The 56027-nt window shown below is 72.1% G+C and carries 53 protein-coding genes and 1 pseudogene (1 of these 54 only partly in view); 34 read left to right on the top strand and 20 right to left on the bottom strand.

Annotated features, from left to right (window positions below; all coding sequences use genetic code 11):
- Positions 1 to 1004 carry the 3' portion of a c-type cytochrome biogenesis protein CcsB gene (gene ccsB / locus ACFWNV_RS10510; protein ID WP_383943632.1) on the top strand. 88 nt of this gene lie to the left of the window's left edge, so 1004 of the gene's 1092 nt are visible here — the last part of the coding sequence; its start codon lies off the left edge, out of view; its stop codon occupies positions 1002 to 1004.
- A 74-nt stretch (positions 1005 to 1078) separates the two neighbouring features.
- Here the strand turns inward: ccsB and ACFWNV_RS10505 are convergent, their stop codons facing one another.
- Positions 1079 to 1570, bottom strand: a complete 492-nt coding sequence (locus ACFWNV_RS10505) for a MarR family winged helix-turn-helix transcriptional regulator (RefSeq protein WP_383943579.1) — start codon at positions 1568 to 1570, stop codon at positions 1079 to 1081.
- Positions 1571 to 1715: 145 nt separating this feature from the next.
- On the opposite strand from ACFWNV_RS10505, the pseudogene ACFWNV_RS10500 reads away from it, so the two are divergent.
- Positions 1716 to 1895 (top strand): annotated as a pseudogene (locus tag ACFWNV_RS10500) (cupin); the annotation flags it as partial.
- Between the two features lie 9 nt (positions 1896 to 1904).
- On the opposite strand, the gene ACFWNV_RS10495 reads toward ACFWNV_RS10500, so the two are convergent.
- A complete protein-coding gene (locus ACFWNV_RS10495) occupies positions 1905 to 3371 on the bottom strand; it encodes an MFS transporter (RefSeq protein WP_383943576.1) in 1467 nt (488 codons plus the stop codon).
- A 130-nt stretch (positions 3372 to 3501) separates the two neighbouring features.
- On the opposite strand from ACFWNV_RS10495, the gene ACFWNV_RS10490 reads away from it, so the two are divergent.
- A complete protein-coding gene (locus ACFWNV_RS10490) occupies positions 3502 to 4413 on the top strand; it encodes a LysR family transcriptional regulator (protein WP_383943573.1) in 912 nt (303 codons plus the stop codon).
- Positions 4414 to 4507: 94 nt separating this feature from the next.
- Entirely contained in the window at positions 4508 to 5623 is a 1116-nt protein-coding gene (locus ACFWNV_RS10485) for a hypothetical protein (RefSeq protein WP_383943570.1), read from the top strand.
- Between the two features lie 18 nt (positions 5624 to 5641).
- Here the strand turns inward: ACFWNV_RS10485 and ACFWNV_RS10480 are convergent, their stop codons facing one another.
- A complete protein-coding gene (locus tag ACFWNV_RS10480) occupies positions 5642 to 5947 on the bottom strand; it encodes a PLD nuclease N-terminal domain-containing protein (protein ID WP_383943567.1) in 306 nt (101 codons plus the stop codon).
- Positions 5948 to 6064: 117 nt separating this feature from the next.
- Between ACFWNV_RS10480 and ACFWNV_RS10475 the strand changes: the two genes are divergently transcribed.
- From ACFWNV_RS10475 to ACFWNV_RS10460, 4 genes are all read left to right on the top strand, one after another.
- Positions 6065 to 7522, top strand: coding sequence for a menaquinone biosynthesis decarboxylase (locus tag ACFWNV_RS10475; protein ID WP_266880420.1), 1458 nt, complete (start codon positions 6065 to 6067; stop codon positions 7520 to 7522).
- On the top strand, positions 7519 to 7986 hold the full coding sequence (locus ACFWNV_RS10470; protein WP_383943563.1) for a hypothetical protein: 468 nt from the start codon (positions 7519 to 7521) through the stop codon (positions 7984 to 7986). The genes ACFWNV_RS10475 and ACFWNV_RS10470 overlap by 4 nt, the downstream gene beginning before the upstream one ends.
- A complete protein-coding gene (gene mqnP, locus ACFWNV_RS10465) occupies positions 7983 to 8909 on the top strand; it encodes a menaquinone biosynthesis prenyltransferase MqnP (RefSeq protein ID WP_383943560.1) in 927 nt (308 codons plus the stop codon). The genes ACFWNV_RS10470 and mqnP overlap by 4 nt, the downstream gene beginning before the upstream one ends.
- 161 nt (positions 8910 to 9070) lie before the next feature.
- Positions 9071 to 9304 carry a hypothetical protein gene (locus ACFWNV_RS10460; protein ID WP_383943557.1) on the top strand — a complete coding sequence of 78 codons (234 nt, stop codon included), beginning with the start codon at positions 9071 to 9073 and terminating at the stop codon, positions 9302 to 9304.
- Here the strand turns inward: ACFWNV_RS10460 and ACFWNV_RS10455 are convergent.
- Positions 9301 to 9945: a rhomboid family intramembrane serine protease gene (locus ACFWNV_RS10455; protein ID WP_383943554.1), complete on the bottom strand. Its 645-nt coding sequence runs from the start codon at positions 9943 to 9945 to the stop codon at positions 9301 to 9303. The genes ACFWNV_RS10460 and ACFWNV_RS10455 overlap by 4 nt on opposite strands.
- 85 nt (positions 9946 to 10030) lie before the next feature.
- Between ACFWNV_RS10455 and ACFWNV_RS10450 the strand changes: the two genes are divergently transcribed.
- Positions 10031 to 10717, top strand: coding sequence for a UbiX family flavin prenyltransferase (locus tag ACFWNV_RS10450; RefSeq protein WP_383943551.1), 687 nt, complete (start codon positions 10031 to 10033; stop codon positions 10715 to 10717).
- Here ACFWNV_RS10450 and ACFWNV_RS10445 read toward each other — a convergent pair.
- A complete protein-coding gene (locus ACFWNV_RS10445; protein ID WP_383943548.1) occupies positions 10714 to 10857 on the bottom strand; it encodes a hypothetical protein in 144 nt (47 codons plus the stop codon). The genes ACFWNV_RS10450 and ACFWNV_RS10445 overlap by 4 nt on opposite strands.
- A 130-nt stretch (positions 10858 to 10987) precedes the next feature.
- On the opposite strand from ACFWNV_RS10445, the gene ACFWNV_RS10440 reads away from it, so the two are divergent.
- From ACFWNV_RS10440 to ACFWNV_RS10410, 7 genes are all read left to right on the top strand, one after another.
- On the top strand, positions 10988 to 11443 hold the full coding sequence (locus tag ACFWNV_RS10440) for an Lrp/AsnC family transcriptional regulator (RefSeq protein ID WP_383943629.1): 456 nt from the start codon (positions 10988 to 10990) through the stop codon (positions 11441 to 11443).
- 114 nt (positions 11444 to 11557) lie between these two features.
- On the top strand, positions 11558 to 12721 hold the full coding sequence (gene mqnE, locus ACFWNV_RS10435) for an aminofutalosine synthase MqnE (protein ID WP_383943545.1): 1164 nt from the start codon (positions 11558 to 11560) through the stop codon (positions 12719 to 12721).
- Positions 12722 to 12823: 102 nt separating this feature from the next.
- Entirely contained in the window at positions 12824 to 13378 is a 555-nt protein-coding gene (locus ACFWNV_RS10430; protein ID WP_383943542.1) for a GNAT family N-acetyltransferase, read from the top strand.
- Positions 13379 to 13562: 184 nt separating this feature from the next.
- Complete coding sequence (locus ACFWNV_RS10425) at positions 13563 to 13835, top strand: DUF4229 domain-containing protein (protein ID WP_383943626.1); 273 nt, start codon at positions 13563 to 13565, stop codon at positions 13833 to 13835.
- A gap of 217 nt (positions 13836 to 14052) precedes the next feature.
- On the top strand, positions 14053 to 14160 hold the full coding sequence (locus ACFWNV_RS10420; RefSeq protein ID WP_383943539.1) for a putative leader peptide: 108 nt from the start codon (positions 14053 to 14055) through the stop codon (positions 14158 to 14160).
- Positions 14161 to 14275: 115 nt separating this feature from the next.
- Positions 14276 to 15688 carry a dicarboxylate/amino acid:cation symporter gene (locus ACFWNV_RS10415; RefSeq protein ID WP_383943536.1) on the top strand — a complete coding sequence of 471 codons (1413 nt, stop codon included), beginning with the start codon at positions 14276 to 14278 and terminating at the stop codon, positions 15686 to 15688.
- Positions 15689 to 15779: 91 nt separating this feature from the next.
- Positions 15780 to 16460, top strand: a complete 681-nt coding sequence (locus ACFWNV_RS10410; protein WP_383943533.1) for a DUF6461 domain-containing protein — start codon at positions 15780 to 15782, stop codon at positions 16458 to 16460.
- Between the two features lie 25 nt (positions 16461 to 16485).
- Here ACFWNV_RS10410 and ACFWNV_RS10405 read toward each other — a convergent pair whose 3' ends face one another.
- Positions 16486 to 17067: an O-methyltransferase gene (locus ACFWNV_RS10405; RefSeq protein ID WP_383943530.1), complete on the bottom strand. Its 582-nt coding sequence runs from the start codon at positions 17065 to 17067 to the stop codon at positions 16486 to 16488.
- Between the two features lie 136 nt (positions 17068 to 17203).
- Here ACFWNV_RS10405 and ACFWNV_RS10400 point away from each other — a divergent pair, with 136 nt between their 5' ends.
- The 5 genes from ACFWNV_RS10400 (at position 17204) to ACFWNV_RS10380 (ending at position 21266) form a co-directional block, all read left to right on the top strand.
- Complete coding sequence (locus ACFWNV_RS10400) at positions 17204 to 17944, top strand: GNAT family N-acetyltransferase (RefSeq protein ID WP_383943527.1); 741 nt, start codon at positions 17204 to 17206, stop codon at positions 17942 to 17944.
- A 643-nt stretch (positions 17945 to 18587) separates the two neighbouring features.
- A complete protein-coding gene (locus tag ACFWNV_RS10395) occupies positions 18588 to 19505 on the top strand; it encodes a helix-turn-helix domain-containing protein (protein WP_383943524.1) in 918 nt (305 codons plus the stop codon).
- 170 nt (positions 19506 to 19675) lie between these two features.
- The gene (locus ACFWNV_RS10390; protein WP_383943521.1) at positions 19676 to 19819 is read left to right on the top strand and encodes a hypothetical protein; all 144 of its coding nucleotides are present in this window, start codon (positions 19676 to 19678) and stop codon (positions 19817 to 19819) included.
- Positions 19820 to 19860: 41 nt separating this feature from the next.
- Complete coding sequence (locus ACFWNV_RS10385; RefSeq protein WP_383943518.1) at positions 19861 to 20511, top strand: hypothetical protein; 651 nt, start codon at positions 19861 to 19863, stop codon at positions 20509 to 20511.
- Positions 20512 to 20702: 191 nt separating this feature from the next.
- Complete coding sequence (locus tag ACFWNV_RS10380) at positions 20703 to 21266, top strand: NIPSNAP family protein (protein ID WP_383943514.1); 564 nt, start codon at positions 20703 to 20705, stop codon at positions 21264 to 21266.
- Here ACFWNV_RS10380 and ACFWNV_RS10375 read toward each other — a convergent pair.
- Positions 21263 to 21916, bottom strand: a complete 654-nt coding sequence (locus tag ACFWNV_RS10375) for a DinB family protein (protein WP_383943512.1) — start codon at positions 21914 to 21916, stop codon at positions 21263 to 21265. The genes ACFWNV_RS10380 and ACFWNV_RS10375 overlap by 4 nt on opposite strands.
- Positions 21917 to 22119: 203 nt before the next feature.
- Here ACFWNV_RS10375 and ACFWNV_RS10370 point away from each other — a divergent pair, with 203 nt between their 5' ends.
- The gene (locus tag ACFWNV_RS10370; RefSeq protein ID WP_383943509.1) at positions 22120 to 24012 is read left to right on the top strand and encodes an AMP-dependent synthetase/ligase; all 1893 of its coding nucleotides are present in this window, start codon (positions 22120 to 22122) and stop codon (positions 24010 to 24012) included.
- Here the strand turns inward: ACFWNV_RS10370 and ACFWNV_RS10365 are convergent.
- Positions 23909 to 26254: an FAD-linked oxidase C-terminal domain-containing protein gene (locus tag ACFWNV_RS10365; protein WP_383943506.1), complete on the bottom strand. Its 2346-nt coding sequence runs from the start codon at positions 26252 to 26254 to the stop codon at positions 23909 to 23911. The two genes, ACFWNV_RS10370 and ACFWNV_RS10365, sit on opposite strands and share 104 nt — an antisense overlap.
- A gap of 207 nt (positions 26255 to 26461) precedes the next feature.
- Here ACFWNV_RS10365 and serC point away from each other — a divergent pair, with 207 nt between their 5' ends.
- The 3 genes from serC (at position 26462) to ACFWNV_RS10350 (ending at position 29360) form a co-directional block, all read left to right on the top strand.
- Positions 26462 to 27580 (top strand): phosphoserine transaminase, encoded by a 1119-nt coding sequence (gene serC, locus ACFWNV_RS10360; protein WP_383943503.1) that lies wholly within the window; start codon positions 26462 to 26464, stop codon positions 27578 to 27580.
- 351 nt (positions 27581 to 27931) lie between these two features.
- Positions 27932 to 28729, top strand: a complete 798-nt coding sequence (locus ACFWNV_RS10355; RefSeq protein ID WP_383943501.1) for a hypothetical protein — start codon at positions 27932 to 27934, stop codon at positions 28727 to 28729.
- Positions 28722 to 29360 (top strand): class F sortase, encoded by a 639-nt coding sequence (locus ACFWNV_RS10350; RefSeq protein ID WP_383943498.1) that lies wholly within the window; start codon positions 28722 to 28724, stop codon positions 29358 to 29360. Before ACFWNV_RS10355 ends, ACFWNV_RS10350 begins: the two co-directional genes overlap by 8 nt.
- A gap of 55 nt (positions 29361 to 29415) precedes the next feature.
- Here the strand turns inward: ACFWNV_RS10350 and ACFWNV_RS10345 are convergent, their stop codons facing one another.
- A complete protein-coding gene (locus ACFWNV_RS10345; protein ID WP_383943495.1) occupies positions 29416 to 30000 on the bottom strand; it encodes a TerD family protein in 585 nt (194 codons plus the stop codon).
- A gap of 167 nt (positions 30001 to 30167) precedes the next feature.
- Between ACFWNV_RS10345 and ACFWNV_RS10340 the strand changes: the two genes are divergently transcribed.
- The gene (locus ACFWNV_RS10340) at positions 30168 to 33380 is read left to right on the top strand and encodes a sacsin N-terminal ATP-binding-like domain-containing protein (RefSeq protein ID WP_383943492.1); all 3213 of its coding nucleotides are present in this window, start codon (positions 30168 to 30170) and stop codon (positions 33378 to 33380) included.
- A gap of 102 nt (positions 33381 to 33482) precedes the next feature.
- Complete coding sequence (locus ACFWNV_RS10335) at positions 33483 to 35132, top strand: hypothetical protein (protein ID WP_383943489.1); 1650 nt, start codon at positions 33483 to 33485, stop codon at positions 35130 to 35132.
- 29 nt (positions 35133 to 35161) lie between these two features.
- Here the strand turns inward: ACFWNV_RS10335 and ACFWNV_RS10330 are convergent, their stop codons facing one another.
- Complete coding sequence (locus ACFWNV_RS10330; RefSeq protein WP_383943487.1) at positions 35162 to 36157, bottom strand: DUF5937 family protein; 996 nt, start codon at positions 36155 to 36157, stop codon at positions 35162 to 35164.
- A gap of 87 nt (positions 36158 to 36244) precedes the next feature.
- Here ACFWNV_RS10330 and ACFWNV_RS10325 point away from each other — a divergent pair, with 87 nt between their 5' ends.
- Positions 36245 to 37435 (top strand): MFS transporter, encoded by a 1191-nt coding sequence (locus ACFWNV_RS10325; protein ID WP_383943484.1) that lies wholly within the window; start codon positions 36245 to 36247, stop codon positions 37433 to 37435.
- A gap of 51 nt (positions 37436 to 37486) precedes the next feature.
- Here ACFWNV_RS10325 and ACFWNV_RS10320 read toward each other — a convergent pair whose 3' ends face one another.
- Together ACFWNV_RS10320 and ACFWNV_RS10315 are read right to left on the bottom strand one after the other, a co-directional pair.
- Positions 37487 to 39967, bottom strand: a complete 2481-nt coding sequence (locus tag ACFWNV_RS10320) for an HAD-IC family P-type ATPase (RefSeq protein WP_383943481.1) — start codon at positions 39965 to 39967, stop codon at positions 37487 to 37489.
- A gap of 236 nt (positions 39968 to 40203) precedes the next feature.
- Positions 40204 to 40506 (bottom strand): DUF2530 domain-containing protein, encoded by a 303-nt coding sequence (locus ACFWNV_RS10315; protein WP_383943478.1) that lies wholly within the window; start codon positions 40504 to 40506, stop codon positions 40204 to 40206.
- A gap of 172 nt (positions 40507 to 40678) precedes the next feature.
- On the opposite strand from ACFWNV_RS10315, the gene ACFWNV_RS10310 reads away from it, so the two are divergent.
- The gene (locus tag ACFWNV_RS10310) at positions 40679 to 42085 is read left to right on the top strand and encodes an NCS2 family permease (RefSeq protein WP_383943475.1); all 1407 of its coding nucleotides are present in this window, start codon (positions 40679 to 40681) and stop codon (positions 42083 to 42085) included.
- Here the strand turns inward: ACFWNV_RS10310 and ACFWNV_RS10305 are convergent.
- Complete coding sequence (locus tag ACFWNV_RS10305) at positions 42078 to 42260, bottom strand: hypothetical protein (protein WP_030156886.1); 183 nt, start codon at positions 42258 to 42260, stop codon at positions 42078 to 42080. The genes ACFWNV_RS10310 and ACFWNV_RS10305 overlap by 8 nt on opposite strands.
- Before the next feature lie 119 nt (positions 42261 to 42379).
- On the opposite strand from ACFWNV_RS10305, the gene ACFWNV_RS10300 reads away from it, so the two are divergent.
- The 3 genes from ACFWNV_RS10300 (at position 42380) to thpR (ending at position 44892) form a co-directional block, all read left to right on the top strand.
- Positions 42380 to 42817 carry a MarR family winged helix-turn-helix transcriptional regulator gene (locus ACFWNV_RS10300; protein ID WP_383943472.1) on the top strand — a complete coding sequence of 146 codons (438 nt, stop codon included), beginning with the start codon at positions 42380 to 42382 and terminating at the stop codon, positions 42815 to 42817.
- Positions 42818 to 42841: 24 nt separating this feature from the next.
- Complete coding sequence (locus ACFWNV_RS10295; protein WP_383943470.1) at positions 42842 to 44191, top strand: MFS transporter; 1350 nt, start codon at positions 42842 to 42844, stop codon at positions 44189 to 44191.
- Positions 44192 to 44301: 110 nt separating this feature from the next.
- Complete coding sequence (thpR, locus tag ACFWNV_RS10290; protein ID WP_383943467.1) at positions 44302 to 44892, top strand: RNA 2',3'-cyclic phosphodiesterase; 591 nt, start codon at positions 44302 to 44304, stop codon at positions 44890 to 44892.
- Between the two features lie 156 nt (positions 44893 to 45048).
- Here the strand turns inward: thpR and ACFWNV_RS10285 are convergent, their stop codons facing one another.
- Positions 45049 to 46038: an aldo/keto reductase gene (locus ACFWNV_RS10285; protein WP_383943464.1), complete on the bottom strand. Its 990-nt coding sequence runs from the start codon at positions 46036 to 46038 to the stop codon at positions 45049 to 45051.
- 59 nt (positions 46039 to 46097) lie between these two features.
- Positions 46098 to 46790: a GDSL-type esterase/lipase family protein gene (locus ACFWNV_RS10280; RefSeq protein ID WP_383943461.1), complete on the bottom strand. Its 693-nt coding sequence runs from the start codon at positions 46788 to 46790 to the stop codon at positions 46098 to 46100.
- 76 nt (positions 46791 to 46866) lie between these two features.
- On the opposite strand from ACFWNV_RS10280, the gene ACFWNV_RS10275 reads away from it, so the two are divergent.
- Positions 46867 to 47868, top strand: a complete 1002-nt coding sequence (locus ACFWNV_RS10275; protein WP_383943458.1) for a WD40 repeat domain-containing protein — start codon at positions 46867 to 46869, stop codon at positions 47866 to 47868.
- Positions 47869 to 48132: 264 nt separating this feature from the next.
- On the opposite strand, the gene ACFWNV_RS10270 is transcribed toward ACFWNV_RS10275, so the two are convergent.
- The 5 genes from ACFWNV_RS10270 to ACFWNV_RS10250 form a co-directional block, all read right to left on the bottom strand.
- Positions 48133 to 49632 carry an SPFH domain-containing protein gene (locus tag ACFWNV_RS10270; RefSeq protein WP_383943455.1) on the bottom strand — a complete coding sequence of 500 codons (1500 nt, stop codon included), beginning with the start codon at positions 49630 to 49632 and terminating at the stop codon, positions 48133 to 48135.
- Between the two features lie 141 nt (positions 49633 to 49773).
- Positions 49774 to 49992: a hypothetical protein gene (locus ACFWNV_RS10265; protein ID WP_383943452.1), complete on the bottom strand. Its 219-nt coding sequence runs from the start codon at positions 49990 to 49992 to the stop codon at positions 49774 to 49776.
- A gap of 17 nt (positions 49993 to 50009) precedes the next feature.
- Positions 50010 to 51338, bottom strand: a complete 1329-nt coding sequence (locus tag ACFWNV_RS10260) for a nitrate/sulfonate/bicarbonate ABC transporter ATP-binding protein (RefSeq protein ID WP_383943449.1) — start codon at positions 51336 to 51338, stop codon at positions 50010 to 50012.
- A gap of 53 nt (positions 51339 to 51391) precedes the next feature.
- On the bottom strand, positions 51392 to 53134 hold the full coding sequence (locus ACFWNV_RS10255) for an ABC transporter permease (RefSeq protein WP_383943446.1): 1743 nt from the start codon (positions 53132 to 53134) through the stop codon (positions 51392 to 51394).
- A 245-nt stretch (positions 53135 to 53379) separates the two neighbouring features.
- The gene (locus ACFWNV_RS10250) at positions 53380 to 54288 is read right to left on the bottom strand and encodes a DUF3027 domain-containing protein (RefSeq protein WP_383943443.1); all 909 of its coding nucleotides are present in this window, start codon (positions 54286 to 54288) and stop codon (positions 53380 to 53382) included.
- A gap of 338 nt (positions 54289 to 54626) precedes the next feature.
- On the opposite strand from ACFWNV_RS10250, the gene ACFWNV_RS10245 reads away from it, so the two are divergent.
- Positions 54627 to 56009 (top strand): MFS transporter, encoded by a 1383-nt coding sequence (locus ACFWNV_RS10245; protein WP_383943440.1) that lies wholly within the window; start codon positions 54627 to 54629, stop codon positions 56007 to 56009.
- Positions 56010 to 56027: the final 18 nt, after the last annotated feature.

Here is a 56027-nt window from a genome sequence, read left to right as displayed (position 1 = left end):
TCTTCGCCCACATCGCCGAGTGGATCTTCGGCAGCCGCAGCAAGGTGGCCCGTACGGCCGCCGCGCTCACCAACCCCGGGGCCGCGTCCGCCGCCAAGGCGGCGGCCCCCGCCGTCCAGGTGCGGGGCAAGGCCGGCACCGCCGTCCTCGACAAGCCCAAGGTGGTCACGCGCAGCGCCGCGGGCAGCCGTGACGTCCCGGACGGCCCCGGCGCGGCCGGCGGCACCGTCCAGGGCGACCTGTACGGGCGCATCGCGGTATCGCTGACCACCCTCGGGTTCCTCCTCGCGGCGGGCGGGGTCGTGGCCCGCGCGATGTCGGTGGAGCGGGCCCCCTGGGGCAACATGTACGAGTTCTCGATCACCTTCTCCACGGTGGCCGTCGGCGCGTACCTGCTGCTCCTGGTGCTGAAGAAGAACGTCCGCTGGCTCGGCCTGTTCCTGGTCACCACGGTCCTGCTCGACCTGGGCATCGCCACCACGGTGCTCTACACCGACAGCGACCAGCTGGTTCCCGCGCTGAAGTCGTACTGGCTGCTGATCCACGTCTCCACCGCGATCATCTGCGGTGCGGTCTTCTACATCGGCGCGGCCGGCGCGGTCATGTACCTCTTCCGCGACTCCTACGAGGCCAAGCTCGTGCGGGGCGGCAAGCCCGGCAAGTTCGCCACCTCGGTCATGGAGCGCTTCCCGTCGGCGGCCTCGCTCGACAAGTTCTCGTACCGCATCAACGCGGCCGTGTTCCCGCTGTGGACCTTCACGATCATCGCGGGCGCGATCTGGGCCGGCGACGCGTGGGGCCGCTACTGGGGCTGGGACCCCAAGGAGGTCTGGTCCTTCGTGACCTGGGTGGCGTACGCCTGCTACCTGCACGCCCGTGCCACGGCCGGCTGGAAGGGCCGCAAGGCCGCGTACCTCGCGCTCTTCGCGTTCGCCTGCTGGATCTGGAACTACTACGGCGTGAACATCCTGCTGAGCGGAAAGCACTCGTACGCGGGCGTCTAGTCGGTCGGACGGAACAGGAGGGGCCGGGCAGCCGAAAGGCGGCCCGGCCCCTCCGGCGTTCCCGCCACCCGCCGTCACCAGGAGGGGCGCAGCGGCGGGAGGGGGCCGTCCCCGTTCAGGGTGCGGACCAGGCGGCCCAGTTCGGTGCGCAGGGCGCCGAGGTCGACGCTGCCGTGGCCGAGTTCGGCCTCCAGCCCGTGCAGGACCCGGCCGGCGGCTCCCAGGTGGGCGCTCGCGGCCTCCGTCAGGACCACCAGCTTGCGGCGGCCGCCCTCGGGGTGGGGGGTGCGGCGCAGGTAGCCGCGCCGCTCCAGGTCGTCGACGAGCTGTCCGGCGGCCTGTTTGGTCACCCCGAGCCGTTCGGCGAGCTCGGTCGCGGTGGCGCCGGAGGGGCCCAGGGCCTGGAAGGCCATGCCGTGCAGGGGGCGCAGGCCGTCGGCGTACCCGGCTTCTTCGAGGCGGCGGGTGAACTCGCCGAGCAGGAGCTGGAAGCCGAGGCCGAGCAGGAAGGCCAGCTCGATGTCCGGTTCGGCGCCGTCCGGTTCGGCGTTCTCGTGGTTGGTCACGGAAACATGGTGACACAGGTGAGTCAAGCTGCTTTCCTCGTGTCTGTAAACCAGCTTGACTCACCTTCCCGGAGAAAGCGAAGGACCCGCCGTGCGCGTCATCACCCCGTCCCCCGACCACGTCATCACCACCCCCAACGCGACCATGACCGGCTTCGCCTCCCCCGGCCGGGGCAGCGCCGAGCTGAGCACCTGGCACGCCGCCATCCCCGCCGGGGTCACCGGCCCCGAGCACTCCGTCAGCCGCGAGCAGGTCTGGACGGTCACCGCCGGAGCCCTGGACGTCACCTGCGGCGGCCGCACCGAGAAGGTCGCCGCAGGTGAAGCCGTGGTGCTACCCCCGGACGTCCTGCGCCACGTCCACGCCCTGGCGGACACCGAGGTGTACGTCGCCATGCGCTGCGACGGGCTCGTCTCCGTCCCCGGCACCGAGGGCGCCCGGCCCCTGCCCTGGGCGGTGTGAGCCCCGGCGGGCCCCCGGCAGGCTGACGGCCGCGGCCACCAGTACCGCCGCGAACGGCACGAGCAGCGCCGCCCGGTACCCGTCCAGGGGCTCGGCGGCGCCGGCCGCCACCCCCGTCACCCCGGCCAGCCCGAGCGCCGCGCCGAACTGGAACGCCGTGTAGAGGAGCCCGCCCGCCAGGCCCTGCTCCTCCTCCGCGACTCCCTCGGTGGCGACGATGGTCAGCGGCCCGTAGACCAGGGCGAAGGCCAGCCCGAGCACGATCAGGCTCGGCAGCATGAGCAGGTAGGACCAGTCGGCGCCCAGCGGCAGGAACAGCCCGTACGCCAGCGCCGCCAGCAGCAGCCCGGCGAAGATCAGCCGGCCGTTCCCGTACCGCGCCACCAGCCTGGGCACGACGGTCGGCGAGAGGACCGCGTCGATCCCGATCACCAGCATCGCCAGGCTCGTCTGGAGGGTGGACCAGCCGCGCAGCTCCTGGAGGTAGAGCACCACCAGGAACTGGAAGCCGAAGAACGCCGCCGAGAACAGCAGCGCCGCCGCGTTGGCCCGCAGCAGCCCGGGCGAGCGCAGGATGCCGAGCCGCACCAGGGGCTCGGCCGTGCGCCGCTCGACCAGGACGAAGGCCCCGAGCAGCGCCAGCCCCGCCACCGCCGGCAGCGCCGCGAGCTCCTCCACACCGAGGACCAGCAGCACGACGCCCGCGGTCACGAGCAGCCCGCCCCACACGTCGATCCGGCCCCGCTCGCGCAGTGCGGCCGGCGCCTCCTTCGGTACGAAGGCCAGGGCGCCCGCCAGGATCAGCGCGGCCAGCGCCACGGGAGCGAAGAACACCCAGCGCCAGCCCACCGCGGCGAGCAGCCCGCCCGCGACCAGCCCGACGGAGAACCCGGCGGCGGCCGTGCCCGAGTACACCAGCAGCGCCTTCTCGCGCTGCGGCCCCTCGTCGAAGCCGGTGGTGATGATGGACAGGCCCGCCGGGGTCATGAAGGCGGCGGCGACCCCGGTCACGAAGCGGGCGGCGATCAGCTGCCAGCCCTCGGTGGCGAGCCCGCCGAGCCCGGAGAAGAGCAGGAACACCGTCAGCCAGCCGATGAACATCCGGCGGCGTCCGAAGAGGTCGGCCGCGCGGCCGCCGAGCAGCATGAAGCCGCCGTAGCCGAGCACGTAGGCGCTCATCACCCACTGGAGCGTGCCGGTTTCGAGGCCGAGGTCGGCGCGGATGGAGGGCAGGGCCACGTTCAGCATCGCGACGTCGATGCCTTCGAGGAAGATGGCGCCGCACAGGACGAGCAGGACGCCGAGCCGGCGCCCGCGGATGGTTTCCGTGGTTTCCATGAACAGACCTCGCAGGACGGAGGGAAGGAGGGAGGGAAGAGGGAGGGAGGAGCGGAAAGTTGCCGGCTCAACCACCCTCGCCCGCCACCCGCACGGGAACAACGGCGAAGATCTCAACGTTCGTTCAGCCATGCTTACCGATCGCGATGAGCTGGACTGCTTCCTGATCCTGGCCGAAGAACTGCACTTCGGCCGCACCGCCGAGCGCATGCTGCTCTCCCGGGCCCGCGTCAGCCAGCTCGTGCAGCGGCTCGAACGCCGCGTCGGCGCCCGGCTCTTCCTGCGCACGAGCCGCAGCGTCGCCCTCACCTCGCTCGGCGCCCAGCTCCGCGCCGACCTCGAACCCCACCACCGCGGCATCGCCGCCGCCCTGGACCGGGCCGCGGCCACGGCCCGTACCGCCGACGGGGTGCTGCACGTCGGCTTCACCACCCCGCCCGCCGGCGAGCTCGTCCTGCGCACCGCGCAGGCCCTGCGCACCACGCACCCCGGCATCAGCGTCGAGGTGTGCGAGGTGCCGCTCTCCGACCCGTACGGGCAACTGCGCGGCGGGGCCTTCGACGTGGCCTTCGCCGAGTTCCCGGTCCGCGAACCCGATCTGGGTGAGGGGCCGACCCTGTTCACCGAGGCCCGGGCGCTGGCCGTGGCCGACGGGCATCCGCTGGCCGCGCGGGACTCCGTGACGCTGGAGGAACTGGCGGGGGTCGCGCTGCTGTCCGTGGCCGGGGACCTGCCCGCCCACCTGCGCGAACACCAGGCCCCCGCACGCACCCCGGGCGGTCGGCCGATCCGGCGCGGCCCCGAGGTCACGAACCTGCAGGAGGCGCTGATGATGGTCGCGGCGGGCCGGGGCGCCCTGCTGACCTCGGCCCACGCCGCGGCCTACCACGCCCGCCCGGGCGTCACCCACGTGCCCGTCGCCGACGCCGAACCGGTCGGCTACGGCCTGGTCTGGCGCGCGGGCGAGGACACCGGCGCCGTACGCGCCTTCGCGCAGGCGGCACAGCGCACGGCGACGGCCCGCCACGAGATGCCCGCCTGAGGCATCCTTGGGCTACGTGATCACCGCGAATGCCCCCATACCGCCCGCACGGCCCGTTCCCCGCCCGCGAAGGCTGCTGTGTTCCCTCCTGGCGATGGGGACGGGAGCGGCCACGGTCCTGACCGGGATCTGGCTGGTCCTCGTACCGGTGCGCGAGGACCGCGCCGCGGCCCGCGCGTACGACGCGGCGACCACGTGCGTGCCCGGCACCGCGCGGGAGCGGGCGGGCGACTGCCTGAGCGCGGTCCCGGCGGTGCTGGAGCGCATCCGCGAGGAGGGCAACCGAAACCCGGCCACCTACCTGGTGGTCGCGCGGGCGGACGGATCCCGGGAGGACGTCCGGCTGGCAGGCAGCAGCGGTGCCCGGCACACGCGGCCCGGCACCGCACTGCTGCTGGTCGGCTGGCGCGGTCAGATCCGGTACGTCGACTACGACCACCGCGCCGCCGGGTCGGGCGCCGCGGGATCAGGTGCCGCAGGATCAGGTGCCGCGGGGTCGCCCGCCGCCGCGCCGCCCACCGGCGAGGGGCCCCGGCCCTCGTCCCTGCTCACCGACCACGATCCGCACACCGCCCACCAGACCCCGCTCGCCTGGGCCCTGGGTCTGGTCCCCGTCGGCGCCGCCCTGGTGTGGGGCGGGATCTGGTACGCCTGGGTGTCCTCGTACTCCCGCCGCCGCAGCCCCTGGCAGCTGTGGATGCCCCTCAGCGGTCTGCTGGCCCTCGCGGCCTTCACGGCACCCTGCGCCCTGATCTTCGACGGCGTCCGGGAGCCGCTGCGCTGGGCGGGCATCGTGACCGCCGTCGTGACGGCGATCACGGCCGTCTGCTGTCTGCGCGAGGCCCGGCGCGGCTCCGACACGATCGACGTGGTGCCGTGTGCGGACGAGAAGGTGCGGATCTTCCCGGGCCACCTGCTCGGCGACACCGCCGGGCCGGCAGGCACCCGCCGCCACACCCACATCGTGGCGGGGCCGGGGGTCCTGGAGTTCACCACCGACCCCAGCGGCAGGCTGCGCGGCACGCCGCTGCCGCCGGGCCTGGTGCTGGAGCGGGTCCGCCACCAGTACGCCACGGACCCCGGGCGCGAGGTCCGGGGATCGAAGTACGAGATCTACTACGTCGCCCAGTGCCGCGACGGCGACGAGGAAGTGCTCATCGCCGTCGAGCGGCGCCACATGCCGTGGCTGGTCGGCGCACTGACCCCGTAGGGCCGCCCCCCCTCGTCGCTACTCCTTGTCCTTCCCGTTCTCCTTCTCGTCCCGCTCCTCGCGCAGGGACTTCAGGAACTCCGGGTTGTCGTCGGGGGCCACCCAGGTGCGGCGGCCCTGCCGGGTCCGGCCGGCGCCGCCGGGCACCCGCTTCTTGCCCGCGAACAGCCACACCACCGGACCCACGATCGAGAAGAGCAGGATGATCAGGACCCAGACGACCTTCGGAAGGTGCTTGACCTCTTCCTCGGGCGTGTTCAGGCAGTCGATGAAGGTGTAGATGGTCAGCGCGATGATCAGCAGGAACGGCAGATAGCGCAGCACGGTGTGGGACCGACCCCCAGAAGAACGGCGCGGACCGGACAGGTCCGCAGTGGACTCCTCCAGGGTAGAGGCCCCGCCGCGCTCCGGGCTCTGAGCGGGGATGCCACAATTGCGGCTATGGCTTACGACGATCTCCGCTCGCTGCTCCGGGCTCTGGAGCGGGAGGGCGACCTCAAGCGCATCAAGGCCGAAGTGGACCCGTACCTAGAGGTCGGGGAGATCGTCGACAGAGTGAACAAGGCGGGCGGACCCGCGCTGCTCTTCGAGAACGTCAAGGGCTCGGCGATGCCGCTGGCCATGAACGTCTTCGGGACCGACCGGCGGCTGCTGAAGGCGCTGGGGCTGAAGTCCTACGCCGAGATCAGCGAGAAGATCGGCGGGCTGCTCAAGCCGGAGCTGCCCCAGGGCTTCATCGGTGTCCGCGAGGCCTTCGGGAAGCTCGGCTCGATGGTGCACGTGCCGCCGAAGAAGGTGAAGGGCGAGTCCGCGCCCGTCCAGGAGGTCGTCCTCACCGGGGACGACGTGGACCTGGACCAGCTGCCGGCCCTCTTCACCTGGCCCAAGGACGGCGGGTCCTTCTTCAACCTCGGCCTGACGCACACCAAGCACCCGGAGACGGGCGTGCGCAACCTCGGCCTGTACCGCCTCCAGCGCCACGACAAGCGCACCATCGGCATGCACTGGCAGATCCACAAGGACAGCCGCAACCACTACGCGGTGGCCGCGGCCCGCGGTGAGCGGCTGCCCGTCGCGATCGCCTTCGGCTGCCCGCCGGCCGTGACGTACGCGTCGACCGCGCCGCTGCCGGGCGACATCGACGAGTACCTCTTCGCCGGGTTCGTGGCGGGCAAGCGGATCGAGATGGTGGACTGCAAGACGGTCCCGCTCCAGGTCCCGGCCCACGCCGAGGTGGTCATCGAGGGCTGGCTGGAGCCCGGGGAGACGCTGCCGGAAGGTCCCTTCGGCGACCACACCGGCTTCTACACCCCGCAGGAACCGTTCCCCGCGCTGACGATCGACTGCGTGACGATGCGCAAGCGTCCGCTGATCCAGTCGATCGTCGTCGGCCGGCCGCCGACGGAGGACGGGCCGCTGGGCCGCGCGACGGAACGCTTCTTCCTGCCGCTCCTCAAGATCATCGTGCCGGACATCGTGGACTACCACCTCCCCGAGTCGGGCGGCTTCCACAACTGCGCGATCGTCTCGATCGACAAGAAGTACCCGAAGCACGCGCAGAAGGTCATGCACGCCATCTGGGGCGCGCACATGATGTCGCTGACCAAGCTGATCATCGTGGTGGACAAGGACTGCGACGTCCACGACCTCCACGAGGTCTCCTGGCGGGCGCTCGGCAATACGGACTACTCCCGCGACCTCACCGTCGTGGAGGGCCCGGTGGACCACCTGGACCACGCCTCCTACCAGCAGTTCTGGGGCGGCAAGGCGGGCATCGACGCCACGAAGAAGCTCCCGACGGAGGGTTACACCCGGGACGGCGGCTGGCCTGACATGGTCGAGTCCGACCCGGCGACCGCCGCACTGGTGGACAGCCGCTGGAAGGAGTACGGACTGTGAGCGACATCGAGACGGGTGGCCCCGCCCTCTTCATCGGCACGGACACGGTCTACGTGGCCCTGGTCCGCCCGGAACTCGACCCGTCGGACCCGGGCGTCCGCGAGGCCGCAGAACAGGCGGGCGTGACGCCCGAGGAGTTCGCGGGACCCGGCAACGTCTGGGCGCTGATGCTCGACGAGGACGGCGAGGGCGACGGCTTCGAGCTGCCCGGCGCGCGGGACATCGAGGCCGACGAGTTCGCGGAGCAGCTCCAGCGGGCCATGGTCGCCGGCGAGCCGTTCACCGCCGAGGCCGGGAACTTCCTGCGCCTGGAGGCGACCCCGTCCCCCACCACCTGGCAGGTGACGGCCCACGTCACCCCGCCCGAGGGCCACGACACGGGCCCGTGGACCCTGGAGCTCGGCACCCTCCCCACGGCGGACCTGCTGGCCGACCTCGAAGACTTCCGGAGATCCCTCGCATGATGACGACCGCCGACGAACTGCTCGGCTCGTCCGGCCCGGCGCCGCAGCCGGTCGGCAAGGTGAAGGCCTTCCTGCGGCTCGTGATGATCGAGCACTCGGTCTTCGCGCTGCCCTTCGCCTACATCGCCGCGCTCACCGCCATGTTCACGCTCGACGAGCGGATGCACTGGACGAAGCTGCTGCTCGTCACCGTCTGCATGGTGGGGCTGCGGACCTTCGCGATGGCCGCCAACCGGATCATCGACCGGGAGATCGACGCGCGGAACCCGCGGACCGCCGGGCGCGAGCTGGTGACGGGCGCCGTCTCGGTCCGCTCCGCGTGGACCGGCGCCGGGATCGCGCTGGCCGTGTTCCTCGGCTCGGCGGCGCTGCTGAACCCGCTCTGCCTGATGCTGGCGCCGATCGCCGTGGTGCCGATGGTGGTGTACCCGTACGGGAAGCGGTTCACGAACTTCCCGCACGCCATCCTCGGCATCGCCCAGGCGATGGGCCCGGTCGGGGCCTGGATCGCCATCACCGGCGAATGGTCCTGGGACGCGGTGATCCTGGGCCTCGCGGTGGGCGTGTGGATCGGCGGCTTCGACCTGATCTTCGCCTGCCAGGACGTGGCCGCGGACCGCGCGGAGGGCGTCAAGTCCGTCCCGGCCCGCTTCGGCATCCCGGCCGCCCTGTGGGGCGCGCGCGGCGCACACGTCGTGACCACGGGCCTGCTGGCCTGGTACGCGGTGGCGACGGACGCGGGCTGGCCGTTCTGGCTCGGCCTGCTGATCGTCGTGGCCGCCTTCGTCTACGAGCACACCATCGTCACGCCCCACGACCTGTCCCGCCTGAACCGCGCCTTCTTCACGGTGAACGGCTTCATCGGGATGGCCCTGTTCGTGTGCGCGCTGGCGGACCTGGTGGCGCGGGGGCTGTCGCTGTAACCCGGACGGGTGGCCGTACGCCCGATCCGGCGGATCGACAGCCGCAGGGGGCGCTAGCCTCCGGCCATGACCAGGCCGGAGAACGACCACCCGCCCTCGCGGCTCAGCCGGTTCGAGGGCATGTTTCCCGGCCACCGGACGGAGATCGTCGAGGGGCCGTCGTGCTGACGCCGCTGAGGCCGACGGACGGCGCCACGGTCTACGCCCTGTGGAACGCACTGGCAACGCAGCTGACGGACCATTGGGGCTTCCTCAGCGACGTGGCCGTCCCCTTCGACGGCTACCGGGGGCGCGACGTGTTCCCGTACGGGGTGACGGTCGTGGTGGAGACCCGGATCGGGAGGGTCTGCGTGGACACGGCCGGACTGCCCGTGGACCCCGGGGCGCGCGCCTAGACCGCCACCTCCGGCCGGGGCCTGGCCGCCGCGGCGACCGCTGCGCCGGCCAGGAGGCCGAAGAGGTGGGCCTGCCAGCTGACCACCGAGTCCGTGGGGAGGGCGCCGGCCAGGAAGGTCGTGCCCCAGACGGCGGCGATGACTACGGCGACCGCCACGCCGAGGGGGCTGCGTTCCACGAAGCCGCGGACCAGCAGGTAGCCGAAGAGGCCGAAGATCAGGCCCGAGGCGCCCGCCGTGATGGTGTGGGGCGGGGAGATCAGCCAGACGGCGAAGCCGTCGGCCAGGACGATGGCCGCGCAGACGGCCAGGAAGCGGCCGATGCCGCTCAGTGCGGTGACGAAGCCGAGGACCAGCAGCGGGATGCTGTTGGAGGCCACGTGGTCGAAGCCGAAGTGCAGGAAGGGCGCCAGGGGGATCCCGCTGAGGCCGTCGGCCTCCCGCGCGGTGATCCCGTAGGAGTCGAGCGCGTGGCCGGTGGCGTAGTCGACGGCCTCGATCAGCCACAGCAGTGCCACCCAGCCCAGCATCAGCTTCGCGGCGGCCACGGCCCGGCCGGTGCGGCTCCAGGCGAAGGAACCCGTACGACCTGTACGGCCCGTACGCCCCGTACCGCCCGGGTGTGTGCCGCTTCCGCTCATGCCGACCCCTCCGCCGTGTCCACCCCTTGAACGTGCGGACACCTTAGCCAGTGCCCGTCGGCGGTGGCCGGATAGTCTCGGAGGTATGACTGAGGGCAAGCGCACCCCGTGGGTGGTCGGGGTTTCGGGGGCGTCCGGGACGCCGTACGCGGCCGCGGTGATCCGCGGGCTGCTGGCGGCGGGCGAGAGCGTGGACCTGGTGGTGAGCCGGGCGTCCAGGCTGACCCTGCTGGACGAGACCGGGATCGCCTTCCGCGACGCGCACTGGCGGGAAGACCTGGGGGAGTGGCTGGAACGGGGAGCCGACGGCAAGCCCGGAACCTTCGCGCGCCCGGATCTGGACGGCGTGCGCCACTGGGCGGCCGGGGACCTGGCGGCCGGACCGAGCAGCGGCTCGTACCCCGCCAAGGGGATGCTGATCGTGCCCGCGTCCACGGCGTGCGTGGCCGGGGTGGCGCTCGGGCTGTCGAAGGACCTGCTCCAGCGGGTCGCGAGCGTGACGCTCAAGGAGCGGCGCCGGCTGGTGGTGACGGTGCGGGAGACCCCGCTGAGCGGGCAGACGCTGAAGCATCTGGTGAGCCTGGACGAGGCGGGCGCAGTGGTGCTGCCCGCCTCTCCGGCGTTCTACGCGGGTGCGACGCACATCCAGGATCTGGTGGACTTCGTCGCGGGGCGGGTGCTCGACGCGGCAGGGGTGCCGCACGGGCTGTACCGCCGGTGGGAAGGGGAGCTCGGAGGCTCCCGGTCCCGTGGGTCGGGCGGTGGCGCTTAGCGCTTCTTGGCGCGCCCCGGCTTGCGCATCTTGTCAGCTACATGACGGCGCTGCGCGGCGACGGGCTGGTCGGTGCGGGATCGGTTGGCCAGCTCCTGGAGCTGTCGCATGTGCGCGTAGGCCATCTCGATCGTGTACACGGTGAACCACTCCTGAAAATTGTCAGATCGTCGTTGATCTGTTGAAAGATTCACAGGGTGTCGACCCTGTGTGCCTTTGATTCTATACGTAAACTTGAGGGAATGCCGAATAATGGAAGGTTCCAGGTACATGGACGCGGTGGACAAGCAGCTCATCCAGGCACTTCGTGAGAACGGACGCGCCTCGTACGCCGAGCTGGGCCGGCTCGTGGGCCTCTCCGGCCCCAGCGTCACCGACCGGATCAACCGGCTGGAGACGGCCGGAGTCATCACCGGCTACCGCGCGACCGTGGACGCGGCCTCGCTCGGCCTCGGCGTCACGGCACTGATCGGGATCTCGCTCTCCGACGCCGCGGACCACGAGGACGTGGCCCGCCGGCTGCGTGACCTCTCGGAGATCGAGGACTGCTGGTTCATCGCCGGCGACGACTCGTACATGCTCAAGGTCCGGGCCGGGGACGTGGACGGGCTGGAGCGGATCATCCGCAAGCTCTCCGGCACCAAGGGCGTCTCGCGCACCCGTACGACGATCGTGCTCTCCACCAAGTGGGAGAACCGGGTCGGGGGCCTGCCGGAAGAAGCCTGAGGGCGCTGAGAGTACGGTTGGGGCGCGGTTGTGGGGTGCACGTACGGCACACGTACCGCGCCGCGGACCGCGCAGGGCGGGCATCGGGGACAGAGGACAGAGGAGAGGACCGGCATGGACGCTGGGCTCAAGCGTGAGCTGGAGGACAAGGTTCGCTCCGGCGAGCGGCTGACCCGTGAGGACGGCATCGCCCTCTACGAGTCGGACGACCTGGCCTGGCTCGGCGGCCTCGCCCACGAGGTGCGCATGCGCAAGAACGGCGACGTCGTCCACTTCAACGTCAACCGTCACCTCAACATGACGAACGTGTGCACGGCCTCGTGCGCGTACTGCTCGTTCCAGCGCAAGCCGGGCGAGAAGGACGCGTACACGATGCGCATCGAGGAAGCCGTCCGCCTGGCCAAGACCATGGAGGGCGAGAACCTCACCGAGCTGCACATCGTCAACGGCCTGCACCCCAGCCTGCCGTGGCGGTACTACCCGCGCTCGCTCTCCGCGCTGAAGGAGGCGCTGCCGAACGTCTCGCTGAAGGCGTTCACGGCCACCGAGATCCACCACTTCGAGACGATCTCCGGGCTGTCGGCCTCCGACATCCTGGACGAGCTGATCGAGGCCGGCCTGGAGTCCCTCACCGGCGGCGGCGCGGAGATCTTCGACTGGGAGGTCCGCCAGCACATCGTCGACCACAACACCCACTGGGAAGACTGGTCGCGCATCCACCGCCTCGCGCACTCCAAGGGCCTCAAGACCCCGGCGACGATGCTCTACGGGCACATCGAGGAGCCGCGCCACCGCGTGGACCACGTACTGCGGCTGCGCGAACTGCAGGACGAGACCGGCGGGTTCCAGGTCTTCATCCCGCTGCGCTACCAGCACGACTTCGTGGACATGAAGGACGGCAAGGTCCGCAACAAGCTCCAGGCGCGCACGACGATGGCGACGGGCGCCGAGGCGCTGAAGACCTTCGCGGTCTCCCGCCTGCTCTTCGACAACGTCCCGCACGTGAAGGTGTTCTGGGTGATGCACGGCGTGCAGACGGCGCAGCTCGCCCTCCAGCACGGTGCGGACGACATGGACGGCTCGGTCGTCGAGTACAAGATCACGCACGACGCCGACAACTACGGCACCCCGAACAAGCTGGGCCGCGAAGACCTGCTGGAACTGATCCGCGAGGCGGGCTTCCGCCCGGTCGAGCGCAACACGCGCTACGAGATCATCCGCGAGTACCCCGGCCCGGACACGGAGCTCCGCGAGACCCCGCAGGCGATGCGGGTCTGACGGCCTGCCCGTCGATGGTCTGATGCTCCGGGCCCCGGTCCCCCTCGTGTGGGGGGCCGGGGCCCTTTGCGCGGCCGGTGAGGTAATAGCTAACCTAGCTCAATGACCCTTACTCTTACCTTCACCTTCGATCCGGTCATCGACCCCGTCATCGACCCCGTCCTCGCCCCCGCCCTGGCCGAAGACTTCGCCGTGCTCTGGGCCGACGTCTCCAACGCCGGCGGCGCGGTGGGCTTCGTACCGCCCGTCGCCATCGAGGACGTGCGGGCCGAGGTCGCCAAGCACCTCGCCGCGGTCGCCGAGGGCCGCAGCCGCCTGCTCGTCGGGCGCGACGCCGCCGGCCGGGTGCGGGCCACCGCCGTCCTCGCCCCCAACCAGCACCGGCTGCAGAAGCACTGGGTCTGGGCCTACACCGTCATGGTCGACCCCGCCCTCCAGGGCCGCGGCGCCGGCCGCGCACTGATGGAGGCCGTCGCGGACGCCGCCCGCACGATGGAGGGCATCGAGGCGATCCGCCTCGGCTGCCGCGGCGGGCTGGGCCTGGAGCACTTCTACGCAGCCTGCGGCTACAAGGAGGTCGGCCGCGTCCCCGGCGCGATCCGGGTGGGCCCGGGGGACGACCGCGACGACATCACGATGCTGCTGCCGCTGGGGTGACGGTGCGGTCGCCCCGGGTCCGGCGCTGCGACCGGTGCCCGTCAATGACCCCCGGCGCCCGTGCGCGTAGGCCCGACGTGCTTCACTGGACGGGCACGAAACCGACCTAGGCGACACCTAGACGACACAGAGAGCAGGGGTCACCGTGTCCCTCAAGCCGAGCGCGACGATCCGTTACACCGCGATGCGCCTGGGGATCTTCGTCGGGTGCCTCGTCCTCGTCGCCGGTCTGGTCCGGCTGGGCTGGGTGCCCTCCGGTCTCGGGGACGCCAACCCCGCCTGGGTCGTGCTGCTCGCCCTGGTGCTCTCCGCGCCGCTCTCCTTCGTACTGCTGCGCAAGCAGCGCGACGAGATGTCCGCGACCATCGCCGGACGCGTCGCGGGCGCGAAGGACAAGCTCGCCGCGAACCGCAGCCAGGAGGACGACGCGGTCGACGAGGCCGCGCGCGCCCGCTAGTACGGCTGGTCCCGCTCCCTGCGGAGCAGTTAGCTTCATCACACACCGAAGTGCCTCGGCACCGGGCTCACCGCCCGTGACGCCGGGGCTTTCGGCGTTTTACGGGGAGTTCGCCGGGGTTCGTGACCCGTGCGTCGGCCCGAGTTGCCCCAGTCGACGCCGTCGACCCAAAGGGAGGCTTTGAGATTCCCAAAGGTGAAGTGTTAGCGTGTTCAACATGTTGACGACAGCCGCGCCCCAGATGACCCCGAGCGTTCCGCTCGTGGCGCGCCTGCACGTCGACCTCTGCCGCCGCGCGTCCGCGGCCTGTTGCTGTTGTCGCTGAGTCCCGCGACCAGCCCTGGCACAGCAGCGGTCCCGCCCGCCCGGCTCTTCGCTTTTCCGGGTGCTGCCGCACCGCACCACCACCCCACCGCAGAATCCGCAGATCCACCCGGAGAGTGTCCGTGTCCGCGTCACCGCAGACCCCTGCCGCCGAGGCCCCCGTAGGGACCCCCGCCCCGGCGAAGAAGTCCTCGAACTCCTCGAAGGCCTCGTCGTTCAAGTTCCCCTTCTGGGCCCAGATCGTCACCGGCCTCGTGCTCGGCGTTCTGCTCGGCTGGGTCTCCCGCAGCCAGGAGATCAGCTGGCTCGGTACGACCCTGGAGCAGATAGGCGACATCTTCGTCCAGCTCCTGAAGCTGGCCGTCGCCCCGCTCGTCTTCTTCGCCATCCTGGTGTCGATCACGAACCTCCGGAAGGTGAACAACGCCGCGCGGCTCGCCTCGCGCACGCTGCTCTGGTTCATGATCACCTCGCTGATCGCGGTGGCCATCGGCCTCGCCATCGGCCTGCTCACCAACCCGGGCTCCGGCACCGGCCTCACCCCGCAGGACGGCAAGCTGCCGAAGCGCCACGGGTCCTGGCTGGACTTCCTGACCGGCATCGTGCCGACCGACATCATCACGCCGTTCACCGAACTGAACGTCCTGCAGATCGTCTTCCTCGCCGCCGTCGCCGGCATCGCCGCCCTCCAGCTCGGCAGCAAGGCCCAGCCGGTGCTGAACCTCGCCGAGTCCGTGCTGGAGCTGCTCCAGAAGGCGCTGTGGTGGGTCATCCGCCTCGCCCCGATCGGCACCGTCGGCCTCATCGGCACCGCGATCGCCACCTACGGCTGGGACCTGCTCGGCAAGTACGCCACCTTCACGGTGGACGTGTACGTCGGCTCCGCGCTCGTGATGTTCGGCGTGTACCCGCTGCTCCTGTGGAGCGTCGCCAAGGTCAACCCGCTCCAGTTCTTCAAGGGCGCCTGGCCGGCCATCCAGCTGGCCTTCGTCTCCCGCTCCTCGGTCGGCACCATGCCGGTCACCCAGAAGGTCACCGAGCGCCTCGGCGTCCCGAAGGAGTACGCCTCCTTCGCCGTCCCGTTCGGCGCGACCACCAAGATGGACGGCTGCGCCGCGATCTACCCGGCGCTCGCCGCGATCTTCATCGCGCAGATCTTCGACGTGCAGCTCGGCATCACCGACTACCTGCTGATCGCCTTCGTCTCGGTCGTCGGCTCCGCCGCCACGGCCGGCCTGACGGGCGCCACGGTCATGCTGACCCTGACCCTCTCCACGCTGGGCCTCCCGCTGGAGGGCGTGGGCCTGCTGATGGCGATCGACCCGATCCTCGACATGATGCGCACCGCCACCAACGTGGCCGGCCAGGCACTGGTCCCGGTCATCGTCGCGGCCCGCGAGGGCATCCTGGACAAGGTCGCCTACGCCACCGCCTCCTCCTCCCTCCTGGACGAGCCGGCCACCGCCGAGGTCCCGGCCCAGCCCGCCTCCACGGACACCGACCAGGCGAAGGTCCTCACCAACGCCTGACCTCCCCCCACCCGCACACCCACCGCAGCCCCCGCCCCCGTCCGGGCGGGGGCTGCGGTGCGTGTCGGGGGGCGCGGGGAGAATGTGCCGCATGAGCGCAGCCGCTTCGCACGCCCCAGCCGGTTCCCGATCCCCGGCCACCGCAGCCGACTACAGCTGGATACGGACCTCGCCCTCGCTGTTCGCGTACGCGCTGGAGGGCGGGTACACCCTGACGCTGGTACGGGGCCTCTCGCCGGCGCGGGTGCTGGAAGTGGTGGGGGCCGAACCGGCAGGCGTCTGCGAGGGCTTCGACGACCTGGTCCTCGCGCACACGGAGATCCTCGACGTGTACGGGTACTCGCCCGACGTCTTCCTCGCGGGAGCCTTCACCGTGCAGGGCGAGGGAGGCGACTGGACCCTCGTGATGGAGTTCGGCGGGGACGTGGGCACGCGGCCGCGCTTCATGGAGGCGCTGTCCGCCGGATCGCGGGCCGTCTCGCACACGAGCAACGGCGGGAAGCCCATCGACTTCTTCCACTGGTACGAGGCGGGCGAGCTGAGGACGGACTTCGAGTCCCCGGCGGCCCGCACCGGCAGCACCCCCGACGAGCTGATCGGCGTACTGACCGAGCTCGGCCTGAACCCGACGGGCGACCCGTACCCCGGAGTCGACGAGAAGGCGGCGGTGTTCGCGCTCGCCGAGCGGCTCACGGGGGTCCGGGTGACCGAGGAACTCCTGAGGGACGCCGTGTACGTGACGGGCGAGGTGAGCGAGGAGTCCGCCGGGTAGGGCCCGCCGGGCCGGTCCCGCCCCGTCAGGCCGCCGTGCGGACCGCCAGTAGGAGGCCGCTTGACCAGGACAGGCGGGTGCAGCGGAAGTCCTTGCGTGCGTCCAGGTCGGTGAGGAGGCGTGCGACGGAGGTCGCGTGGTCCTGCGGCCAGCCGGGCTGGGGGAGGAGGTCGTCGATGAGGTACGTGCCGCCGGGAGCCACGAGTTCCAGGGCCCGGTCGAGGTGGGTGAACTTCCCCGGCCAGGTGTCCGCGAAGACGAGGTCGAAGGGAGCCCCGTCGAACTCCTCCAGCCACGCACCGCCGTCCCCGGCCACGAAGGTCACCCGGGGGTCGGCGCCCAGCTCTTCCCGGGCGATGGCCTGGAGGCCGTCGTCGAGCTCGACGGTGGTGAGGCGGGAGGCCGGGTCCATCCCGCTGAGCAGCCAGGCGGCGCCCTCGCCCGCCCCGGTACCGAGCTCCAGGATCCGGCCCCCGGGCCGCGTGGCGGCGAGCGCCGCGAGGAGGCTGCCCGTGCGGTCCTCGCAGGACAGCGTGAAGCCGGCTTCGGCGGCCTTGGCGCGCAACGCGAGGAGGGTGGAGGGGAGTTGGTGCGGGGTGTCGTCCATGCGGAGATCATGCGCGGGTCGTGGCGGCCGGGCCAAGCGAATTCCCGGCGGGTCACTCCCCTCGCGGGCAGGATCGGGTCAGGACCGGGTCAGGGCCGGGTCAGGACCCGCTCAGGACCGGGTCGGGATCGGGGGCATGCCGGTGAATCCGTTGGTGAATCCGTTGGTGGTGCGGGCCTGTGCGGTCTGGGTGGAGCTGGCTCGGGTGCCGGTGTCGTTCGCGCCGCCGGGCGGTGTGACCGTGGTGGTTTCCCCGCGGTCCGGGCTGTGCCCGGTCGGGTGGGTCGGGGTGGTGGCCCTGGGCGGCTCGGCGGTCGTGACCGCACCGAGCGAGGCCGCCGCGCTGGTCGTGCGGGCCGCGCTGGGTGCACTGCCGGTGGAGGCCGTCGTGGACGGTGTGTCCGTACGGGAGGTGCTTCCGGTGGCTCAGGTCCTCGGGCCGGCCGCGCTGGCGTACGTGTCCCGGTCCGGGTTCCGGCCGGTTGAGGCGGCCGGTGCGTTGGGGGTGGAACGGCTGTCGGCCGCCCATCCGGACGTACGGGGCCTGGAGCGGGCGGCCGGCCCCGAGGACGCGGGCGAAGCCGCCCTCGACGAGATGACCTCACCCGTGTTCGCCGTACGCGACGGGCGCGGTCGGGTGATCGCCGCTGCCGGGTACGAGGCCTGGCCGGGACGGGCGGCGCACGTCGGCGTGCTGACGGCGCCGGAGGCGCGGGGGCGTGGACTGGCCCGGGTGACGGGCTCGGCCGCGGTCGCCCATGCCCTCGGCGCCGGGCTGCTGCCGCAGTGGCGCGCACGCCCGCCCGCCTCCCGGCGGGTCGCTGCCGCGTTGGGCTTCGAGGAACTGGGCGCTCAGCTCAGCATCGAACTCGCCTGATGCGGGCGGTCAGTCGCTGGGCTGGTTCGCGAAGAATGCCGTGATCCACGGGTGGGCGTGGGGCGGGACTTCCGGCTGGCGCTCACCGTCACCCCCGGCCGGCTGCTCATCGAGGTGGCGGACGCGCGGAGCGACCGGATCCCGGAGATCCGCGACGCGGGGCTCGGGCTCGTGGTGGTCGAGGCGCTCGCGGACCGTCGGGGGTGTGGGGACGGTCTGTTCCGCTCAGGGAGGGGTGTGGGTGGAGGTTCGCGGCGACACCCGGGTCGCGGGGCTCCGCGGTCCGGCGACGCACGACGCATAAAGACCAAAGAACCGGTGGAAAAAACCAACCAACCAACCCAACCGGTCCGCGTCCGGCCCGCTCGCGGGCCCCGTCGCTCGGTCGGGTGAAATGTGTCAACTGGGCTGGATTCCGGACCGGTTGCCGGGCATATGCTCGCCCCGACAACAACACCAGACATGAGACGGCCCTCGGCGGGACTGCAATCCCGGTCGAGGGCCTGACCAAGCAGGAAGCTAGACCTTCCCTATGGCTCTTGAGCACCCTAGCGCGCCCTCGCGCGCATCGGCCCGAGTTCGGTCCGGGACCCCCCGATCCGGTGTCATCCACGTCAACACGTGGCACGCCGATCACTACACCGTGATCGGCAACCACCTCCTCCAGCACCGCGCGCTGTCGGCGACGGCGATCGGGGTCGCGGCGTACATCCAGTCGCTGCCCGACGGTGCGCCCGTCGGCATCAAGGCGCTCGCCGAGCGGTTCCCGGAGGGGGAGATCCGGCTCGGTGCCGCCCTGCGGGAGCTGGAGCGGCACGGCTATCTGGCGCGGCGCCGCGAACGGCTGGAGGACGGGCGCGTCGTGACGCGGACCTACTCGTACAACAGGCCCGGCGCCCCTTCCGGCGGCCCCCCGCCCCCAACGCCGTCGCCTCCGCCGCCGGACGGGGAGCCGGTGGCGGAGCCCGTCGACGAGCGGGAGTCGGGGCCGGAGCCGATGGTGGAGCCGGAGTCGATGTCGGAGCCGGCCGTCGAGCCCGCGCCCGTACCCGCTGCGGAGCCTGAGCCGAAGCCTGAGCCGAAGCAAGAGCCCGTACCCGTACCCGTACCCGTACCCGTACCCGTACCAGCTGTGGAGCCGGAGCCGGAGCCGGAGCCCGCACCCGTACCGGAGTCGGAGCTCGACCCCGAGGCGGTTGCCGTGCTCGCCGGGCTGCGGCGGCGTGATCCCCGGCTGCTGCTCTCCGAGCGCGACATCGCGCGGCTGGCTCCCGCCGTATCGGCCTGGCTGGAGCGGGGGGTGGAGCCCGGCGGAATCGAGCGGGCGCTGTCCGCCGGGCTCCCCGAGCCGCTGCGCAACGCGGCCTCCGTGCTGGAGTACCGGCTCCGGGCCCTGCTCCCGCCGCCGCTGCCTCCGGTACGGCCGGCGGCGGGGGTGACGGCTGACATGCGGTGGCCGGATCCGCTCCAGAACTGCGACGGCTGCGACCGGGGCTTCAGGGCCCCGGAGCCCGGCCGCTGCCGCACCTGCCCGCCCGCCGAGGCGCCGGCGGCCGCCTGAGGGCAGGCGCCTCCGCTCCGGTACGGCTCATCCTCGAACTGGCCCTGTACGTAAGGGATTTGCGGAACCATCCGTGCGTCGGAGGCGTTTCGAACAGTGCTCTTCTCGTGGGGAGTCGCTGAGGGGGAGGATGAATAGTGGCCGGTTTGACCAGGAATCAGTGGATCGCTGTGGCGTCTGTGGTGGGCACGGTCGTCGCCGCGCTGATCACCGCGATGGCGATGTTCCTGACGAACTCCGACAAGGGTGACGTCAGGAACGACTGCAGCAACTCGTCCCAGTGCGCGGGCCACGACATCAACGAGAAGGGATGACGAGGGCACGGAGACCGGGGGCCCTCAGAGGTGCCGTGCTGGTGGCGAGCACGGTTCTGGCCCTGGCTCTGTCGTCGTGCGGCGGGACGGAGATCGGCACGCAGAACAACTGCAGCAGCGGAGCCGACTGCGCCGGTCACGACGTCAACGGGGCAGATCAGGGCAAGCCCACCGGCAGTGACGGTGCCGCGCCCCCGCCCACCCCTTCGACGCCGGCGCAGTCATCGCCTCCGCCTTCGGCTTCGACTTCGGCGCCCGCGCCCTCCGTCCCGTCGGCCCCGTCCGCCCCGTCGAGCTCCTCCGTGCCGCCGAAGAAGCCGAAGCCGGCCCCGACCCCGAAGGTGCGCTGGCAGGGAACCCTGCTGCTCTACAGCAACGGGGAACCGGTGGGCTGGTGGCTGGACCACGTACCGCCCTCCGGCGCGGTGATCGGCGATCTCGGCCTGTCGTGCGACTGCCACCCCGGTGAGGTCGAGGGCCAAGCGTTCGCGGCGTGGGACGGCGCGAAGCCGCCTGGCTACGGGGACTGCTCCGCAGCGAAGGGTCGGCTGGTACGGCGCGTGCTCGCGGTCCAGGTGGGAGACATGGCCTGCCTGAGGACGTGGGAGGGCCGCCTCGGCTACTTCACCGTCACCGATGTGCCCGGACCCGCCGAGTTCGAAGTCGTGGTGACCGTCTGGGACGCCGGCTGACGGCATGCCCTGGCCGCACGCTTCCACGAGCATGGCCGTCCGACGTGTGATCACCGCTACCGGCCGTCATCCGGCTCGCACGCATGTCGCTCGGTATCCACTGACAGCAGGTGTCAGTGGACCGGCTCTAACCTGCGGCGCATGGACGACAACTGGACCATGGACCTCATACGCACCGGACGGGCCACCGCATGAGCATCGTCGAACTCCGGCAGTACACCCTGCGTCCCGGCGCCCGGGAGACGCTGATCGAGCTGTTCGAGCGCGAGTTCGTGACCGGTCAGCAGGCGGTCGGCATCACCGTCGGCGGCCGGTTCCGCGACCTGGACGACCCGGACCGCTTCGTCTGGCTGCGCGCGTTCCCCGACATGGCGCACCGCCGGCGCGCGCTGGAGGCGTTCTACACCGGCCCGGTCTGGCGGGAGCACCGCGACACCGCCAACGCCACCATGATCGACAGTGGCAGCGACGACGTACTACTGCTGCGCGGCCCGGGCTTCACGCCGGAGACGGGCACGAGCGAGGTGTTCGCGACCGTCTGCCACCCCACCGACGCGGCCGATTTCGACGCGTACGCCGCCCGGCACCTGGGCCCGGGCCACGCGCTGCACCGTACCGAGCACGCCGAGAACGACTTCCCCCGCTTGCCCGTCCGGACCGGGGAAGACGTCCGGGTCTGGTTCGGCCAGGCCGAGCCGGCACCCTGGCCGACCCGACGGCTGCGATGGGAGCCCGTGAACTCTCCGAACTCCTAGGCCTCGCGGGCCGTCCGCTCCAGGCGGTTGCGGTAGTCCTCCCACCAGGACGGGTCGGCTTCGGGGAGGCCGACGTTGGCCGGCTGCATGCCCGTCGTGCCGTCGAGGAGTTCGCGGAGGATGTCGGCGTGGCCGGCGTGCCGGTGGGTGTCGGCGATGACGCGGACCACGGCGTGGTGCAGGGAGACCTTGTCGTCGTGGCTCGGCCACCACGGGACCGTGCCGATGGTGGCCAGGGGGAGGGCGTCGAGCGTGACGTCCGCGTGGGCCCACGCGCGGTGGTAGAGACCGACGATGTCCGCGCGTGACTGGTCGGAGGTGGCCCACATGTCCGCGTTGGGTTCGGCGCCCTCCGCGACCCAGGGGAGGGGTTCGCCGGAGGGGCGGTCGAAGGTGTCGCCGAGGTAGCCCAGTTCCGTGGTGGCCGCGTGCTTCACCAGGCCCAGGAGGTTGGTGCCGGTGGGGGTGAGGGGGCGGCGGGCGTCGTACTCCGAGAGGCCGTCCAGCTTCCAGAGGAGCGCCTCGCGGGCCGACTGGAGGTAGAAGCGGAGGTCGGCCTTGGGGTCCGGGTTCGGATTCGGGTTCGGGTTCGCGTCCGGGTTCGGGTTCGGATTCGGGGTCGGGGTCGGGGTCGGGTCGGTGGAGGTCATGGGGGCAGTCTTCCCGGCGGGTGATCTTCCGGCATCGGTTTTACGTGGCACCCGTGCGGGAGGGGCGCTCGTGCGCATGGCGTGCGGGTGTGGGCCGCGTGGCGTGGAGCAACGGTGAAAAGCCGGGCACAGGGGTGTTCAGGGATGGTTACCGCTGAGTAAATTACCGGCGGTAACACTCCGTCCGGCCAGGGAGGCACGCCGTGACCGCCGAATCGAGCCTGGTGAGGGTCGTCAGTTCCCCCGAGCCCGTCAAACCCGTCGAGCCCGTCAAGACGGTGATCGAGGGGCGGGTCCGCCAGGTGTGGGTGCCTCCGCTCGCACCGGTACCGGTCAGCGGGTCCCTCGGGGACATCCCCTTCGACAACGCCCGGGAGGCGCCGCAGGAACCCGTACTCGCCCGCAAGCAGCAGGACGGGACCTGGCGGGACGTCACGGCCGCCGAGTTCGCCGACGAGGTGCTCGCCGTCGCCAAGGGGCTGATCGCCGAGGGGATGCGGCCGGGCGACCGGCTCGCCATCATGGCGCGGACCACCTACGAGTGGACCCTGCTGGACTTCGCGGGCTGGGCGGCCGGGCTGATCACCGTACCGGTGTACCCGACCTCCTCCGCGATCCAGGCGCGCTGGATCATCCAGGACTCGGGCGCCGTCGCCTGCGCCGTGGAGGACACCGCACAGGCACGGATCATCAGCTCGGAGCGGGCCAACCTGCCCTGGCTGCGCCACCTCTGGGAGTTCGACACCGGGGCCGTGGCCCGGCTGGTCAAGGCCGGGGAGCACGTGCCCGACGAGGTCGTGGCGGCCCGGCGGGCCGGGTGCGCGCCGGAGTCCGTCGCGACGCTGATCTACACCTCCGGGACCACGGGCCAGCCCAAGGGGTGCGTGCTGACGCACGCCAACTTCTTCGCCGAGGTGGACAATTCGGTGGAGCTGCTGCACCCCGTCTTCAAGTCGGTCAGCAAGGACCCGGCCTCGACCCTGCTCTTCCTGCCGCTGTCGCACGTCTTCGGCCGGATGGTGGCCGTCGGCTGCATGCGGGCGCGGGTGAAGCTCGGGCACGCGCCGAGCATCCGCGGCGAGGACCTCCTCGCCGACCTGGCCGCCTTCCGGCCGACGTTCCTGCTGGCGATCCCGTACGTCCTGGAGAAGGTCTACAACACCGCGCGGGCGACCGCCGAGACGATGGGCCGGGCCTCCTCCTTCGACCGGGCGGCGCGCATCGCGCGCACCTTCGGGGAGCTGGCCGAGGGCAAGCGGCCCGGGCTGGGCCTGCGGATGGCCCGGGCCCTGTACGAACCGCTCGTGTACCGGCGGATCCGGGCGGCGCTGGGCGGGCGCGTGCGGTACATCCTGAGCGGCGGCTCCCCGCTCGGCCGGCGCCTCGCCGCGTTCTACACGGGCGCGGGCATCGAGGTCTTTGAGGGCTACGGGCTCACCGAGACGACCGCGGCCGCGACCGTCACCCCGCCGCTGCGGCCCCGGCTGGGCACGGTCGGGTGGCCGCTGCCCGGGACGGCGGTACGGATCGCCGACGACGGGGAAGTGCTGTTGCGGGGGCCGCACGTGTTCGCGGGGTACTGGAACAGCGGCGTGGCGGTCGGCGGCGAACAGTGGCTGTCCACCGGGGACATCGGGGAGCTCGACGCGGACGGGTACCTGACGATCACCGGCCGGAAGAAGGACCTGATCATCACCTCCGGCGGCAAGAACGTGGCCCCCGCACCCCTGGAGGACTGGCTACGGGCCCACCCACTGGTGGGCCAGTGCATGGTCGTCGGCGACAACCGGCCCTACGTCACCGCACTGATCACCCTGGAACCGGAGGGGCTCCAGCACTGGCGGCAGATGCGGAAGAAGGTGGGTGTGCCGGTCCGGGAGCTGGTGGCCGACGAGGAACTACGGGCGGACCTCCAGCGGGCGGTCGACGAGGCGAACCGGCTGGTGTCCAGGGCGGAGTCGATCCGGCGGTTCGTTGTGCTGGAGGGGGACTTCACGGAGGAGCGGGGGCACTTGACGCCTTCGCTGAAGCTGAAGAGGGGTGTGGTCGCGCGGGAATTTGCGCGGGAGATCGACTCCCTTTACCGGCGGCCCTGAGGGCCCTGAGGACTCCGGTCCCGTGCGGCGCGGTTGCCGGGGGCCAGCCCCCGGGCCCCCGCTCCTCAAACGCCGGAGGGGCTGGGTTTCGCGGCAGCGCCGGATTGCCCGGCAGCGCTGGATTTTCGCCGGCGTCAGCCATATCCAGCCCCTCCGGCGTTTGAGGAGCGGGGTCTGGGGCGGAGCCCCAGGGGAACGGGCGAAGGGTGGGTAGGGGAGCTCTCCCCGCGGAGCGGATCGTGGCGCGTCGGCCGCGGGTGAAGGGGGTGCGGGCCAGTCGGGGCAGGGGGCGGGCCCGCTCCAGGCCGGGGAGGCGCAGGAAGCGGGAGAGCAGGTTGAGGGGGGCGGCCAGGCGGAGGGTCGCGATCAGGCGGAGCCAGGCGGGGAGGCCGCCCAGGGCGTAGTGGGAGAGGGGGCGCAGGCGGCCCGCCCAGTGGCGGTGGAGGAACTCCGCCTTGTAGGCGGCCATGTCGACCCCCACCGGGCAGTCGCTGCGACAGCCCTTGCAGCCGAGGCACAGATCGAGCGCCTCGGCGACCTCCGCCGAGCGCCAGCCATCGGTGACGATCTCCCCGGCGAGCATCTCGTGGAGGAGCCGGGCCCGCCCCCGCGTGGAGTGGCGTTCCTCGCCCGTGGCCCGGTACGAGGGGCACATCACCCCCGGCCCCCCGACCTCCGTCGAGCGGCATTTCGCGACGCCGACGCAGCGGGCGACCTCCCCCGCGAACACGGAAGAAGGCAGTACCGCGAAGCGGAGGTTCTCGTCGAGGCGGGCCGGGCGGACGAGGATCCCGGGGTTCATGCCGCCCGCCGGGTCCCAGACCCGCTTGTAGGACTCGAAGAGCCCGATCACCGCGGGCCCGTACATCCGCGGCAGCAGCTCGGCCCGCGCCTGCCCGTCTCCGTGTTCCCCGGACAGGGAGCCGCCGTGGGCGACCACCAGGTCGGCGAGGTCGGAGGAGAAGGCGCGGAAGCGGGCCACGCCCGGCGCCGTCACCAGGTCGAAGTCGATCCGTACGTGTACGCAGCCCTCGCCGAAGTGGCCGTACGGGGATCCGCGCAGCCCGTGCTCCGCCAGCAGGGCGCGGAATTCCCGCAGGTAGGCGCCGAGCCGGGCGGGCGGTACCGCGCAGTCCTCCCAGCCCGGCCAGGCCATGGTGCCGTCGGGCATCCGGGTCGCGGTGCCCGCAGCGTCCTCGCGGATCCGCCACAGGGCCCGCTGCGCCGCCGGGTCGGTGAGGAGCAGCCCGTCCACCGCGTCGGCGGCCCGGAGCAGGGCCCGGGCGGCGCCCTCGTCGCGCATCTCCACGAACAGCCAGGCCCCGCCCCGCGGAAGCCGGCCGGCCGCGGCGCCGACCAGGTCGGCGGCCATCCCCTCCACGGTCAGCGGGCCGTAGGGCAGCAGCCCCGCCGCGGCCTGCGCGGCCGCGCTCTCGTCGGCGTACCCGAGGACGGCCAGCGCCGGGGCGGCGGGCAGCTGCACGAGCCGTACGACCGCCTCGGTGACCACGCCGAGCGTGCCCTCGCTGCCGCAGAACGCCCGGGCCAGCTCCGTACCGCGCTCGGGGAGCAGCGCGTCCAGACCTCCGTAGCCGGAGATCCGCCGCGAGAAGCCGTCGGCCGGGCCGCCCGCCATGCCGGTGCGCAGGACGGCCAGGTTCGCCGAGACCAGCTCCCGCAGCCCGGCGGGCGCGCCCTGCCAGCCGGTGGCGAGCCGGTGCGCGGAGCCGCCGTACGCCGTCACCGCGAGTTCGGCGACGTTGTCGGCGGTGGTGCCCCAGGCCACGGAGTGGGCCCCGCAGGCGTTGTTGCCGATCATGCCGCCGAGGGTGCAGCGGGAGTGCGTGGAGGGGTCCGGGCCGAAGGTCAGCCCGTGCGGGCGGGCCGCGTCCCGCAGCCGGTCGAGGACCAGGCCGGGCTGGACGACGGCGGTGCGGGCGGCCGGATCCAGGGAGACGAGGGCGTTCATGTGGCGGGTGAGGTCCAGGACGACCCCGACGCCCGTCGCCTGGCCCGCGATGGAGGTGCCGCCGCCGCGCGGGACGACCGGGACCCCGGCCGCGGCGCACACCGCGAGCGCGGCGGCCACGTCCTCGGCGTCGCGCGGGGCGACCACGCCGACGGGGACGCGGCGGTAGTTCGAGGCGTCCATCGTGGTCAGGGCCCGCGCGGCGGCGCCGAAGTCGACCTCTCCGCGCAGGTTCTTCCGCAGGGCACGTTCGAGTTCACCGGGTGACGTCACGCCGGACAGCCTCCCACCGGCTCCCGCCCGTCCCCCACCGGCTCGCACCGGCTCGCATCGACTCCCGCCCGTCCCCCACCGTCCCCCACCGACTCGCACCGACTCCGACCGGCTCCCACCGGTCCGCGTCCACCCGCATCCCCCCGCGTCATCTCATCGGGTGGACGCGGCTCCAAGGGGTGGACCCGGACCGGATACGCTCCGCTTGTGGCCGAGATCCAGATTCCCGCTGACATCAAGCCCGCCGACGGACGCTTCGGCGCGGGCCCCTCCAAGGTGCGGACCGAGGCGCTGGACGCCCTCGCCGCCACCGGTACCTCCCTGCTCGGAACCTCCCACCGTCAGGCCCCGGTCAAGAACCTGGTCGGATCGGTGCGCCAGGGCCTCCGGGACCTCTTCTCCCTGCCCGAGGGCTACGAGGTGATCCTGGGCAACGGCGGCTCCACCGCCTTCTGGGACATCGCGACCGCCGGTCTCATCGAGCGGAAGTCGCAGCACCTCACCTTCGGTGAGTTCTCCTCCAAGTTCGCCAGCGCCGCGAAGTCCGCTCCGTGGCTGGACGCGCCCTCGGTGATCTCCTCCGACCCGGGCACCCACCCGGACCCGGTGGCCGAGGCGGGCGTGGACGTGTACGCGTACACCCACAACGAGACCTCGACGGGTGTCGCGGCGCCGATCAAGCGCGTCGCGGGCGCCGACGAGGGCTCCCTCGTCCTGGTGGACGCGACCTCGGGTGCCGGCGGTCTGCCGGTGGACATCACCGAGACCGACGTCTACTACTTCGCCCCGCAGAAGTCCTTCGCCTCCGACGGTGGTCTGTGGCTGGCGGCGTTCTCCCCGGCGGCCCTGGAGCGCGCGGCCCGCGTGCACGCCTCCGGCCGGCACATCCCGGAGTTCTTCTCGCTGCCGACGGCGATCGACAACTCGCTGAAGAACCAGACGTACAACACCCCGGCGCTCTCCACCCTCTTCCTGCTGGACCAGCAGCTGGAGTGGATGAACAGCCAGGGCGGTCTGGAGTTCACGACCGGCCGTACGTCGGCCAGCGCGGCCCACCTGTACGGCTGGGCCGAGGCGTCGAAGTACGCCAGCCCGTTCGTCGCGGACGCCGCGAAGCGCTCGGCCGTCATCGGCACGATCGACTTCTCGGACGACATCGACGCGGCCGCGGTCGCCAAGGTGCTGCGCGCCAACGGCATCGTGGACACCGAGCCCTACCGCAAGCTCGGCCGCAACCAGCTCCGCATCGCGATGTTCCCGGCGATCGACCCGGCGGACGTGCAGGCGCTCACCGCCTGCGTCGACTACGTGATCGAAGCCCTCTGACCGACAGCTCCGACCCGTTCGGCACGCCCCCCAGCCCCCGGTGACATCTCGTCACCGGGGGCTGCACATTGCCCGGACCCGTGCTGAAGGGACCCTGAGCCAGTCCTGAACGAGCCCTGAAGACCGTGACCCGCCGCCCACCCCCGAACCCCGGGACCTTGGTCCCAAAAATCGGGGCAAAGAGTCCGCAAACGGAAGATCCCCACCCCCTCCTCCGCCTGCGGTTTCATACCGCGGGACCTTCGGCAGGGGTCTCTCCCGGCCTCCCGGAGGGGCGCAACCAACCACCCCAGGATGTCCCTCATGTCTGGTGTGCCGGGAAAGAACCCCGGCCCGTTCAGGAGGAATCCCATGCGCAAGGCACTTACCTTCTCGGCGATCGCCCTCGCCTCGTCTATGGCCCTGGCAGTCCCGACCGCCGCGTTCGCCGCCGACTCCACGCCGACCGCGTCGAGCAGCCCCGCCACCGGCACGGTCTCCGCCCCGGTGGCCCTGAAGCTGTCGGTCTCCTCCGGCAAGCCGGGCGACTCCATCCAGATGTCGATGGAGATCCCGGACGGCTCGACGAACCTGTCGATCTCCTCCAAGGCCCTGAACGACGTCAAGATGACCGACGGGCGCGGCGCCACCGCCACGATCGCCAAGGTCGCCGACGGCAACTACGGCGTCTCCCTCACCGGCACGGGCCCCGACGGCAAGAAGATCCAGGCCACCGCCCAGCTCACGGTCAAGGACGGCAAGCCCGCCCCGACGCCGACCACCTCCACGCTGAGCCTGTCCAAGGACAACGGCAAGCCCGGCGAGAAGATCCAGGTCACCATCAAGACGGCGCCGAACGAGAAGAGCGCCTTCATCAAGTCCGACGCCTTCGGCGGCCAGGTCAACCTGAAGAACGACGGCAAGGGCGTCTGGACCGGCACCGCGGTCGTCGCCAAGGACGTCAAGTCCGGCTACTACGGCGTCGACGCCTTCGCGGGCGGCAAGAAGTTCGACACCGTCAAGTTCTCCACCGACGCCACCGGCCCGGTCACCCCGAAGCCGAAGCCGACCCCGGTCGACCCGAGCCACCACAAGACCCCCAAGGGTTCCGTGAACACCGGCCAGGCCCCGCTCGGCTGGGTCCCCTCGGATGCCGCGACCCATGGCTGAGCAGTCCGCCCCCGCACGCGCCCCTCGCCGGAGCGGCCGCGCCCTGCGCGTGGCCGCCCTGGCGGGCGCCGCCGGCCTCACGGCCTTCCTGATCACGTCCTGCGGCTCCGGCGGTGACTCCGGCGCGGCCAAGAACGACCCGGCCGACGCGAAGAACGCCTCGGTGCTGAGCGCCTCCGTCCCGGACCGCATCGTGATCCCGGACATCAAGATCGACGCCCCGCTCGACACGGTCGGACTCGACGCCCAGGGCACCATGCAGGAGCCCGACTTCGCCAAGCCCAAGGACGCAGCCTGGTACAAGGAGGGCCCGACCCCCGGGGAGAAGGGCGCGGCCGCCATCGTCGGGCACATGGACACCCCCCAGGCGCCCGAGGCCGTCTTCTACAACCTCAAGAAGCTGAAGAAGGACGAGAAGATCGAGGTCCACCGCGACGACGGCTCCACCGCCGTCTTCGCCGTCGACGAGGTCGACACCTTCAAGAAGGACCAGTTCCCGACCGACAAGGTCTACGGGGACACCCACGGCAAGGCGGAACTCCGGGTCATCACCTGCGGCGGCAACCTCACCAAGGACCGCCACTGGGACGCCAACGTCGTGGTCTTCGCGCACCTCGTCGGCAAGGAATAGCCCACCGCCCGGCCGCGCGAAGCGGCTGGCGGCGGCTGGCGGCGGCTGGCGGCGGCTACTTCGCCACGGCGAACCGCATCAGGGCCTGCTCGTCGCCCGGCTTGATCTTCCCGGTCTCGTTGATGACCTGGAGCTTCCAGCCGGCCCCGTCCCGGATGGCCTTGGCCACGGCGCAGCCGTTGTCCGTGCCGAGCAGGCTCGGCCAGATGTCGGCGACCTGCTGGGTGCTGCCGCCCGTGCCGTCGTACACCTTGAAGCTGATGTTGCGGGCGCTCTGGAAGGAGCTGCCCTTCTTGTACGCGGCGGCGACGAAGACGATGGACGTGACGTTGCCCGGTATCCGGGCGAACTCGACGGTCACCGTCTCGTCGTCGCCCTCGCCGTGGCCGGTCTGGTTGTCCCCGCTGTGCAGCAGCGAGCCGTTGCCCATGGGGTCCAGCGAGTCGAGACCCGCGAGCCGGACCGGGTCCGAGCCCTGCATGGCGATCGCGATCAGGTCCAGGTCGGTCCCGATCTTCCGCTTGAACTTGCCCATCAGGCCGCCGCTGCTGCCCACGGTGGGGTCCCACGAGACACCGATGGACAGGTGGGTTACGCCGCCCAGGTCCGCGGGGCCGTCTTCCTTGGTGAGCGTGATCATGCGCAATCCTCACAAATAGCTGTCCGATACCGACTCCTGAAGTCTGCCTGACGCCGGTTCGTTTGCGGAGCCGCTCGGCGTACGCGATACCTTCAGGGCCTCGGCGTCCGGCGTTTCCCGGACGCCGTACAGCGCAGTTGAGCGCAGTACAGCTTGGAGGCAGCAGCGTGAGCGTGCGAGTGACGGCGGCCCAGGACGGCGTGGACCCCTTCGGCACGGCCCGGCTGCGACGCGGGGTGCTCGACGCCTGGGGGGCGGGCCCGGCCCGCTTCCGCGAGGACGCCAACGCCGAGGAGGACCTGGCGCTCGGCGGCTACCGCGACCGGCTCGTCGTCGAGCTCGCGCAGAACGCCGCCGACGCGGCCGCCCGCGCCGGGGTCCCCGGCCGGCTGCGGCTCACCCTGCACGCCGGCACCGACCAGCCCGACGGGCACGCGGTGCTCGCCGTCTCCAACACCGGCTCCCCGCTGGACGCCACCGGCGTGGAGTCGCTGTCCACGCTGCGCGCCTCCGCCAAGCGCGACGACTCCTCCGGGAGCGTGGGCCGCTTCGGCGTCGGCTTCGCCGCCGTCCTGGCCGTCTCCGACGAGCCCGCCGTCCTCGGCCGGCACGGCGGGGTCCGCTGGTCCCTGGCCGAGTCCCGGGAGCTGGCCCGGGGGGCCTCCGTCGGCAGCTCCGGGCTCGGCGAGGAACTGCGCCGCCGCGACGGCCACGTCCCGCTGCTGCGCCTCCCGCTGCCCGCCGAGGGAACCGCGCCCGAGGGCTACGACACCGTCGTGGTGCTCCCGCTGCGCGACGCCGCCGCCGAGGAGCTGGCCGGGCGGCTGCTGGCCGCCGTGGACGACGCCCTGCTGCTGACCCTGCCGGGCCTCGCCGAGGTGGTCGTCGACACCCCTGCCGGGGGCGTGCGGACGCTGACCCGCCGCGCCGAAGGCCCGTACACCGTCATCACCGACTCCGCCTCGGACACCGCGTCCGGCCCCAGGCGCTGGCGCACCGTGCGTCACTCCGGCCCCATCGAGAAGGCGCTGCTCGCCGACCGGCCCGTCGAGGAACGGCTGCGGCCCGTCTGGGCGGTGTCCTGGTCGGTGCCCGTCGACGCCGAAGGCGCCCCGGTGCGCCCGGCGACCGCCGCCGTGGTGCACGCGCCGACCCCGACCGACGAACCGCTCGGCATCCCCGCGCTGCTCATCGCGACCCTGCCGCTGGACACCACCCGCCGGCACCCCGCGCCCGGGCCGCTGACCGACTTCCTCGTGGAGCGCGCCGCCGACGCGTACGCCGAACTCCTGGGCTCCTGGGAGCCGGTGAGCACCGCGCTCGTGGACCTCGTACCCGGCCCGCTCGGCAAGGGCGAGCTCGACGGGGCCCTGCGCGCCGCCGTCATCGCACGCCTGCCCCGCACCGCCTTCCTCGCCCCCGCCGCCCCCGCCGAGGCGCCCGCCGAGGGGGAACCCGCGGAGCGGGCCGCCCTGCGCCCCTTCGAGGCCGAGGTGGTGGAGGGTGCGGGCGCCGATACCGTACGGGTCCTCGCGGAGGTGCTGCCGACCCTGCTCCCGGCCGGGCTGGAGCGCCGCCCCGAACTGCGCACCCTGGGCGTGGGCCGACTGCCGCTGGGCGAGGCCATCGAGCGGATCGCGGGCATCGAGCGGACCCCCGAGTGGTGGTACCGGCTCTACGACAGCCTCGCCGGGGTCGACCCGGACCGGCTCTCCGGCCTCCCGGTGCCGCTGGCCGACGGACGCACCGCGATCGGCCCCCGGCACCTGCTGCTGCCCGGCGCCGACACCTCGCGGTCGGACGGCATGCGGTCGGACGCCTCGCGGTCGGACGGCCCCCGTTCGGGCAGCCCCGAGAGCCTGGCCCGGCTCGGCCTGAAGGTGGCCCACCCCGACGCGGTGCACCCGCTGCTGGAGAAGCTCGGCGCGCTCCCGGCGAGCCCGCGGGCCGTGCTGACCACCCCGCAGGTGCGGGCGGCCGTCGCGGCCTCCCTGGACTCCGGGGAGATCTGGGACGAGGACGCCCTCGACCCCGAGGAGCTGGCCGACATCGTCCTCGGCCTGGTCCAGGACGCCGAGCTCTCCCCCGGCGACGAGCCGTGGCTGGGCGCGCTCGCCCTGCCCGACGAGGACGGCGAGCCGACCCCGGCCGGGGAGCTGCTGCTGCCCGGCTCCGCGCTGGCCTCCGTGGTCCGCGAGGACGAGATCCCGTACGTGGACGCCGAGTTGGTGGAGCGCTGGGACGAGCGGACCCTCACCGCCGTGGGCGTGCTGGCCGCCTTCCAGCTGGTCCGCGCCACCGACGTGGTCCTGGACCCCGACGAACTGGAGCCCCGCGACGGGGACTTCGCCGAGCCCGATGACGCCGGTCTGCTCGACGCCGTCGACGTGTGGTGCGAGGACCTCCTCGACCAGCTCCCCGACACCCCCGTGCCGCCGGTCGCCACCGAGCTGGTCGCCGTACGGGACCTCGACCTGGTCGACGACGACTGCTGGCCCCAGGCCCTGGCCATGCTGGCGCAGCCGCCCTTCCGGGACGCCCTGACCCAGCCCGTGCGGGTCCTGCTCCCGGACGGCACCACCCGGTCCGTGCGCCCGTACACCGCCTGGTGGCTGCGCGACCACCCGGTGCTGGACGGCCGCCGCCCGGCCGGCCTGCGCTCGGCGGGCGGCGACCCGCTGCTGGCGGGCCTCTACACCCCGGCGGACGCCACCGGCTTCGAGGACGAGCAGGTCCTGCGGGCCCTGGGCGTACGCACCACCGTGCCCGCCCTGCTGGAGGAGCCGGGCGGCGCCGCCGAACTGCTCGGCCGCCTCGCCGACCCGGACCGGGAGATCGGCGGACGCCAACTTCACGCCCTGTACGGGGCGTTGGCGGACCTGGACCCCGAGCAGGTCACCCTCCCCGATGAGCTGCGCGCGGTCGTGGACGGCGAGGTCGTCGTGGTGGACGCGGCCGAGGCGCTGATCGCGGACGCCCCCGACCTGCTCCCCCTGACGGCCGGACTCCCGCTGCTGCCGGTGGCCCCGTCGCGGGCCGCCGACCTGGCGGAGCTGTTCCAGGTCCGGCGCCTCTCGGAGACGGTCCCGGCGGAGGTGACCACCGAGGGCGAGGAGCACGAGGTCCCCGAATCCGTGCACCAGCTCCTGGGCCCGGCCACCCCGAAGAGCTACGTGGAGCACGAGGAACTCCAGGCGGGCGGCATCGAGCTCGACTGGCGCCGCACCCCGGACGGCACCCTGCACGCCTCCACCCTGGAGGGCGTCGCGGCGGCCCTCGCCTGGGCGGCCGGCCAGTGGCCGCGCCGCTTCGAGGTGGCGGCCCTGCTGGAGGACCCGTCGCGGACGGCGGAGCTGGCGCGGGACCGCTGGTTCGACTAGCTCGTCCCCTTTCGGCCCGATCCGTGCGTCCACCCGTACAACCATCGGGTGGCGCGGGCAGTCCCCTTGGGTGTTCGTTGCACGAATTCCCAGGGGGGATACATGAACAAGCGCATCAGCGCTGCGCTCTGCACGATGACGGCCATGGCGGCCGTGCTCGCCGTACCCACGGCCGCCCAGGCCGCCGACCCCTACGCGAAGGGGTTCAGCACGAGTACGGGGAACGAGCAGGTCTTCGTGTTCTTCGACACGCTGGAGAAGCCCAAGGGCCTGAAGGTGATCCTGCGCAGGAAGGGCGGCACCGCGCCGGTCGCCACGCTCACCTCCTTCACCCCTTACGTCAAGGACGAGGACATCTGCGAGCCGTCCTGCGGGGACATCCTTCCGTACCCCCTCAAGGCCGAGGTCCCGAAGCTCCCGGAGCTCGGCGAGTACAGCGTCGACGTGCAGTACACCGGCACCCTGGGCGAGACCGTCCTGCACAAGGACCGGGCCACCCTGAACTACCGCGTCCGGCCGTACTTCGAGAACCTGAAGGCCGCGAACGGAGTGTCCTTCACGTCCCGGGACACCGTGGTCTCGGGCGACATCAAGGCCTATGACCCCCGCACCCGTACGACCAAGCCGTTCACCGGCGCGTTCACGGCCACGACGGGGACCGTCACCACCCCGCTGACAGCGGACGCCAAGGGGCACTTCCAGTCCAGGCTCACGGTCTCCGGGGCCGCGGGCAGCGCGGAGCCGGGCAACGACAAGGCGGACGTCCGCTTCACCGCCGCACTGCCGGGCATCTCGAACGACGCGGTCCTCGGCGTCCCGGTGACGCCCGTGAAGGCGCGCATCGCGCTGGACTCCCCGAACCTGACGGGCGCCTTCGGAACGGAGTCCAAGGTCAGCGGCACCGTCACCTGGAAGGCCCCCGACGGCGCGTGGAAGCCGGTGCCCGCCGGAGCCCCGGTCAATCTGGGCTTCTACGGGGGCACGGGCACGACGGACGACGCCGGCCGGTTCACCGCGCTCGGCCGGTTCGCCGGGGACTTCGTGTGGAAGGCCGAGAGCCTGACGCCCTGGCTGGACGCCGACCCGGCGACCCTCTCGGTGGACACCACGCCCGGTTTCCTCACGTCCCACCTCAGCGCCACGATCGACAGCGCACGGAAACTGACGGTCAAGTCCTGGTTCAACTGGGGTGAGCTCCCGGCCGGGGTCACGGGACTGAGGATGGACGTCCAGACCTCCGCCGACGGCAAGACCGGCTGGACCACGCGCACGGACCTGGGCGTCACCACGAGGCCGGGCTCCAACGGCGCGGACGCCGCGGAGACGACGTTCTCCAACCCGGGCACGGGCTTCGTCCGGCTGCGGTACTCGGGCTCCCCCGACATCCACGCCCCCGAACCGGCCGCCATCGCGATCCCCCGGCGGACCGAGACGGCCGTCACGGACTTCAACGCCGCGCCCGAGCCGGTCAAGAAGGGCAAGCCGATCACGGTCAGCGGCAAGCTCACCCAGGCGGTCCCGACGTGGAAGCCCTACGCTGGCGGGCGCGTCGAGTACTGGTTCCGTGCGACCGGGGCCACCTACTGGAAGTCCATGGGGTCCTCGACGAGCACCGCCGGTGGCGCCTTCAGCCGGACCTTCACCGCCAGGGAGAGCGGGGTCTGGAAGGCCCGGTTCTTGGCGGACACCCCCGACACGACCCACTTCAACTCCCCCTACAGCCGTGAGGACGAGGTCCTCGTCACCCCGTAGCACCCTGAGCGGGGCCCCCGCGGCCCCGCTCAGCCCGCCGGCGTGAGCAGCGCGTCCGCGATGGCCGTTCGGGCGTACAGGACCGAGCGGCCGGCGCGGTGCCCGGTGACCAGGCCCGCGTCGCGCAGGGCCGTCAGGTGCTGGGAGACCGCGGCGGCGGACAGGCCGCTGTGCAGGGCGAGTTGGGTGGTGGAGGCCGGGGTGTCGAGTTCGGCGAGGAGCAGGGTCCGGGAGCGGCCCAGTACGGCGGCCACCGCGTCGGTGGCCTTGGTGGCGCGGGGCTCCCACAGGGTGCCGATCCCCCGGGCGGGATAGGCCATGTGGAGCGGTTCGGGGATCACCGAGCGGGTCAGGACCCGGGGCCAGGCGAAGGCGGAGGGCACGAGCAGCAGCCCGGGGCCGATCTCGTCGCGGGTCAGCGCGCAGTGCGTGCGGACCATGCGCAGGGTTCCGGAGTCCCAGCTGACGGTGGAGTGGAGCTCGTTGAGGACGTGCGCGGAGCCGTGCTCGGCGACCTGCCGGGCCCGGTGGAACACGTCGGCTTCCAGGAGCTGGTGGATCCGGGGCCAGTAGGGCGCGAGCGCGAGTTCCCAGTAGGTCTGGATCTCGTCGGTGACCTTCTCCATGACGGTCCCGGGGTCCTCGTACAGCAGCCTCAGGCGGGCTGCCTGGCGGTCCGCCGGGCGGTGCTTGACCGTGATCGTGTCCAGGTCGGTGCGTACGTTCTCCGGGCTGCTGCCGCGGATGGCCGCCAGCTCGTCGGCCAGGTCCGGGAAGGGGCCGGCCGGGGTCGGGTTGAGGAAGTCCGCGAGGTAGCCGCCACCCGGGATCAGGGCGGCGAGCCAGCCCCGGTCCAGGCCGGCGCTCTTCAGCCGGGGCCGCACCTGCGCCGCCCAGCGGCGGTGCAGCGGCGGATCGGTCTCCGCGTGCAGCAGCCGGAAGCTGGTGACGACCTCCCACATCGGGGACACCGCGAAGCGGGTCTGCGCCACATCGGCCGCGGAGAAGTTCAGTTCGTATTCCATGGCCCTGCGTACCCCCGTCGGCGCCCATTGAATTCGGCCCCACCTTAATCAATAGGACCGGCGGCCGTCCGGGCCCAGGCTCCTGCCATGCCCTCCTCCTTCCGCGGTCTGCCGCCCCTCGTCTGGACCCTCTTCGCCGGTACGGTCGTCAACCGGCTCGGCTACCTCGTCACCCCGTTCCTGGTCTTCCTCCTCGCCGACCGGGGCATCACCGGATCCGACATCTCCTTCGTGCTCGGCGCGCTGGGCGCCGGCAACCTGCTCGGCCCGGCCCTCGGCGGACTGCTCGCCGACCGGATCGGCCGCCGCCCCACCATGCTGATCGGGCTCCTCGGCTCCGCCGTCGCCCAGGGCGCCCTGTTCCTGGCCCCGGGCATCTGGACGATGGCCGCCTCCGCGCTGCTGCTCAGCACAGCCGGAGCCACCGTCGGGCCCGCCGCCTACGCCCTGCTGGCCGACTCCGTGGACACCGGCTGGCGCCAGCGCGCGTACGCCCTGTTCGGCTGGGGCGTCAACATCGGCACGGCCGTCGCCGGGGTCCTCGGCGGATTCCTCGCCGCGCACGGGTACTGGCTGCTCTTCGCCGTCGACGCCGGTACGGCCCTCGTCTACGCCACCGTGGTCGCGACCCGGCTGCGCGAGCCGGCCCGCACCGCTCCGGCCAAGGCCTCGGGACGGGGCTACGGGGTGGTCCTGCGCGACCGGCTGATGCTCCTGCTGCTCCCCCTGGTCGGGATCCAGCTGTTCGTGTACTCCCTGACCGAGGTGGCGCTGCCGCTGGCCGTCCGCGACAGCGGACTCTCGCCGGCCGTGTACGGGGCCCTGGCGGCGGTCAACGCCGTCCTGGTGGTGGCCCTGCAGCCGTTCGTATCGGCCCGCCTGTCCGGACTGCCGCAGCTGCCGGTGCAGGCTGCGGGCGGCGCCCTGATCGCCGCCGGGGTGGCGCTGACCGGGCTCGCGGACTCCGTCACCGGGTACGTGGTCTCGGTGGTCGTCTGGTCGCTCGGCGAGGTGGCCGTCGCCGGCATCGCCGCCTCGGTGGTGGCCGACCTGGCCCCCGCCGACGCCCGGGGCCGCTACCAGGGCGCCTTCAGCTGGACCTGGGGCTTCGCCCGCTTCTCGGCCCTCACGGCCGGCGTGGCCCTCTACACCGGGGCCGGCGCGGCGGCCCTGTGGTGGGGCGCCCTCGTCGCCGGCCTGCTCGCCGCGGCGGCCATCCTGGGCCTGCGCGGCCGGATCGCGGCCCGGCGGGAGCAGGACCTCGGCCTGGCAGCATGAGGGTCGAATGGGCCTGCCGATCCCTCGTGGGAGTGAGCCGCGGGGGTGAAACTACGCCGGGAACCGGCGGTCCACCCACCGGAAGGTGAACTCGATCAGGACGGCCGCCGCCGCGGCGATGCCCACGGCGGTCCACGGCATCACGGCGCCCTCCAGCTTGAGCTGGAAGAACTCCTGGAGCCAGGGCACGACAAGCACGATCAGGAACGCCCCGCCCATCGCGCCGACCAGACCGACCCGCCACCAGGTGTAGGGGCGGGCGATGATCGCCAGCACCCACATCGAGGTCAGGAACAGCGCGAGCGTCGCGGCGCTGGTCTCGGCCTTGAGGGCGTCGGGGCCGGAGTAGTGGTGGCGGGCGATCACGTACGTCACGAAGCAGGCGACGGCGGCGATGACCCCGCCGGGGATCGCGTACCGCATCACGCGTTTCACGAAGTGCGGCTTGGCCCGCTCCTTGTTCGGCGCCAGCGCCAGGAAGAAGGCCGGGATGCCGATGGTCAGCGTGGACAGCAGCGTCAGGTGGCGCGGCAGGAACGGGTACTCGACCTGGGAGCAGACCACCAGGACGGCCAGTAGCACCGAGTAGACCGTCTTGGTGAGGAAGAGCGTGGCGACGCGGGTGATGTTGCCGATGACCCGGCGGCCCTCGGCGACCACGGAGGGCAGGGTGGAGAAGCTGTTGTTGAGGAGGACGATCTGCGCGACGGCCCGGGTGGCCTCCGAGCCGGAGCCCATCGAGACGCCGATGTCCGCGTCCTTGAGCGCGAGCACGTCGTTGACCCCGTCGCCGGTCATCGCGACCGTGTGGCCGCGGGACTGGAGGGCGGCGACCATGTCGCGCTTCTGCTGCGGGGTGACCCGCCCGAAGACGGCGTTCCGGTCGAGGACCTCGGCCATCTCCCCCTGGTCGGTGGGGAGGTTGCGCGCGTCGACGGTGTTCTCGGCGCCGGGCAGCCCCAGCTTCCCGGCGACCGCGCCGACCGAGACGGCGTTGTCCCCGGAGATGACCTTCGCCTTGACGTCCTGGTCCTCGAAGTAGCGCAGGGTGTCGGCGGCGTCGGGGCGCAGCCGCTGCTCCAGGACGACGAGGGCCGTCGGCCTGACCCCGGTGGCCACGGCCGGGTCGTCGAGTTCGCGGGCGGCCCGGCCCAGCAGGAGGACCCGTAGGCCCTGCTCGTTGAGGTCGTTGATCTCCTCCAGGGCCGGGTCCCCGGCCGGGAGCAGCACGTCGGGGGCGCCGAGCAGCCAGGTGTTGTTCTCCCCGTCGCCCTCGCTGAAGCTGGCGCCGCTGTACTTGCGGGCGGAGGAGAAGGGCAGCGATTCGGTGCAGCGCCACTCGGCGCTGTCGGGGTAGGCGTCGATGATCGCCTGGAGGCTGGCGTTGGGGCGCGGGTCGCTCTCGCCGAGCGCGCCGAGCACCTTCTTGACGTACGCGGCGTCCGCGCCGCCGAGCGGGCGGCACTCGGTGACGTCCATGCCGCCCTCGGTGAGGGTGCCGGTCTTGTCGAGGCAGACCACGTCGACGCGGGCGAGCCCCTCGATGGCGGGCAGCTCCTGCACCAGGCACTGCTTGCGGCCGAGCCGGATGACGCCGATGGCGAAGGCGACGGAGGTGAGGAGGACGAGGCCCTCGGGGATCATCGGGACGATGCCGCCGACGGTGCGGGCGATGGCGTCCTTGAGGTTGTTGTCCTTGACGATCAGCTGGCTGATGATCAGGCCGATGGAGGTCGGGATCATCATCCAGGTGACGTACTTGAGGATGGTGGAGATGCCGGAGCGCAGCTCGGAGTGGACGAGCGTGAACCGGGAGGCCTCCTCGGCGAGCTGGGCGGCGTAGGCCTCGCGGCCGACCTTGGTGGCGGTGAACGCGCCGCCGCCGGCGACGACGAACGAGCCGGACATGACCGGGTCGCCGGGCTTCTTCAGGACCGGGTCGGCTTCGCCGGTGAGGAGGGATTCGTCGATCTCCAGGCCCTCGGCCTCGCCGACGAGCCCGTCGACGACGACCTTGTCGCCTGGGCCCAGCTCGATGACGTCGTCGAGGACGATCTCGGAGGTGGAGATCTCGGCGGTGCGGCCGTCGCGGCGCACGCTCGGTTTGGCCTCGCCGATGACGGCGAGGCCGTCGAGGGTCTTCTTGGCGCGCATCTCCTGGATGATGCCGATGCCGGTGTTCGCGATGATCACGAAGCCGAAGAGGCTGTCCTGGATCGGCGCGACGAAGAACATGATCACCCAGAGGACGCCGATGATGGCGTTGAAGCGGGTGAAGACGTTGGCGCGGACGATCTCGGACGTGGAGCGGCTGCTGCGGACGGGGACGTCGTTGACGGCTCCGCGGGCGACGCGCTCGGCGACTTCGGCGCCGGTCAGCCCGGCCGGCTTGAACCGTGGTGCGGGCGGTCGCATCGGGTGGACGGGATCGAGCTCGGCCCCCGCGTCGATGGCGGTCCCGGCGGGGGCGGCGTTGCCGCCGCCGCTGCCCGGCTCCGGTCCCTCTGATTCGATCTGCGCCCGCTCCGTCATGGTTCCGACGGTAAAGGGCGTTTCCCTCCCCCACCCGCTGAAAAGTCCGAAGATCCGACTTCGGGATGAGCCGAATCCTCCGCTGGTAGCCCTTCCGCAGGACGGATCCGGCCCCGCCGGCGTTTGGCACATCCAGCCCCGCCGGCGTTTGAGGCGCGGGGGCCCCGGGGCGGAGCCCCCGGCAACGGCGCCGCGCGCATCCGGCAGGGAGCAGGCGCACCCCCGGGGCGGCAGGGCTAGCCCGCCTGGGGAGCCGGGCCGCCCGCCGGGGTGTCTTCGTTCCGAGCGGCCAGCTCAAGCGCGTGCCGCTTCAGCGCCGCGTCACGGCCGCGGACGTACCAGAGGCCGATCAGGCCGAGGACCCCGCCGACGGCGCAGGTCCAGACCCACCACAGCATGCCCCGGTCCGCGAACCACCCGTAGAAGGGGAGCTGGAAGAGGAAGAGGGCGAACCAGATGATCGTGCCACCGGTCACGGTGGCGACGATCGGACCCTCAAGGGGCTCGGGGGCCTCGTGCGTCGCAGTCCATTTCGCCATGGGAACCAGTCTAGGGGGTGCTCCGCGGAGGCCCGAGGAGCACCCCCTAGGCCGGTCGGCGGAGGGTCTACGCGCGGAGATAGACGGCCTCTCGTTCATGTGTTCATACTGAAACGGTTTGGGCTTGGCCCGTTTTCGTCGTATGAAACCACCACTGAGGACCAGGACCCCCATGAGCACGACGGCCCCTGTGGACCGCTACTTCAAGATCTCCGAGCGCGGTTCGACCATCGGCCGCGAGGTCCGCGGCGGCTTCGCCACCTTCTTCGCGATGGCCTACATCATCGTGCTGAACCCGATCATCCTGGGCAGCGCGAAGGACATGTACGGGCACCAGCTCGACGGCGGCCAGCTGGTCACCGCCACCGTGCTGACCGCGGCCTTCACCACCCTGCTGATGGGCGTGATCGGCAACGTCCCGATCGCGCTCGCCGCCGGGCTCGGCGTCAACACCGTCGTCGCCCTCCAGCTCGCCCCGCGCATGAGCTGGCCCGACGCCATGGGCATGGTGGTCCTGGCCGGCTTCGTGGTGATGCTGCTCGTCGCCACCGGCCTGCGCGAGCGGGTCATGAACGCCGTCCCGCTCGGCCTGCGCAAGGGCATCGCGATCGGCATCGGCCTGTTCATCCTGCTGATCGGCCTGGTCGACTCGGGCTTCGTCACCCGCATGCCGGACCTCGCGCACACCACGGTCCCGATCCAGCTCGGCAGCAACGGCCACCTGCACGGCTGGCCCGTACTGATCTTCGTGGTCGGCGTCCTGATGACGCTGACCCTGATCATCCGCAAGACCCCCGGCGCGATCCTGATCTCCATCGTGGCCATGACCGTCGCCGCCCTGGTGATCCAGCTGGTCACCAAGCTCCCGGACGCCGCCTGGGGCCTGACCGTCCCGGAGTGGCCGGGCAACCCGGTGGCCGCGCCCGACTTCGGGCTCATCGGTCAGGTCAGCCTGTTCGGCGGCTTCGGCAAGGTCGGGATGCTGACCGGCATCCTGTTCGTCTTCACCGTGCTGCTGTCCTGCTTCTTCGACGCGATGGGCACCATCCTGGGCGTCGGCGACGAGGCGAAGCTGACGAAGCCCGACGGCTCCTTCCCCGGCATCAACCGGGTGCTGTTCGTCGACGGCCTGGCCGTCGCCGCGGGCGGCGCCTCCTCCTCCTCGGCCACCACCTGCTTCGTGGAGTCCACGGCCGGCGTCGGCGAGGGGGCCAGGACGGGCCTGGCGAACATCGTCACGGGCGGCCTGTTCACGGTGTCGCTGTTCCTCACGCCGCTCGCCACGATGGTCCCCTCCCAGGCGGCCACGCCCGCCCTCGTCGCGGTCGGCTTCCTGATCATGGCCGGCTCGGTCAGGGACATCGACTGGAACGACTTCACCATCGCCGTCCCGGCCTTCCTGGCCATGGTGATGATGCCGTTCACGTACTCGATCACCAACGGCATCGGCATCGGCTTCGTGGCCTTCTCCGTACTGCGGCTGGCGACCGGCCGGGGCCGCGAGGTCCCGGTGGCCATGTACGTCGTGTCCGCGGTCTTCGTCTTCTACTACGCGATGCCCGCGCTGGGCCTCACGTAAGGCCGTAGAACTTCTCCGTCTCGTCGACGGCCGCCTTGAAGCGTTCGTCGAAATCGTCGCGAATGAGCGTCCGGACCACATAGTCCTGGACGCTCATTCCGCGTTTGGCGGCATGAGTCCGGAGCCTGTCGAGGAGCTCCCCGTCTATGCGCATGCTCAGCACATGTGTCCCCATGCCGAAAGAGTCGGGGCACAGGGCATGGACGCGTGTCACTTTCCGGAGCCGACTCACCCGTACGAGTGACACCGGTTAAGTGGTGTTCCTTAGGTAGAGTAATGAGTTACTCTAAAGACATGCATGACCTTTCCCATGGTGACGACGCAGCCGCCGTGAACGACCTCCGCTCCGCCGTCATGCGGCTGGGCCGGCGCCTCAAGCACCAGCGCGTCGACGAATCGCTGAGCCCGACCGAGATGTCGGTCCTCGGCACCCTCGCCCGCTGCGGCCACGCCACCCCCGGTGAGCTGGCCCGGCGCGAGCACGTGCAGCCGCCGTCCATGACGCGCATCGTCGCGTTGCTGGAAGCCAAGGGACTGGTCACGCTGGAACCGCACCCCGACGACCGCCGCCAGAAGGTGGTCCGCCAGACGGAGGAGGCCGAAGCGATGCTCGAAGAGAGCCGTCGCAAGCGCAACGCCTTCCTCGCCGGGCTCGCGGCCGGGCTGACCGAGGACGAATGGGCCAAGCTGCGCGAAGCCGCGCCCGTCCTCGACAAGCTCGCGCACCTATAGGAACGACGCCAGGAGGCGAACCTTTTGAGTACGGGACCCGGAGCAGACTCCGCCCCCGGCCACACATCCACCACTACGCACGCGCCGGGCACCGCACAGAACACGAAGACCTCGATGTTCAGCTCGCTGAAGATCCGCAACTACCGGCTCTTCGCCACGGGCCAGGCCGTCTCGAACACCGGCACCTGGATGCAGCGCATCGCCCAGGACTGGCTGGTCCTGTCACTGACCGGATCCGCCTCCGCGGTCGGCATCACCATCGCCCTGCAGTTCCTGCCGATGATGCTGTTCGGGCTCTACGGCGGCGTCCTCGCCGACCGGCTCCCCAAGCGCCCGCTGCTCCTCTTCACCCAGGCGGCCATGGGCCTCACCGGCCTCGCCCTCGGTGTCCTCACCCTCGCCGGTCACGTCAACGTCTGGCACGTCTACCTCGCCGCCTTCCTCCTCGGCCTGGTCACCGTCGTGGACAACCCGGCCCGCCAGACCTTCGTCTCCGAGATGGTCGGCAAGGACCAGGTCGCCAACGCGGTCAGCCTGAACTCCGCCAACTTCCAGTCCGCGCGCCTGGTGGGCCCCGCCATCGCCGGTGTCCTCATCACCGCCGTCGGCTCCGGATGGGCCTTCCTGCTCAACGGCCTGTCCTTCGCCGCGCCGATCGCGGCCCTGCTGCTCATGCGGACCCGCGAACTGCACCGGATCGAGGTCCAGCCCCGCGCCAAGGGCCAGCTCCGGGAAGGCCTGCGGTACGTCGCCGGACGGCCCGAGCTGATCTGGCCGATCGTGCTCGTCGGATTCATCGGCACCTTCGGCTTCAACTTCCCGATCTGGCTGTCCGCCTTCGTCAGCAAGGTCTTCCACGGCGACGCGGGCACCTACGGACTCTTCAACACCCTGATCGCGGCGGGCTCCCTCGCGGGCGCCCTGCTGGCGGCCCGCCGGGGCCTCTCCCGCCTGCGGCTGCTGGTCGCGGCGGCGGTGCTCTTCTCCGTCCTCCTGCTGGTGACGGCCTTCGCACCGAGCTTCTGGCTGTTCGCGGCGCTGCTCGTGCCCATCGGCGTCTTCGGCCTGACGGTGAACGTCACCGCCAACTCCAGCGTCCAAATGGCCACCGACCCCGAGATGCGGGGCCGGGTGATGGCCCTGTTCATGATGGTCTTCACCGGCGGCACCCCGATCGGGGCCCCGCTGGTCGGATGGGTCACGGACACCTACGGCGCGCGGATCGGCATGGCCGCGGGCGGAGCGGTCTCCCTGGCCGCCGCGCTCGCCATCGGCCTCGTCCTCTCCCGCATCGGCAACCTCCGCCTCAGCGTGAGCCGCCACGGCGTGACGTTCGTCCCGTCGGACCGCCGCCAGCTGGTCACGGCGGCGTGAGCCCCGGCGGGGCTGGATTTTCCAGCCCCGCCGGCGTTTGAGGAGCAGGGGTCCGGGGACTGGTCCCCGGCAACGCCGCCGCACCCGGCACCCCCACTAGGCTCGGCACCATGAGACTGTTCGCAGCCGTCATTCCGCCCGAGGCGGCCCTCTCGGAACTGGCCGAGGCCGTACGCGGCCTACGAGACGACCGGCTGCGCTGGACCGCGGAAGCGGGCTGGCACTTCACCCTCGCCTTCATGGGCGAGGTCCGCGACGGGGTCCTCCCCGAGCTCCACACCCGTCTCGCCCGCGCCGCCGCGCACACCACACCCTTCCCGCTCCGGATCCACGGCTCCGGCCACTTCGGCCACCGCGCCCTGTGGGCCGGCGCCGCCGGGGACCTCGACGCCCTGCGCATGCTCGCCGAGCGCGCCGACGCCGCCGCCCGGCGCTCCGGGGTGCCGATGGACCAGCACCACCGCTACACCCCGCACCTCACCCTCGGCCGGCTCCGCGACGAGGGCGACGACGTCCGCCCCTACTGCGCGGCCCTGGCCTCCTTCGAGGGCGCCGCCTGGCAAGTGGGCGAGCTCAGCCTGGTCCGCAGCAACCTGCCCGTCTCCGGCGTCCCCGGCGAGCAGCCCCGCTACGAGGTCGTCGGCTCCTGGGAACTGGGAGAGCCCGCCCCTCCGTACGAGGGGCGGGCCCGGTCGCGTTAGGCTCGACGGGTGGATCCCAAGACCAGAAACCGCGTCATGGCCGGTGTGCTCGTACTGATGTTCGTCGTGGTGGCGGTGGCCGCCGTCGTGGGCCAGTAGCCCCCGGCCCTACTCCCGACGCCCGCGGCCCGACACCCGCAGCCCGACACCCGCCGCCTACCAGGCGAACGCCTCCGGAGCCGGACCCGGCCCCGGGAAGACCTCGTCCAGTCCCGCGAGCACCTCCGGCGACAGCTTCAGCTCCACCGCCCGCAGCGCGGACGCGAGCTGCTCCGGCGTACGCGGCCCGACGATCGGACCCGTGACCCCGGGACGCGTCAGCAGCCAGGCCAGCGCGACCTCGCCGGGCTCCAGTCCGTGCTTGTCCAGCAGGTCCTCGTACGCCTGCACCTGCGCCCGTACGGAACTGTTCGCCAGCGCGTCCGCCGAGCGGCCGGTGGCCGTGCGCCCCGACTCCGACGCCTTGCGGATGGCCCCGCCCAGCAGCCCGCCGTGCAGCGGGGACCACGGGATGACGCCCAGCCCGTACGCCTCGGCAGCCGGGATGATCTCCAGCTCCGCCCGCCGCTCGGCGAGGTTGTAGAGGCACTGCTCGCTGACCAGCCCGAGCCGCCCCGAGCGCGCCGCGGCCTCGTTGGCCTGGGCGATCTTCCAGCCGGGGAAGTTCGAGGAGCCCGCGTACAGGATCTTGCCCTGCTGGATCAGGACCTCGACGGCCTGCCAGATCTCCTCGAAGGGAGTCAGCCGGTCCACGTGGTGGAACTGGTAGACGTCGATGTAGTCGGTGTTCAGGCGCTTGAGGCTGGCGTCGACGGCCCGCCGGATGTTCAGCGCCGACAGGCGGTCGTAGTTGGGCCACGGGTCGCCCTCCGCGGCCATGCTCCCGTAGACCTTGGTGGCGAGGACCGTCTTCTCCCGACGGCCGCCGCCCTGACCGAACCAGGTACCGATGATCTCCTCGGTCCGGCCCTTGTTCTCGCCCCACCCGTACACGTTGGCCGTGTCGAAGTAGTTGATACCGGCGTCGAGGGCCGTGTCCATGAGTGCGTGGCTCTCCGGCTCTCCCGTCTGGGGGCCGAAGTTCATGGTGCCGAGGACAAGTCGGCTGACCTTGAGACCGGTGCGTCCGAGCTGCGTGTACTCCATGGGCCACTAGCCAACTGCCTGGAGTGCGCTCGAAGCAAGACCCGCCCGTGAAACGCGTGTTACGTGTCCCGGCGGGGCCGGTACGGGCCGCCCAGGGCCCAGGCCTGGTGGAGGGCCGCCGCGAACTCGCCTGCGAGGCGGTGCTCGCCGGAGGTGTTGGGGTGCGTGCCGTCGTAGGTGTCGCGGTCGATCTCGTACGCCTCCGGGCGCGCGGCCAGCAGGATCGGCGAGGCGGGGGTCGACAGGTCGGCCACGGCCTTGGCGAGGAGCTCGTTGAACAGCTCGACCTGCCGGGCGAAGGGCTCGTCGTCCCGGGCCCTGATGTTCGGTATGACGGGCAGCAGGATCATCCGTATCCCCGGCCGGGCCGCCCGGGCCCCCGCGATGAAGGCGCGGACGTTGGCGGCGGTGCCCTCGGCGGCGGTGTAGAAGCCCAGGTCGATCAGCCCGAGGGAGACCAGCAGCACGTCGGCCCCGGCGGCGCCGGCGGCCGGGCCGATGAGCGGGGCCATGTGCTGCCAGCCCTCGCCCCAGCCGGCCAGGTGGCGGCGGGCCTCGGCGGGGAAGCCCGGGTCGGCGTAGGAGTCGCTCGTCGGCGCGTCCGTGTGGGCGTCGTAGAGGCCGCTGCGGGGGCCGACGATCTCGTACGGGCCGCCGAAGGTGGTGTCGAGGTGCTGCCACATCCGGTAGCGCCAGGTGTAGTCGCCGGCGCGTCCGATGGTCATGGAATCGCCAACAAACATGAAACGCATCCGGTCATCTTCGCGGATCACCGGGCCGCGGCCCCTGTGATGCCGGACACGCGGGGCGGGCTGGCAGGGTAGGGGGATGCGCCCGCACCTGCTGCCCCTGACCGCCGCCGCCGCGGCCCTCGTGCTGATGCCCTCGGTGGCCGCCGCCGCCGGGCCCGCCGCGTCCGGGTTCACGATCACCGACCCCCGGATCAAGGAGTCGAGCGGGCTCGCCGCCAGCCGGATCCACCCCGGCGTCTACTGGACGCACAACGACAGCGACGACGGCCCCTACGTCTACGCCGTGGACTCCGCGACCGGCAAGACCGTCGCGCGCATCACCCTGACCGGCATCGGCAAGCCCCGGGACATCGAGGGGATCTCGCTGGGCCCCGACGGGCGGCTGTACGTCGGCGACATCGGGGACAACCTGGGCGGCTCCTGGGACCACGTGTGGATCTACCGCTTCCCCGAGCCGAAGACGCTCGGGGACGCCACGCTCAAGGCCGAGCAGTTCACCGTGAAGTACGCCGACGGGCCGCGGAACGCGGAAGCGCTGATGGTGCACCCGGTGACGGGGCGGGTGTACATCGCGAGCAAGGACGAAAAGGCCGGCGGGCTCTACGAGGGGCCGGAGGCCCTGTCCGCCTCCGGCACGAACACCTTCCGGCGGATCGGGGACGTCCCGTGGGTCACCGACGGGGCGTTCTCGCCGGACGGGGGGCGGCTCGCGCTGCGGGGCTATCTGTGGGCGAAGACGTACCCGTGGAAGGACGGGCGGCCTTCCGGGGACGGGGAGGCGGTGGCTGCGCCGTGGCAGGGGCAGGCGGAGTCCGTGACGTACTCGTCGGACGGGTCGACGCTGATGTTCGGGGCGGAGGGGTCCAACAGCCGGGTCGTCGCCGTTCCGGTGGCCCCGGCGGACGCGAAGCCCTCGCCCTCGGCCTCCGGCTCCGGCTCGGCCGCGCCGGCCCCGTCCCCGGGTGCGCCCGCGGCACCCTCCGGCGGGAGCTTCACGAAGGGCGCGCTCGTCCTGGTCGCGGCCCTGACCCTCACCCTGGCCGCGAAGCGGCTCCTCCGGCGCCGACCCAAGGCCTGACCCTCCGGGTCGGGGTCCGGGTCGGGGTCCGGGTCCGGGTCCGGGTGGTCGGGCCCTGCGGGGCTGGGTCCCCTACCCGCCCTTCCACCGTTCCCCGGGCTGCGCCCGGACCCCTCCTGGGGCTCCGCCCCAGACCCCGCTCCTCAAACGCCGGAGGGGCTGAAATGGCGCTGCGCGCCATCCAGCCCCCTCGGCCACGTCCAGTCCCGCCTCGGCCACATCCAGCCCCTCCGGCGTCCGGGAGCGGTGCCGCGCCGCTGGTGGTCAGGCTCCCTGGATCGGGATCTGGTGGGAGTCCGCCGGGGTGGAGCCGTTCACCGGGGTGGGGGGAGGGGTCGGCTGGGACATCGTCGACAGGAGTTGGCGGGCCAGGCCCAGGCCCGTGCCGCCCATCGTCAGGGCCTTGGCGAACATCTCCGACATACCCTCCGCGCCGTTGAGGAGGATCATGTGCTCGACGTTGCCGAAGGCGCCCGCGCCCGCCTCCACGATCGCCGGCCAGTTCTCGGCGAGCTGCTGTGCGACCACCGCTTCCTGGTTCTCCGCCAGCGCGGCGGCCCGCGCCTTGATGGCCGTCGCCTCCGCGAGGCCCTTCGCCTTGGCGGACTCCGCCAGCGCGAGCCCGTTCGCCTGGGCCGACGCCGCCTCCGCGAGGCCCTTGGCCTGGGTCGCCGCGGCCTCCGCCTCGCCGGTCGCGCGGGTGGCGGTCGCCGCCGCCAGGCCCCGTGCCTCCGTGGCCTTCGCGTCGGCCGCGGCGGCCGTCGTGACCCGGGTGGCTTCGGCCGCGGCGGCCAGCTCCGTCTCCTTCGCCTTGGCCTGCGCCGCCGAGATGCGCGCGTCGCGGTCCGCCTCGGCCCGGGTCCGGGTCTCGTACGCCGCCGCGTCCGCGGGCTTGCGCACGTCCGCCTGGAGCTGCTGCTCGCGCCGGTCCGCCTCCAGCTCCGCCACCCGGGTCTCCTGGACCACGACCTCCTGCCGCGCCGCCGCCTCCGACAGCGGGCCCGCCTGCCGGGCCGTCGCGGCCGCCTTGTCCCGTTCGGCCTGGTAGCCGGCCTGGAGGATCTCGCTGTCCCGGGTGGCCTCCGACATCCGCGCGAAGGCGGCCTGTTCGGCCTCGGTCGCCAGCAGGTTGGCGGCGGCCTGGGCGATCCGCGCGTCCCGCTGGACGGCTGCCGCGTGCGGCATCGCCAGGTTCTTGATGTAGCCCGTCGGGTCCTCGATCTCGTGGATCTGGAGGGAGTCCACGATCAGGCCGAGCTTCTCCATCTCCGTACCGCACGCCGCCCGGGTCTGCCCGGTGAGCTTCTCGCGGTCGCGGATCATGTCCTCGACCGTCAGCCCGCCCACGATGGACCGCAGGTGGCCGGCGAAGACGATGTGCACCCGTTCGGGCATCATCTTCTGCTGGTCCAGGAAGCGGCGGGCCGCGTTGGCGATGGACACGAAGTCGTCGCCGATCTTGAAGATGACCACGCCCTTGACCCGGAGCGGAATGCCCTGGTGGGTCACGCAGTCCACGTTCAGCTGGGTCTCGTTGAGGTCCAGCGACAGCTTCCGCACGGCCTGCACGCCGGGCAGCACCATCGTTCCCCGGCCGGTGACGATCCGGAAGCCCATGCCCTCCGCGATGCCCTCGGTCTTGTGCGCGGAGCCCGAGATGACCAGTGCCTCGTTGGGCTCGGCCACCCTCCACATGAGCTTGAACAGGCCGATCGCGGCCGCGATCGCACCCACGACAATCCCTGCCAGTACGCCGACAGACATCGGCAACTCCCCCTCGTACGCGGTGGCGTTCACCACCGAAGAAGGCGAGTGTGCGCCCGCGTCAGGACGGCGTGAAGACGGCGGCCGAATCTTGTCGCCATCTTGATACGCGAGGGCCGTACGGGCGGCCCCGACGCCTGGTCAGTCCCCGTACGCGGCCATCACGTAGACCGTCCGCGGCGGCAGGTACTCGACCACCGTGATCACCGTCCCGACGGACAGCCGGCCCGTCCCCGGTGCCGGGTGGGCGAGGAAGTGCTCGGCTCCGCCCCGGATGCGCACGATGACCTCGCCGACCAGCCCCGGCCCGACCGTTCCCGTGACCCGGCCGTCCAGTCCCACCATGTCCGATTCCCCCATGTGCCGAGCGTACGGGGCTATCCCCGGCCGGGGTCCTCGTCGAGCCGGTATTCCTCGCCGTCGGCGTGGTAGCCGTACAGCTCCCCGTAGCGGCCCCAGTCCGTGGCCGTCTCCAGCTGCTGTTCCAGCTGCTCGCTCGTGTAGTGGTGCGAGAGCAGGTCCCGGAAGAAGCCGGCCCGCTGGGTGCCGCCCCGCGAGCGCTGCAGGGTGGTGTGGATGAGGTGGACGAGGGGGACCTCCATGGCCCCTTCCGCGAACAGTTCCTTCGACTCCTGTACGTCGGCGCCCGCGAAGGCGGTGCCGCGGGCGGTCAGCACCAGGTGCAGGTCCCGTACCTCGGCCAGACCCAGCAGTTCCAGCCCGTCCACCTGGGGCAGTACGTCGTCCACCTCCAGGCCCAGTTCCTCGGCGAGGTCGGCGAGGTCCACGCTGCCGTCGCCGGTGCCCCGCTGGAGCACGATCTCGGCGAGGCCCGCCATCCCGTCGACGCTGGCCGCCGGGAGCGGGGTGTTGGCCGGGGTGCGCTTGGCCGGCGGGGCCGTGGGCGTGCTGGCGGTGGCCTGGGCGGTGCGGCCGGTCATCACCGCGTACACGGCGTCCACGATCCGCTCGAAGTCGGCGCCGGACCGGTCCCGGGGGCGGGCCAGGTCCACCGGGAAGGTCTCCTTGATGGTTCCGTAGGGCCGCGAGCCCAGCACCACCACCCGGTCGGCCATCAGCACGGCCTCCTCGATGTTGTGCGTGACCAGGACGACCGCCTTGGCGGGGAAGCGGTCGGAGGCCCACAGCTCCATCAGCTCGCCGCGCAGGTTCTCGGCGGTGAGCACGTCCAGGGCGGAGAACGGCTCGTCCATCATCAGCACGTCCGGTTCCACGACCAGCGCCCGGGCGAAGCCGACGCGCTGGCGCATCCCGCCGCTGAGCTCCTTCGGGTACGCCGACTCGAAGCCGTCCAGGCCGATCAGGTCGATGGCGTCCACCGCCTGCCGGGCCCGGGCCTCACGGTCCATGCCCTTGGCCTCCAGGCCCAGTTCCACGTTCTGCTGCACCGTCAGCCAGGGCAGCAGCGCGAAGGTCTGGAACACCATGGCCGTGCCCGGGTTCGCCCCGCGCAGCTCCTCGCCCCGGTAGGTGACCGAGCCGGAGCTGGCGGGGATCAGCCCGGCGAGGCAGCGCAGCAGGGTGGACTTGCCGCTGCCGGACTTCCCGAGGAGGGCGACGATCTCGCCCTCGCGGATCTCCAGGTCGATGCCTCCGAGCACGGGCAGTTCCCCGTCGGCGCCGGCGTAGGACTTGGTGAGGGCGGCGGCCCGCAGGATCGTGGTCGCGGTCGTGGGCGCGGTCATCGGTGCGGGCTCCTCGGATCGGGCGGGCGGGCGGCGGGCTTCAGCGGCGGGCTTCAGAGGGAGTAGCGGCGCTCCGCCAGCCGGTACAGGGGCCGCCAGAACAGCCGGTTGAGGCCGACCACGTACAGGCTCATGACGGCGATCCCGGCGATCAGCTTCGGGAAGTCCCCGGCCTCGGTGGCGTGGAAGATGTACGCGCCCAGGCCGGTCGCGGACAGGGTCGTCCCGGCGAAGGTGACGACCTCGCCGACGATGGAGGCGTTCCAGGCGCCGCCCGAGGCGGTGATGCCGCCGGTGACGTACGAGGGGAACACGGCCGGGATGATCAGGCGCTTCCAGCGCTGGATCCCGCAGACACCGAGGTCGTCCATGGCCTCCTTGAGGTCGGAGGGGATGGCCATGGCCCCGGCGATGGCGTTGAAGAGGATGTACCACTGAGCGCCCAGGGCCATCAGCAGGACGCAGCCGATGTTGATGTTCAGCCCGGTCCTGAGGAAGAACCAGACGGCCACCGGGAAGAGCAGGTTGGCGGGGAAGCTCGCCAGGACCTGCACCACCGGCTGGGCGATCTTGGTGAGCCGGGGCGAGGAGCCGATCCACACACCCACGGGCACCCACACGACCGTGGCGCCGGCGACGAGCACGATCACCCGGACGAAGGTGATCAGTCCGAGCAGCAGCGGCTCCCCGAACACCCCGAGACCGGTCTCGCGCTGAAGGTAGCGCACCAGGTCGTACAGGCCCCACAGGATGACGGCTCCGGCGACGACGGCGAAGACCACGTCGCCGGTCCGGCGGCGGGCCGGGTCCACGGACAGCGCCATGTCGTCGCGGCCCAGTACCCGGGCGGCCCGGCCGGTGGCATCGCGGGCGGGGGCGGTGGCCCGGCCGAGCAGACGGGGCCAGTGGGAGCGGCGCAGGAAGTCCAGGACGTAGCTGCGCTGGACGTCGGTGGACTCCGACTGCTCGTTCTTGTACTTCTCCGCCCAGGCCGTGAGGGGCCGCCAGAAGAAGAAGTTGACGGTGACGATGGTCACGGTCATCGCGAGGATGACCCAGCCGATCTTGCCGAGGTCGCCCTCGCCGATCGCCGTGCCCGCGTACGAGCCGAGGCCCGGGACGGCGTACTGCTGCCCGGAGACGGAGACCGCCTCGGAGGCCACCAGCATGAACCAGCCGCCGGCGAAGCTCATCATGCCGTTCCACACCAGGTCGATGACCCCGGCGGGGACCTCCACGCGCCAGAAGCGCATCCAGCGGGTGAAACCGAACGATCGGGAGACCTCGTCGAGTTCGCGGGGCAGCGAGGTCAGGGTGGCGTAGAACCCGAAGGTCATGTTCCAGGCCTGCGAGGTGAAGATCGCGAAGATGACGGCGACTTCGAGGCCGAGCAGCGAGCCGGGGAACAGCGCCACGAAGAAGGTGACGAGGACGGAGAGGAAACCGAGGACGGGCACGGACTGGAGGATGTCCAGGGCCGGGATCAGCACCCGTTCCAGGCGGCGGCTGCGGGCGGCGGCGTAGGCGTAACCGAAGGTGAAGACCACGGAGGCGATCAGCGCGATGAACATGCGCAGGACGCTGCGGGCGGCGTAGTACGGGAGCTTCGCGGGGTCCGTGTCCACGTCGGGGACGTCGGCGGGGTCGAAATTGACCGTGGTGCCCTTGCCTACCTGGAGGATCGCGTACCCCAGGACGAGGAAGGCCGCCGCCACGGCGAAGTCCACCCAGGACAGGCGGGTACGGGTGGGGGCCGCCTGGCCGGTGTGGCTCTCGGGGCGCACGGAGGTCTTCATCCCGCCCAGCGGATCACGCCTGCCGGCGCGTCGCCCTCCGGGCCAGCCAACCGGGTGCCGGCCGCTGCGCGGGGCGGAGTTCCCCTACCCGCCCTTCGCCCGTTCCCCGGGCGCTGCCCGGACCCGGTCCTCAAACGCCGGACGGGCTGGAAGGACCTGGGGCTCCGCCCCAGACCCCGGTCCTCAAACGCCGGACGGCTGAAAAGGCCCAGACCCCGGTCCTCAAGCGCCGGACGGCTGGAAGGTCAGGAGTGGCCGAGGTCCGAGGCGAGCTCGTCTGCCGTGGGGACCGAGCCCGTGTCGGTGGACGGGCGGAGGGGGAACTCGTCCGAGGCCATCGAGTCCAGGACGGGCGGGGCCGGGCGCGGCGGCTTCGGCATGACCGCGGCTTCCGAGTGGCCGCCGCAGCCGTAGGACAGGGAGACCAGCCGGCCGTCGGCCGGTCCGAACTCGTTCGCGCAGATGCCGAAGGCCTGGCCCAGCGAGCCGCCGATCGCGACGAGGAACCCGCAGGAGACGCACGAGGCCGGGGCGGCCTGCGCCATCGGGGTCTTCGCGCCGAAGGACTCGTCCCAGCGGTCGGCCGCGCTGTGCAGCCCGTAGCGGGAGAGGACCCGCGCGCGGCGCATGCCCAGCTCCTCGGCCACCGAGGTGATGGAGCCGCGTACGGGCACCACCGCGCGGTCGGTGACGTCGGCGTCCTCGGCCTCGACCAGCTCGGCCATCTCGCTGGACACCACCGAGTTCGGCGGCGGGGCGTCCTCGCCCGACCAGCCGGGCTCCAGCCGCAGGTCCTCGGCGTCCGTGGGGAGCAGGTCGCCCGGCCCCATGTCGCCCGGCCGCAGCCGCTCGCTCCACGGCACCCACTCGGGCGCGAGCAGGGCGTCGTCGCCCGGCAGGAGCACCGATTCGTCGAGGGTGACGTTCTTCGCGCGGGACGCACGCGTCACCGTCACGGCCCAGCGCCAGCCGCGGTAGCCGGGGTCCTTGCACTCGAAGAAGTGCGTGACGACCCGGTCACCTTCCGCGATGGCGGCAGTGTGCTCGCCCACCACTCCGGGGTATGCGGCCTCTTCGGCCGCCGCTCGGGCGAGGTCTACCGCCTCGACGCACAGGCGGTCGGGGGTACGGCTTCGCGTCGTCGCAGCACTCACAGGTCTCGTTCTCTCCTACGCCGTCTCACGAGTGCGCCGTCCGTACTTGTCGTCCACAACGACCCGTCGGCTGTCCCTACGTAGCGCGGGCGGAGCGGACCAGGGGGCCGCGTCGACGTCCGCGCCCGATCGGGTTCCAGGGCGCACCTACCTGCGATCCATTCTGCGGGATCGCGAAGAGGCGCGCGGCCAGGAGCAACCGCCGGTGGCGCGCTACGCACGCTACCTCCTCCGGCGCCTTCGGCCCACATGCAAGGTCCGATTCGCGGACACGGGGGGCCATCCCGGGGCCCGGCCGGGTCCCCGCGACGCGCCGGAAGCAGGTTCCGGAGGAGCAAGTGGGGCAGTATGGCCACGTGGCACCCGTACGGTCGTCCGATGACGGCTCGGGACCGGCCAGGCGGGCCGGCCGGGCTGTGGGGCGTGCCCTGCACCTGCCCTTCACCGGTACGGCACGCGGAATCCGGCGGGCCACGCACGCGCACGGCGCGGGCGAATCGGGCCTCGGCAAACTGATCGAGCTGCACGCGATCAACGGCGCCGGTGATGTGATGATCACAGTCGCGCTGGCCTCCACCGTCTTCTTCTCCGTCCCCACGGACGAGGCGCGCGGCCGGGTGGCCCTGTACCTCGCCATCACGATGGCCCCCTTCACCCTGCTGGCCCCGGTGATCGGCCCCCTGCTGGACCGGTTGCCGCACGGGCGGCGGGCCGCGATGGCCGGCGCGATGCTCACGCGGGCCCTGCTGGCCGTGATGATGTCGGGCGCGGTGGCCACGGGCGGCCTGGAGCTGTACCCGGCCGCCCTCGGGGTCCTCGTCGCCTCCAAGGCCTACGGGGTGGTGCGCAGCGCGGTGGTCCCCCGACTCCTCCCACCGGGGTTCTCCCTGGTCAAAGCGAACTCCCGGGTGACCCTGGCCGGTCTGCTGGCCACCGGCGCCGCCGCGCCCGTGGGCGCCGCCCTGCACCAGATCGGTCCGCCGTGGCCGCTCTACGGGGCGTGCGCGATCTTCATCTGGGGCACCTTCGCGGCGTTCACGCTGCCGCACAAGGTCGACGAGGCGAAGGGCGAGCGCCGGGCCCGGCTCTCCACCCACGAGGCGCACTCGAAGCGGCCGGGGCTGCGGACGGTCAGCCGGCCGGTGCTGTGCGGGCTGCTGGCGAACGCGTCGATGCGCGGGCTGTCCGGGTTCCTGATCTTCTTCCTGGCGTTCCTGCTGCGCGAGCACCCGCTCGCCGGGCAGAGCGCGGCGGTGTCGCTGGGCATCGTCGGCGTCTCGGCGGGCGTCGGCAACGCCTGCGGGACGGCCGTCGGGGCCTGGCTCCGGGCCCGCGCGCCCGAGGCGATCATCGCCGCCGTCCTGTCCCTGACGCTGGCGGTGGCCATCGTCGCGGCGGTCTTCTTCAGCGGGCTGTTCATGGCCATCCTGGCGGCGGTGGCCGGCTTCTGCCAGGCCCTCGCGAAGCTCTCGCTGGACGCGATGATCCAGCGCGACGTGCCCGAGGCCGTCCGTACGTCGGCCTTCGCCCGCTCGGAGACCCTGCTCCAGGTGGCCTGGGTGCTGGGCGGCTCGATCGGCATCGCCCTCCCCCTGAACGGGGTGCTGGGCATGTCCGTCGCCGCGGTGATGGTCGCCCTCGGCACGACGATGGCCCTGCGCGGCTTCCTCACGTCCCCGCGCCACCAGCAGCACACGTCGTCCCGGCCGCGGGTGGCGTAGCCCAATCCAGCCCCGCCG

It is taken from the genome of Streptomyces sp. NPDC058401 (assembly GCF_042722885.1).
GTDB lineage: Bacteria > Actinomycetota > Actinomycetes > Streptomycetales > Streptomycetaceae > Streptomyces.
This window is presented reverse-complemented; position numbering and strand designations above follow the sequence as displayed.

Coding starts and splice junctions, on each gene's coding strand:
- ACFWNV_RS10495 (WP_383943576.1), bottom strand. CDS start 3,371: ATGGAAACCACGGAAACCATCCGCGGGCGCCGGCTCGGCGTCCTGCTC.
- ACFWNV_RS10490 (WP_383943573.1), top strand. CDS start 3,502: ATGCTTACCGATCGCGATGAGCTGGACTGCTTCCTGATCCTGGCCGAA.
- ACFWNV_RS10485 (WP_383943570.1), top strand. CDS start 4,508: ATGGGGACGGGAGCGGCCACGGTCCTGACCGGGATCTGGCTGGTCCTC.
- ACFWNV_RS10475 (WP_266880420.1), top strand. CDS start 6,065: ATGGCTTACGACGATCTCCGCTCGCTGCTCCGGGCTCTGGAGCGGGAG.
- mqnP (WP_383943560.1), top strand. CDS start 7,983: ATGATGACGACCGCCGACGAACTGCTCGGCTCGTCCGGCCCGGCGCCG.
- ACFWNV_RS10455 (WP_383943554.1), bottom strand. CDS start 9,945: ATGAGCGGAAGCGGCACACACCCGGGCGGTACGGGGCGTACGGGCCGT.
- ACFWNV_RS10450 (WP_383943551.1), top strand. CDS start 10,031: ATGACTGAGGGCAAGCGCACCCCGTGGGTGGTCGGGGTTTCGGGGGCG.
- ACFWNV_RS10440 (WP_383943629.1), top strand. CDS start 10,988: ATGGACGCGGTGGACAAGCAGCTCATCCAGGCACTTCGTGAGAACGGA.
- mqnE (WP_383943545.1), top strand. CDS start 11,558: ATGGACGCTGGGCTCAAGCGTGAGCTGGAGGACAAGGTTCGCTCCGGC.
- ACFWNV_RS10430 (WP_383943542.1), top strand. CDS start 12,824: ATGACCCTTACTCTTACCTTCACCTTCGATCCGGTCATCGACCCCGTC.
- ACFWNV_RS10425 (WP_383943626.1), top strand. CDS start 13,563: ATGCGCCTGGGGATCTTCGTCGGGTGCCTCGTCCTCGTCGCCGGTCTG.
- ACFWNV_RS10420 (WP_383943539.1), top strand. CDS start 14,053: ATGTTGACGACAGCCGCGCCCCAGATGACCCCGAGCGTTCCGCTCGTG.
- ACFWNV_RS10410 (WP_383943533.1), top strand. CDS start 15,780: ATGAGCGCAGCCGCTTCGCACGCCCCAGCCGGTTCCCGATCCCCGGCC.
- ACFWNV_RS10405 (WP_383943530.1), bottom strand. CDS start 17,067: ATGGACGACACCCCGCACCAACTCCCCTCCACCCTCCTCGCGTTGCGC.
- ACFWNV_RS10400 (WP_383943527.1), top strand. CDS start 17,204: ATGCCGGTGAATCCGTTGGTGAATCCGTTGGTGGTGCGGGCCTGTGCG.
- ACFWNV_RS10380 (WP_383943514.1), top strand. CDS start 20,703: ATGAGCATCGTCGAACTCCGGCAGTACACCCTGCGTCCCGGCGCCCGG.
- ACFWNV_RS10375 (WP_383943512.1), bottom strand. CDS start 21,916: ATGACCTCCACCGACCCGACCCCGACCCCGACCCCGAATCCGAACCCG.
- ACFWNV_RS10355 (WP_383943501.1), top strand. CDS start 27,932: ATGCGCAAGGCACTTACCTTCTCGGCGATCGCCCTCGCCTCGTCTATG.
- ACFWNV_RS10350 (WP_383943498.1), top strand. CDS start 28,722: ATGGCTGAGCAGTCCGCCCCCGCACGCGCCCCTCGCCGGAGCGGCCGC.
- ACFWNV_RS10345 (WP_383943495.1), bottom strand. CDS start 30,000: ATGATCACGCTCACCAAGGAAGACGGCCCCGCGGACCTGGGCGGCGTA.
- ACFWNV_RS10335 (WP_383943489.1), top strand. CDS start 33,483: ATGAACAAGCGCATCAGCGCTGCGCTCTGCACGATGACGGCCATGGCG.
- ACFWNV_RS10330 (WP_383943487.1), bottom strand. CDS start 36,157: ATGGAATACGAACTGAACTTCTCCGCGGCCGATGTGGCGCAGACCCGC.
- ACFWNV_RS10325 (WP_383943484.1), top strand. CDS start 36,245: ATGCCCTCCTCCTTCCGCGGTCTGCCGCCCCTCGTCTGGACCCTCTTC.
- ACFWNV_RS10320 (WP_383943481.1), bottom strand. CDS start 39,967: ATGACGGAGCGGGCGCAGATCGAATCAGAGGGACCGGAGCCGGGCAGC.
- ACFWNV_RS10315 (WP_383943478.1), bottom strand. CDS start 40,506: ATGGCGAAATGGACTGCGACGCACGAGGCCCCCGAGCCCCTTGAGGGT.
- ACFWNV_RS10310 (WP_383943475.1), top strand. CDS start 40,679: ATGAGCACGACGGCCCCTGTGGACCGCTACTTCAAGATCTCCGAGCGC.
- ACFWNV_RS10305 (WP_030156886.1), bottom strand. CDS start 42,260: ATGGGGACACATGTGCTGAGCATGCGCATAGACGGGGAGCTCCTCGAC.
- ACFWNV_RS10300 (WP_383943472.1), top strand. CDS start 42,380: ATGCATGACCTTTCCCATGGTGACGACGCAGCCGCCGTGAACGACCTC.
- thpR (WP_383943467.1), top strand. CDS start 44,302: ATGAGACTGTTCGCAGCCGTCATTCCGCCCGAGGCGGCCCTCTCGGAA.
- ACFWNV_RS10285 (WP_383943464.1), bottom strand. CDS start 46,038: ATGGAGTACACGCAGCTCGGACGCACCGGTCTCAAGGTCAGCCGACTT.
- ACFWNV_RS10280 (WP_383943461.1), bottom strand. CDS start 46,790: ATGCGTTTCATGTTTGTTGGCGATTCCATGACCATCGGACGCGCCGGC.
- ACFWNV_RS10275 (WP_383943458.1), top strand. CDS start 46,867: ATGCGCCCGCACCTGCTGCCCCTGACCGCCGCCGCCGCGGCCCTCGTG.
- ACFWNV_RS10270 (WP_383943455.1), bottom strand. CDS start 49,632: ATGTCTGTCGGCGTACTGGCAGGGATTGTCGTGGGTGCGATCGCGGCC.
- ACFWNV_RS10265 (WP_383943452.1), bottom strand. CDS start 49,992: ATGGGGGAATCGGACATGGTGGGACTGGACGGCCGGGTCACGGGAACG.
- ACFWNV_RS10260 (WP_383943449.1), bottom strand. CDS start 51,338: ATGACCGCGCCCACGACCGCGACCACGATCCTGCGGGCCGCCGCCCTC.
- ACFWNV_RS10255 (WP_383943446.1), bottom strand. CDS start 53,134: ATGAAGACCTCCGTGCGCCCCGAGAGCCACACCGGCCAGGCGGCCCCC.